At 67.8% G+C, this 45148-nt stretch carries 34 protein-coding genes, 3 tRNA genes and 2 pseudogenes; 21 read left to right on the top strand and 18 right to left on the bottom strand.

Translation table 11 applies throughout. The features are described from left to right. The 9 genes and pseudogenes from AC1DKV_RS30500 to AC1DKV_RS30460 form a co-directional block, all read right to left on the bottom strand. Positions 1-417: pseudogene (locus tag AC1DKV_RS30500) on the bottom strand (hypothetical protein); the annotation flags it as partial. Then, a complete protein-coding gene (locus AC1DKV_RS30495; RefSeq protein WP_477138703.1) occupies positions 417-935 on the bottom strand; it encodes a hypothetical protein in 519 nt (172 codons plus the stop codon). The gene AC1DKV_RS30495 and the pseudogene AC1DKV_RS30500, both read right to left, overlap by 1 nt. Beyond that, the gene (locus tag AC1DKV_RS30490; protein ID WP_441618317.1) at positions 932-1591 is read right to left on the bottom strand and encodes a hypothetical protein; all 660 of its coding nucleotides are present in this window, start codon (positions 1589-1591) and stop codon (positions 932-934) included. The genes AC1DKV_RS30495 and AC1DKV_RS30490 overlap by 4 nt, the downstream gene beginning before the upstream one ends. Next, positions 1588-2136, bottom strand: a complete 549-nt coding sequence (locus AC1DKV_RS30485) for a hypothetical protein (RefSeq protein WP_441618319.1) — start codon at positions 2134-2136, stop codon at positions 1588-1590. The genes AC1DKV_RS30490 and AC1DKV_RS30485 overlap by 4 nt, the downstream gene beginning before the upstream one ends. Beyond that, positions 2133-2939 carry a hypothetical protein gene (locus AC1DKV_RS30480; RefSeq protein WP_477138702.1) on the bottom strand — a complete coding sequence of 269 codons (807 nt, stop codon included), beginning with the start codon at positions 2937-2939 and terminating at the stop codon, positions 2133-2135. Before AC1DKV_RS30480 ends, AC1DKV_RS30485 begins: the two co-directional genes overlap by 4 nt. After that, on the bottom strand, positions 2932-4620 hold the full coding sequence (locus AC1DKV_RS30475; protein ID WP_477138701.1) for a GspE/PulE family protein: 1689 nt from the start codon (positions 4618-4620) through the stop codon (positions 2932-2934). The genes AC1DKV_RS30480 and AC1DKV_RS30475 overlap by 8 nt, the downstream gene beginning before the upstream one ends. Further along, positions 4617-5813 carry a type II secretion system F family protein gene (locus AC1DKV_RS30470; protein ID WP_477138700.1) on the bottom strand — a complete coding sequence of 399 codons (1197 nt, stop codon included), beginning with the start codon at positions 5811-5813 and terminating at the stop codon, positions 4617-4619. Before AC1DKV_RS30470 ends, AC1DKV_RS30475 begins: the two co-directional genes overlap by 4 nt. Before the next feature lie 497 nt (positions 5814-6310). Continuing rightward, on the bottom strand, positions 6311-6733 hold the full coding sequence (gene gspG, locus AC1DKV_RS30465; RefSeq protein ID WP_477138699.1) for a type II secretion system major pseudopilin GspG: 423 nt from the start codon (positions 6731-6733) through the stop codon (positions 6311-6313). A 32-nt stretch (positions 6734-6765) separates the two neighbouring features. Beyond that, on the bottom strand, positions 6766-7425 hold the full coding sequence (locus AC1DKV_RS30460; protein ID WP_441618329.1) for a lytic transglycosylase domain-containing protein: 660 nt from the start codon (positions 7423-7425) through the stop codon (positions 6766-6768). Between the two features lie 769 nt (positions 7426-8194). Here AC1DKV_RS30460 and AC1DKV_RS30455 point away from each other — a divergent pair. From AC1DKV_RS30455 to AC1DKV_RS30415, 9 genes are all read left to right on the top strand, one after another. Beyond that, entirely contained in the window at positions 8195-9841 is a 1647-nt protein-coding gene (locus AC1DKV_RS30455; RefSeq protein WP_477138698.1) for a multicopper oxidase family protein, read from the top strand. An 88-nt stretch (positions 9842-9929) separates the two neighbouring features. Further along, positions 9930-10520: an SCO family protein gene (locus tag AC1DKV_RS30450; RefSeq protein WP_477138697.1), complete on the top strand. Its 591-nt coding sequence runs from the start codon at positions 9930-9932 to the stop codon at positions 10518-10520. A 201-nt stretch (positions 10521-10721) separates the two neighbouring features. Continuing rightward, positions 10722-13241 carry a PKD domain-containing protein gene (locus tag AC1DKV_RS30445; protein WP_477138696.1) on the top strand — a complete coding sequence of 840 codons (2520 nt, stop codon included), beginning with the start codon at positions 10722-10724 and terminating at the stop codon, positions 13239-13241. A 278-nt stretch (positions 13242-13519) separates the two neighbouring features. Next, the gene (locus AC1DKV_RS30440; RefSeq protein ID WP_477138695.1) at positions 13520-15520 is read left to right on the top strand and encodes a cytochrome-c peroxidase; all 2001 of its coding nucleotides are present in this window, start codon (positions 13520-13522) and stop codon (positions 15518-15520) included. A gap of 64 nt (positions 15521-15584) precedes the next feature. Further along, the gene (locus tag AC1DKV_RS30435; protein WP_477138694.1) at positions 15585-18053 is read left to right on the top strand and encodes a PKD domain-containing protein; all 2469 of its coding nucleotides are present in this window, start codon (positions 15585-15587) and stop codon (positions 18051-18053) included. Positions 18054-18231: 178 nt separating this feature from the next. Then, positions 18232-20460, top strand: a complete 2229-nt coding sequence (locus AC1DKV_RS30430) for a multicopper oxidase family protein (RefSeq protein ID WP_477138693.1) — start codon at positions 18232-18234, stop codon at positions 20458-20460. A gap of 72 nt (positions 20461-20532) precedes the next feature. After that, on the top strand, positions 20533-21024 hold the full coding sequence (locus AC1DKV_RS30425; protein ID WP_441643379.1) for a hypothetical protein: 492 nt from the start codon (positions 20533-20535) through the stop codon (positions 21022-21024). A 12-nt stretch (positions 21025-21036) separates the two neighbouring features. Next, entirely contained in the window at positions 21037-22002 is a 966-nt protein-coding gene (locus AC1DKV_RS30420; RefSeq protein WP_477138692.1) for an SCO family protein, read from the top strand. An 86-nt stretch (positions 22003-22088) separates the two neighbouring features. Further along, the gene (locus AC1DKV_RS30415) at positions 22089-23315 is read left to right on the top strand and encodes a DUF5666 domain-containing protein (RefSeq protein WP_477138691.1); all 1227 of its coding nucleotides are present in this window, start codon (positions 22089-22091) and stop codon (positions 23313-23315) included. Between the two features lie 152 nt (positions 23316-23467). Here AC1DKV_RS30415 and AC1DKV_RS30410 read toward each other — a convergent pair whose 3' ends face one another. Then, positions 23468-24091 (bottom strand): hypothetical protein, encoded by a 624-nt coding sequence (locus AC1DKV_RS30410; RefSeq protein WP_477138690.1) that lies wholly within the window; start codon positions 24089-24091, stop codon positions 23468-23470. A 216-nt stretch (positions 24092-24307) separates the two neighbouring features. Between AC1DKV_RS30410 and AC1DKV_RS30405 the strand changes: the two genes are divergently transcribed. Then, positions 24308-25249, top strand: coding sequence for an alpha/beta hydrolase (locus AC1DKV_RS30405; RefSeq protein ID WP_477138689.1), 942 nt, complete (start codon positions 24308-24310; stop codon positions 25247-25249). 130 nt (positions 25250-25379) lie between these two features. Here AC1DKV_RS30405 and fabI read toward each other — a convergent pair whose 3' ends face one another. Beyond that, on the bottom strand, positions 25380-26168 hold the full coding sequence (gene fabI, locus AC1DKV_RS30400; RefSeq protein ID WP_441618354.1) for an enoyl-ACP reductase FabI: 789 nt from the start codon (positions 26166-26168) through the stop codon (positions 25380-25382). A 239-nt stretch (positions 26169-26407) separates the two neighbouring features. Here fabI and AC1DKV_RS30395 point away from each other — a divergent pair, with 239 nt between their 5' ends. The 5 genes from AC1DKV_RS30395 to AC1DKV_RS30375 all read left to right on the top strand — a co-directional run bounded on the left by AC1DKV_RS30395 (position 26408) and on the right by AC1DKV_RS30375 (position 33241). Further along, a complete protein-coding gene (locus tag AC1DKV_RS30395) occupies positions 26408-28288 on the top strand; it encodes an extracellular solute-binding protein (RefSeq protein WP_477138688.1) in 1881 nt (626 codons plus the stop codon). A gap of 27 nt (positions 28289-28315) precedes the next feature. Continuing rightward, positions 28316-29365 carry a microcin C ABC transporter permease YejB gene (locus AC1DKV_RS30390; RefSeq protein ID WP_477138687.1) on the top strand — a complete coding sequence of 350 codons (1050 nt, stop codon included), beginning with the start codon at positions 28316-28318 and terminating at the stop codon, positions 29363-29365. Beyond that, positions 29362-30489 (top strand): ABC transporter permease, encoded by a 1128-nt coding sequence (locus AC1DKV_RS30385; protein WP_477138686.1) that lies wholly within the window; start codon positions 29362-29364, stop codon positions 30487-30489. Before AC1DKV_RS30390 ends, AC1DKV_RS30385 begins: the two co-directional genes overlap by 4 nt. 98 nt (positions 30490-30587) lie before the next feature. After that, a complete protein-coding gene (locus tag AC1DKV_RS30380; protein ID WP_477138704.1) occupies positions 30588-32228 on the top strand; it encodes an ABC transporter ATP-binding protein in 1641 nt (546 codons plus the stop codon). A gap of 323 nt (positions 32229-32551) precedes the next feature. Continuing rightward, on the top strand, positions 32552-33241 hold the full coding sequence (locus AC1DKV_RS30375) for a C40 family peptidase (RefSeq protein WP_441618362.1): 690 nt from the start codon (positions 32552-32554) through the stop codon (positions 33239-33241). Positions 33242-33329: 88 nt separating this feature from the next. On the opposite strand, the gene AC1DKV_RS30370 is transcribed toward AC1DKV_RS30375, so the two are convergent. Continuing rightward, positions 33330-34271, bottom strand: a complete 942-nt coding sequence (locus tag AC1DKV_RS30370; RefSeq protein ID WP_477138685.1) for a patatin-like phospholipase family protein — start codon at positions 34269-34271, stop codon at positions 33330-33332. 249 nt (positions 34272-34520) lie between these two features. Between AC1DKV_RS30370 and gltX the strand changes: the two genes are divergently transcribed. The 4 genes from gltX to AC1DKV_RS30350 all read left to right on the top strand — a co-directional run bounded on the left by gltX (position 34521) and on the right by AC1DKV_RS30350 (position 36619). Further along, complete coding sequence (gene gltX, locus AC1DKV_RS30365; RefSeq protein ID WP_477138684.1) at positions 34521-35930, top strand: glutamate--tRNA ligase; 1410 nt, start codon at positions 34521-34523, stop codon at positions 35928-35930. A 281-nt stretch (positions 35931-36211) separates the two neighbouring features. Then, positions 36212-36287: transfer RNA gene (locus AC1DKV_RS30360), tRNA-Ala, on the top strand. Between the two features lie 110 nt (positions 36288-36397). Then, positions 36398-36473 (top strand) — tRNA-Glu (locus tag AC1DKV_RS30355). Between the two features lie 69 nt (positions 36474-36542). Beyond that, positions 36543-36619 (top strand) — tRNA-Asp (locus tag AC1DKV_RS30350). A gap of 209 nt (positions 36620-36828) precedes the next feature. Here the strand turns inward: AC1DKV_RS30350 and AC1DKV_RS30345 are convergent. From AC1DKV_RS30345 to trxA, 6 genes are all read right to left on the bottom strand, one after another. Next, a complete protein-coding gene (locus AC1DKV_RS30345; RefSeq protein ID WP_477138683.1) occupies positions 36829-38181 on the bottom strand; it encodes an MATE family efflux transporter in 1353 nt (450 codons plus the stop codon). 49 nt (positions 38182-38230) lie between these two features. Continuing rightward, entirely contained in the window at positions 38231-40018 is a 1788-nt protein-coding gene (locus tag AC1DKV_RS30340; protein WP_477138682.1) for an ArnT family glycosyltransferase, read from the bottom strand. A gap of 193 nt (positions 40019-40211) precedes the next feature. After that, positions 40212-40475 (bottom strand): type B 50S ribosomal protein L31, encoded by a 264-nt coding sequence (locus AC1DKV_RS30335; protein WP_420997545.1) that lies wholly within the window; start codon positions 40473-40475, stop codon positions 40212-40214. A 210-nt stretch (positions 40476-40685) separates the two neighbouring features. Further along, positions 40686-41405, bottom strand: coding sequence for a M90 family metallopeptidase (locus AC1DKV_RS30330; protein WP_477138681.1), 720 nt, complete (start codon positions 41403-41405; stop codon positions 40686-40688). Positions 41406-41532: 127 nt separating this feature from the next. Beyond that, entirely contained in the window at positions 41533-42795 is a 1263-nt protein-coding gene (rho, locus tag AC1DKV_RS30325; RefSeq protein WP_477138680.1) for a transcription termination factor Rho, read from the bottom strand. A 188-nt stretch (positions 42796-42983) separates the two neighbouring features. Beyond that, positions 42984-43310: a thioredoxin TrxA gene (gene trxA, locus AC1DKV_RS30320; protein ID WP_010814265.1), complete on the bottom strand. Its 327-nt coding sequence runs from the start codon at positions 43308-43310 to the stop codon at positions 42984-42986. Between the two features lie 484 nt (positions 43311-43794). Here trxA and AC1DKV_RS30315 point away from each other — a divergent pair, with 484 nt between their 5' ends. Then, positions 43795-44061, top strand: coding sequence for a hypothetical protein (locus AC1DKV_RS30315; RefSeq protein ID WP_441618375.1), 267 nt, complete (start codon positions 43795-43797; stop codon positions 44059-44061). A gap of 205 nt (positions 44062-44266) precedes the next feature. Continuing rightward, positions 44267-45148: pseudogene (locus AC1DKV_RS30310) on the top strand (PD-(D/E)XK nuclease family protein); the annotation flags it as partial.

Below are 45148 nucleotides of genomic sequence, written 5' to 3'. Positions count from 1 at the left end.
GGCCACCGCGGCGCCGCGCGCCTTGGCGCGCGCCGCGTCGATCGCGCGCAATCCGGCGAGCGCGCGTTCGTTGGCGCKGTCCAGCGTCAGCGCGCGGCGGTAGATGGCATCGGCCAGGTCCGGCTTGCCGGAGGCCGCCTCGCGCTCGGCGCGCTCCACATAGCTGTTCACGGCCTGCTCGCGCGCCCGCATGTAGCCCATGCGGTACTGCACGTCCTTCGGGTCCAGGATCATGGCTTCCTGGTACTTGCCCATCGCTTCCTCCTGCCGCCCGCTGGCCGCCAGGTCCCGGCCTTCGCGATAGGCCTTGTCGGCGGCGCAGCCGCCCAGCAGCAGCGAAGCGGCGAGCAGGCACGCGGTCCCGGCCCGGCTTGCGAGGCGGGCGAGGGCGCGCGTGGATTGGTTGACTTGCGGCATCAGTCTGCCTCCCCGAGGGACAGTTTCTGCACCTGCTTGAGCGGCAGGTACGTGATGGTCAGGGTMGTCGGCGTGATCGMTTCGGCGCGATAGGTGCCATCGATCATGCTGTGTTCGCGCACGACGTAGGTGTCGCCGCCGCGCGCGAGGTAGGCTTCCCACTTGCCGTTCTCCTGCTTCTTGCCGAGGTAGGTGAAGGGCAGCGGCGGCGCAGTGGGCTTCGGCGGGGGCGCCACGGCGACGGGCGGCGGTGGCGGCGGGGGGGGCGTCCAGTTGTGGCTGTCGAAGAGCGTGCCGTCGGCGGTGTCGCCAGCCCCCAGCAGCTCGGCCCGGTTGTGCAGCGCCAGGATGACGGGCTCGCCGCCGGCCGCGCGCGCTGCAGGGGTGGCCGCCTGCGTGGCATCGGCGCGCGTCACGGCGGCGACGATATCGTCGCCACTCGGCGAGCGGTCGCCGAAGATGGCCAGCGCCGCGGCCGCGAGCAGCGCGGCACCAAGTGCGAGATGCCTGGGCTTCATGGCTGCTGAGCCTGCATGGCGACAATGGTGCCCGGCGCGGGCACCGGGGCCGGCGCGGCCACGGGTTCGGGCGCCGCCGCCGGCGCGGCGGGCATGTCCTTCAGGTGCAAGGTGAAGCGCAGCCGCGCCTCCAGCGTGCCGCTGCCGATCGCGTCGCGGCGGAACGTGATCTCGTCGAGCGAGGCGAACGGGATCGCGAGCAGCGTCTTTTCGCAGAAACGGCGGATGGCGGCGTACGAGCCATTGACCGGCAGCAGGATCTGGTAGCTGTACACGCGGCTGTGGCGGTCGTACACCGACTTGTAGTCGGCCTTGGCCAGCACCAGTCCGTTCTCCCTGGCCTTGTCGAACAGTGTCAGCAACTCCTGCTCGATGTGGCGGCGGTCGCCGAGCGCGCCGTAGAAGAGGGCAAGCCGGTCCTGTGCCGACGTGGGCACGGCCGGTTTCGGCGCGCTCTGCGCGATCCGCTGCGCCATGCGCTCGCGTTGCAGCGAGGCGTGTTGCTGCGCCACGCTGGCCTGCTCGAGCGGGACCCACCAGAGCCAGCACAGCGCGCCCGCCAGGCACAGCGCCGCGGCGACGAGCGTGCCGGCCGCGTTGCGGAACAGCGCGAGACGCGCCTGCAACAGCGATTGCCCGATCAGATGCGTGTTCATTTGTCGCTCTCCGCCCACTGCGCAAGAAACTGGAACCGCAGCGGCCTGTTGGGATCCTGTTCGTTGAGTTCATGCCGCAGCAGCACCACCGACGAGAAGAACGGCTGGCTGCCCACGCGGGCGATGTAGGCGAGCATGTCGGTGCCGTCCTTCGCTTCCGCCACGCCCTTGATGGCGTGGCGGGCTGCGTCCGGGGACAGTTCGAGCAACGCGATGCTGCCTGCGGGCGTCGCCGCCTCGACGGCGCGGAACAGGTCACGCCACGGCAGGTTCAGGCGGGACACGACGTCGTTGACGGCGGCGGCCTGCGCGACCTCCACCGGTGCGGCGTGCCGCGCCGCCTGGCTGTATCCGGCCACGCGCGCGCGCATCTGCTGCAGCTGCCCGCGCTCGAGGTCGCCTTGCCGCGCAAGTCCGGTGGCCGTCACGGCCGCGCTCGCGCATAGCGCCACCCCGGCCGCGCCGGCCAGCCACGCAGCCGGCCGGGTGCCGGCCACGAACCGCCACAGCGAGCGCGGAGCGAAATCGACCCGGCTTGCCTTCATGGCCGTGCTCCGGTKAGGGCGAGTTCCGCGCCGGCCGTTGCCTGCGCCATCACGCCGTCGAGCGCCACGCATTGCGGCGCCTGCACCCCGGCGTCGAACCACGCCGCGGGGACCTGTCCGCACAGGCAGAGCCGCGCGGGCGCCGGCAAGCCGTGGCGCAGCGCTTCGCGCGCCAGTTGCACCGCCAGCCAGGTGCGGTCAAGCGGCGCGATGGCCGGCACCGGCAGCGTGCGCACATCGGTGAGCCGTCCGTGGTCGACCAGGCCCAGCACCAGCGCGTCGTCGTCCATCACGCCGAACCAGGCCCCGCGCGGCAGGGCACGCCGCCAGCGGTTCCACGCAGCGATGAAGCGCGGCTGGATGGCGACCAGCGCGAGGCGGTGGTCCGTGGCCGCCTGGCGCAGTCCGTCCACCAGGCACCGGGGCGCGGCGCAGGCCAGGAACGCGTGCTTCGCATCGCAGTCCGCGCTGATTGCCCAGTCCTCCGCGCGGTCCGCGTAGAGCTGGCCGAAGCGCATGCCGATGGCCGCCTGGCAGTCGCGCAGCCGCTCCGTGTTGCGCGGCGGCGTGACCATGAACATGCGTGTCCAGGCGCTGCCGAGGATCACGGATGTGGGCATGCGGGTGCAGCCGGTGTCCGCCAGCGCTGCGMGCAGGCCGGACAGGGCGCCCACGTCGGGCTCGGCGCTCAGCGGCGCTTCGGCCAGCAGTTCGTTGGTCCGGCGCAGCCAGCCGCATCGGCGCACGAGCGCCACCGAGGACGTGGACAAGCCGATGCGCAGGGAGAGAGGACGTTTATTCATGGAGCGTGACCCGTTTGATTTCTTCCAGCGTGGTGTCGCCTTGCCTGACCAGGTCGAGCGCGGCTTCGCGCAGGCTGCGGCTGCCGTTGCGGCGGGCCGCTTCCTTGATCTGGCGGATCGGTCGTTTGTCGATGATCAGCTCGCGCAGCTCGTCGTTGAGGATCAGTATCTCGGCGATCGCGCGGCGCTTGCTGTACCCGGTGCCGCGACAGTCGCCGCAGCCCTTTCCCTGCATGAAGCGCCAGTCCGCGACATCGGCGCGGGCGAGGAACACCTTGGCCAGCTCCGCGTCGTCGGGCTCCTGCGCCGTGGCGCAGCGCGGGCAGTTGAGCCGCACCAGGCGCTGGGCCCAGATGCCATTGAGCGCCGACACGAAAGCGTAGGGATCGATCCCCATGTGCGTGAAGCGCCCGAACACGTCGTAGACGTTGTTGGCGTGTACCGTGGTCAGGACCAGGTGGCCGGTCAGCGCCGATTGCACGGCGATCTCGGCAGTCTCGCGGTCGCGGATCTCGCCGACCATGATCTTGTCCGGGTCGTGGCGCAGGATCGAGCGCAGGCCGCGGGCGAAGCTCAGCCCCTTCTTTTCGTTGACGGGGATCTGCAGGATGCCCTGCAGCTGGTACTCGACCGGGTCCTCGATGGTGATGATCTTGTCGCGCCCGTTGTGGATCTCGGTCAGCGCGGCATAGAGCGTGGTGGTCTTCCCGGAGCCGGTCGGGCCCGTCACCAGCAGCATGCCGTAGGGCTCCTGCGACAGCATCCGCAAGGCGACCAGCGACGGCCCGTCGAAGCCGAGCGCCTCGGGCGTCAGCGAGCCATAGGCGTCGATCATGGCGCGCTTGTMGAGGATCCGGATCACCGCATCTTCGCCGTGAATGCTGGGCATGATCGACAAGCGCAGGTCGATCTCGCGCCCGCCCGCCTCCACGCGGAAGCTGCCGTCCTGCGGCACGCGGCGCTCGGCGATGTCGAGCTCGGCCATGATCTTCAGGCGCGAGATCACCTGCTCGGCGATTTCCACGCCATGGGCGGTCGCGGCATGGTCGAGCACGCCGTCGATGCGGTATTTCACGGCAAGGCCCTGCGCGGTGCACTCGAGGTGGATGTCGGAGGCGCCGGCCTTGAGCGCGTCGTAGAGCGTGGAGTCGACCAGCTTGACCGCCGGGCTGGCCGCCTCGGACAGCGCGGCGAACGACAGCACGGCGGCGGTGCGGCTGCCGTGCGCCTCGCCGTCGGCGCTGCCGACGATGGCGTCCACCGCGCGCACGGTCTCTTCCTGCTTCGACAGGTAGGCCTGGATGTCGGCCTGCAAGGCGAGCCGGTACTCGACCGGCATGCCTGCGCGCGCCTCGAGCCACGTGTGCAGGTCGGTATCGAACGGGTCGGCGATCACCGCCACGCTGTGGCCGCCGTCGTCGCGCAGCAGCACGCAGCGGCGCTGCATGGCCTTGGACAGCGGCAGCTTGTCGAAGACCGGCGCCAGCGCGAGCATCTGCGCGGTCTCCAGCACCTGCAGGCCGAACGCCTGCGCCAGGCTGCGCACGAGGTCGCGTGGCTCGGCCCCGGTGAGGCTTTCGAGCTCGCTGATGAGCGGGCGCTGCGAGCGTTGCGCCTGCCTGCGCGCCTGCTGCAGCAGCGCCGCATCGATGACGATCTGCGGATCGGCGTTCGCGTTCATGTCAGGCCCCCGGCAAGGTCGAAGATCGGCATATAGAGCAGCACGACGATGGTGCCGACGATCAGGCCGATGGCGGCCATCAGCAGCGGCTCGAACATCCGCATGAAGCGCTCGATCCACCGGCCGATTTCGCCGTCGTAGAAATTGGCGGACTGCGTCAGCATGGCGCCCAGCTCGCCGCTGCGCTCTCCGACACGGAGCATGCGCAGCGAGACGGGCGTGGTGAGTCCCTGTGCCTCGAAGGCTTCGGACAGCGGCAGCCCGGACTGGATGGCCAGCCGCGCCGCGCCGAGATTGCCGCGCACGCCCGGCGCGGCCATCGCCTGCGCGGTGTCGATGGCGGCGACGATGTTGATGCCGCCCTCGAGCAGCATGCCAAGCGTCAGGTAGAGCCTGGAGAGCCCGACGATGCGCACGCATTCGCCGAGGCCGGGCAGGCATGCCAGCAGGGCGGCGATGCCGTGGCGGGCCAGCAGCCGGCGCGCCCCCAGCCACAGCGCCGCGGCGCCGAGCAGCGCCGCCGGCGCCAGCAGCGTGCCGTGGCGCCCGGCGAACTGCCCCCAGGCCAGCAGTTGCTGCGACAGCCACGGCAGGCTGCGTCCCGCGCCCTGGTACACCTCCGCGAAGCGCGGCACGACGTAGCCGATCAGGAACGCGCTCACGGCGCCGCCCACGATCAGCAGGATCACCGGGTAGATCGCGGCGCTGGTCAGCTTGCCGCGCACGGCGTCCAGGCGCTGCTGGTAGTCCACGTAGCGGCCCAGTGCCTGCGGCAGGTCGCTGGTGTTCTCCGCCRCCTGCACGATGCCAACATAGAGCGGGGGGAACACGCMTTGCCGCTCGGCCAGGACCCGCGAGAAGCGCTTGCCTTCGCGCAGCCCGGCCAGCAACTGCGCGAGGATATCGGCCGATGCCGCATTGCCTTCCTTCTCCTGCAGCGCTTCGAGGCATTCCACGAGACTCAGCCCGGCATTGAGCAGGGCCAGCAGTTCCTGGCTGAACAGCGCCACCGAGAAGCGGCCGCGCCGGCCGGGCAGGCGCGGCCCGCCCGCGTGCGCGCGCACCGGGATGACGGCAGCGGGATAGAGCCCGCGCGCCTCCACCTGGCTGCGCACGTCCGCTTCGTCACGGGCGTCAAGCCGCAGGCGGACCATCAGGTGGTCCGCTGAGAGGGCGCGCACATCAAACTGCATGGTGTTGTCTCCACGACTTCCGGTACCGGCGGTGCCTGGCCAGCGGGGAACGCGGGGTTCCCCGGGGCTCGGCGCGCCTCGACGCCTGGACAGCCTTGCCTGCGCCGCGCATTGGCGCGCGGTGCAGGGCGGCGTGCCTAGCAGCGTGCCTTGCTGGCGGGCATGCACGCGCGTCCCGCCGGGACGGTGCGTGCGCATCCCGCGCGCCAGTGCGCGTTCGCCGCCGGCCGGAGGCAATACCGGCTGCCCTTGTGGAAACTGGATATGGTTGGCTTCATGTCACCCCCGACCCGCTAGGGTTTGTCTTTGTCTTCGCGCCGGACCCGTTCCGCCGCGTCTTGCGGCAGGCGCCCCGGCGTTGCCGGTGGCCCTGTGTTCCCCTGTCGCCGCGAGCTCAGTTGGGCACGGCTGGCTCGCCGTTGCCCACGCGCGGCGCTTTGTTTTCTTGTCTGGCAAGGCGCCCGGTGCATGCCCTGCTGCGGTGTTCCGTTCCGTCTTCAGTTGGTGATGTCGGCGTTGTCGCCGGTGCCGCCCGCCTGGCCGTCCTTGCCGAACGAGCGGATCTCGATCTCGCCGGCGGTGCCGGGCGACTTGTATTGATACGGGTGTCCCCACGGATCGGCGGGGACCGCTTTCTTCAGGTACGGGCCGTTCCACTGCGAGCCGCCGCCCGGCTTGCTCACCAGCGCAACGAGGCCTTCCTCTGTGCTCGGATAGCGCCCTACGTCCAGGCGATAGGTGTCGAGCGCCTTCTCCAGCGCGTCGATCTGCGCCTTGGCGATGGTGCGCTCGGACTTGCCGAGCTGCGAGAAGTACTTCGGCMCGACGTAGGCCGCGAGCAGCCCGATGATGACCACCACGATCAACAATTCGAGCAGCGTGAAGCCGGCGCCGGGGTGGCGGTGCGGATGCGTATTCATGGCGGCTCTCGTGGCGTCTTTCATGGCGTCCTTCACGGCTTGGCCTGGTTGCGGCTGGATTGCATGCGGGCGAGCACGGCCGGCACGTAGAGCATGGTTTCGCGGTACGGCGGGATGCGCCTGGCGTGCCTGGCCACGGCGCCCTCGCCGGCGTTGTAGGCGGCCAGCGCCAGCGCCACGTTGCCGCCGTGCAGGTCGAGCAGATACTTCAGGTGGCGGACTCCGGCCTCGATGTTCTGCGCGGGATCGGACAGCTCGGTGACGCCGTACATGGCCGCGGTCGACGGCAGCAACTGCATGACGCCGGTGGCGCCCTTGGCGGAGACGGCGGCGGGGTTGCCCCTGGATTCGACCTCGATCACCGCCTTGACCAGGGCGGCATCCACGGCGTGCTTCGCCGACAGTTGCTCGACCAGCGCCGCCAGCGGCAGGTCGCGCAGGCCCGCCGGCGCGGAGCCGTTGTCGGGGCGCGCGCCAGCGCGAGACGCGACGGCCTTGCCCGGCACGGCGGCGCGCGGCGTTTCGCCGCGCAGGTAGAGCCGGTAGCTCTTGTCGAGTGGCTGGCTGGCGAAGCGCACCTCCCCGTCCGGTCCCTCGGAGCGGTAGATGTCTGCGGCATACCCCGCTCCCGAATAGCCATAGCCTGTCTGGCCAATCGAAAAAGAGATGAGAATTTTTATTATTGGGCTCATGTCAGCTCCTCACCAACATGGCAAAAGATTAGCACGGGGATAATCCAAAAGAAAAGATGGGGCGGACCATCCTGTGGGATGAATGACAGGCGCTGTTACAAGGTTGAAAAGATTATTCCGTTGCGGATATTGGTGTCTGGCCACGCTGGATGCAACTAGAGGCCGCCATATTGAAATGTCCACACATTGCTCATCCATCTGCATGATAGCGTGGTCAGGCACAATCAATAAATTATTAGGCGTTCGCGCAAACCGGTGGGAAACCGGTGTCTCGCGAGCTAATAAAAAGGGCGAAGCGAAGAAACCGGCATTAGTTTTTATTTTAATAAAAACGAAAATGCAAACGGTTCTCGAATGGGGCGTCAAGCTCCGGCCGGCGGCGCAAGCGCCATCCGGCAACGCCTGCAGGGAAAGCCCCGGGGGGGATCAAGGGAGAGCATGCCATGCGGCATCAGACGTGTATGAATCCGTCACGGGCGATTACGCCGTGCCGGTTCGGGGTCTTGTCATTTTTAACCATCCAAGCTGCGGAAAACCCCAGGTTGGTGCACCGAAGTCAATGGTTCCGCCGGCTCTAATTAGCGCCGCCGCGGAACAGGTCATTCCACGTAATTAAAGGGAGGCTGCTGGGCGGCAGGGGTGCGCTCGTCCGGAGAAAATGGTATCAAAACAGGATGGTAAAAAAATGAGTAAATCGGGTGGGCGGGAAAATAAACGGGAAAATAGAAGGGCATTCTTCGGGCGGGCAGCGGCCGGCGCGACAGCGGCAGTGCTTGGAGAGGGACTGGGTACGCAAGGCGCGCTGGCCAAGGACGGCGGCGATTCGCGTGGCAGCCCGGCGACACGGCCCTTTATCGAGGTATTGCCGGTGCCGCCGGTCAAGCAGCCGGTGCCGGCACTGGTCCCGGCGGCGCAGCGCGTGCCCGGCGCCGGCGAATGCGGCCGCGCGGAACACCAGCGCTGGGCCKACTTCACCGCGCAGCGGCTCTACGAGCTGCGCGTCAGGCAGGCGCTGCACTCGTTCCACCGCGACCTGCCGACGCAGCCGGTCTGGGGCTACGACGGCCTCGTGCCGGGCCCGACCTTCGTGGCCCGGTACAACGAGCCCATTGTMGTGCGCATCCACAACGACCTGCCGGCGAACCATATCGGGTTCGGCTCGCCGGAGATCAGCACGCACCTGCACAACCTGCACACCGCCTCCGAGAGCGACGGCTTCACCGGCGACTACTACAGCGCGGGCAAGGCCGGCCCCACGCTCAGCGCACCGGGCGGATACAAGGACCATCTCTACCCGAACTGCTATGCCGGGTACGATGCCTATGCCGCGACGCATGGCGACTCCCGCGAGGCGCTCGGCACGCTGTGGTACCACGACCACCGGCTCGATTTCACCGCGCCCAACGTGTACCGCGGCCTCAGCGGCTTCTATCTGCTGTTCGACGAGCTGGATTCGGGCAACGAGAACGACCCCAATCCCAATGCGCTGCGCCTGCCCAGCGGGGTTGGCGTCTACGACATCCCGCTCGTCATCCAGGACCGCCAGTTCGACGCCAAGKGCATGCTCTATTTCGATCCGTTCAATTCGGATGGCATCCTCGGCGACAAGTTCTGCGTCAACGGCAAGATCCAGCCGCTGTTCGAAGTGGAGCGCCGCAAATACCGMTTCCGCCTGCTCGACGGCGGCCCGGCGCGCTTCTACGAGTTCTACCTGACCTACAAGGGCGTCGACCAGGAGTTCACCTACCTGGCCAACGACGGCAACCTGCTGCCGGCGCCGCTGGCGATGAAATCKATCCGGATGGGCGTGGCCGAGCGCGCCGACATCGTCATCGATTTCTCCCGCTATCCGATCGGCAGCCAGCTGTTCCTGGTCAACCGCCTCGAACAKACCGACGGGCGTGGCCCGAGCGACAAGCGCTTGTCGCCGGGCACGCAGATCCTGCGCTTCKATGTGCGGGCCGATCCCAGGGTGCCCGATGCCAGCCGCGTKCCGGCCACGCTGCGCGAGGTGCCGCCGATGCCGACGGCCGCGCAGCTCAAGAAGCTGCCGACCCGCGTGTGGGAGTTCGACCGATCCAACGGCGGCTGGACCGTCAACGGGCAGCTGTTCGACGTCACGCGGCCGGCGGCCACGCCCCGGCGCGGCGCCGAGGAGGTGTGGGTGCTGCGCGGCAAGGGCAACTGGTCACATCCGGTCCATATCCACTTCGAGGAAGGCCGCATCCTGTCGCGCAACGGCAATGCGCCGCCGCCGCATGAGCGCGGGCGCAAGGACGTGTATGTGATCGGGCCCGGCGAAGAGGTGAAGCTGTTCATCCGCTTCCGCGACTACGAGGGGAAATACATGATGCATTGCCATAACGGCCAGCACGAGGACCACGCGATGATGATCCGCTTCGACATCGTGCCCTGATCCGGCGAACGGCACGCACGACGCGATACACGGCCCGGTACACAGAGCGAACGCACGCACGACCAAAACCATGGCGGAGCACGACAACATGTCTTCCAAGCGAACCCTCCTGAAAGCCCTGTGCGGCGCGGCGCTGCTGCCGGCGGCGGCGAGCGCCCGCGGCCTGGCCGTTGCCGCCAGGCACGGCCCGCGGGCCGGCTATTTTCCCAACGTCATGTTCGAKACGCACGWCGGGCGCAAGGTGCGTTTCTACGACGACGTCGTCAAGGGGCGCCTCGTCGTCTTCAACATGATGTACACCGCCTGCGCCGGCATCTGCCCGCCCAACACGGCCAACCTGATGGCGGTGCAGGCCGCGCTCGGCCACCGCGTGGGTCATGACATCCACCTGGTCTCGCTGACGCTGCAGCCCGAGCTCGACACGCCCGCGGCGCTGCAGGCGTATGCGCGGCAGTACGGCATCCGGCCCGGCTGGACGTTCCTGACCGGCCGGCGCGCCGACATGGACCTGGTCAGGCGCAGGCTCGGCTTCTACGACTCGGATCCGGCGGAGGACGCGCTGCTGTCGCGCCATACCGGCATGCTCAGCATCGGCAACGAGCCGCTCGACCGCTGGTGCATGATGCCCGCGCTCACGGCGCCGCAGCAGATTGCGCACGCGGTGCGGAACATGGCGTAGTCATCGGCACAAGCGCCGCGGCTTGCAAGCGGCGCGTGCCCGCAACCTTGGCAACCGGGGATCGAAGGAGGCTTGTTGGGTCTGTGAGCAAGCGCGGTGGCGGCGATGCTGCCGGCGGCGCGAGGCAAGTCGACGGGCCCGGGGGCGGGCGGTGGCGCCCGACCGGGCGCGCCAGGGTGACGATAAGTGGAGGGCAATATCATGAACGACGCGATTGACATGACTAGGCGGCACGGGGCGGCACGTGCAGCGCTTCGCACGACGCGAGAGCGGCTGGCGTACCGGCGGCTCGGGGCCTGGCTGGCGACGATCCTGCTCCTGGTGCAGCTGTGCTGGCAGCAACAGGCGCTGGCGCAGCTGCCGCCGCCGGGCACGGCATCGCAGTTCGACATCGTGGGGTTCCTGCAGGAGGCCACGTTGAACGGGCCGAACCCGACCGCCGTCACCGGCGGCAAGCTCAAGGTCAATGGCCACGTGGTGGTCGTGCCGGACCACACCATCGTGATGCTTCCGGCGAACGCGCTGACCTGGAAGGAGCTGTTCGACCAGGCGCCGGCACCCTACACGGGCGTGTCGAGCGGCATGGCGCTCGCCGACTCGCCGCAGCCGCTGACCACGTATGAGGTGCACGTGATCGGCAATCGCGTCGGCGACACCTATATCGCCGGGCTGATCTTCCTGTCGCAACAGGACCTGAATGCCGGCGCGGGCTATATCAATTACATCGATTACGCCGCCGGCGAGATGTACGTGGGCGGCAAGCTGACACTCGACCTTGCCACCGGCGTGCCGCAGAACGTGCTGTCGGCCGGCAATCCGGGCACGCGCGTGCGCATCAACGATCCCGACGGGAAGTACGGGCGCGCGGGCAGCCCCGACAAGCGCTTCACGCTCGATCCTGACAACCCGACCATCCGCAGCGCCACCGGCTTCCCCATGTGCCTGCCGCGGACCAACCCCAATGATCCGCAGGCCATTCCCGATGCGCTGTGCCCGCAAGGCAACCGGCCCAAGGACGTGGCCGGCAACTTCGTGCCGGCCTTCACCATGCCGGCGCCGGCTGCGCTGGCGCCGGGCCAGCTGCCCGACCCGCGCATCATGGCGCCGTTCCAGGTCGGCGACTACGTCAACTTCGCCGGCACACTGGTGACCGACAGCGGCACCAGCGGCGCGTACCCGGGCGGCAGCGCCGGCACCTACGTGTCCGCGCATACCGTGACCAACAACGTGGCCATCTATACCGCGCCCGGTACCAACCCGGCCTACGTCGCGGTGKAGGTYACGATCATCGGCACGGGCGGGCTGACCGTGATCGGCGCKGGCGAGGCCGCGATCCGCACGCGCTTCGAAGGGATGACCACCGACCCGAGCCGCAACATCCATCTCTACGGCATCGACGTCAACACCGACGGMTCGACCACCGATCGCGACTGGGGCACGATCGCGGTCGACCCGGGCCCGCCGAACGGCGCGGTACAAGGCCGCTGGCGCTTCCGCCCGCCGTGCACCGCCGTCACGGCGACGGTCAAGGCCTGCACGCCTCCCGCGGGCGGCAACTTCATCCCCMCGACGCGCGAGGTGCGCGCCGTGATCGAAGGCGCGTGGACGCCCGCGACCCGGCAGGCCGACACCGGMGGCGCCAACGGGCTGATGGCAGGGCAGTATCGCGCGCCGATCCTGGAATACATCTTCCCGGAGAACGTGCCCGGCACGCCGCCGCCGCCCAACAACTTCGAGACGATCCCGTTCCTCGCGCAAGGCGGCTACACGTCGTCGGCCGGCACCATCGTCGGGCAGCTCAACCCGTGGCCCGGCGCGCAGGCACCGGGCACCTGCACGGCGCCGGCCGCCAATGCCGGCACCGACTTCAGCGTGGCCTCGGGCGCGCGGGCGGTACCGCTCACCGGCAGCGCGACCGGCACGGGGCCGTTCACCTATGCCTGGCAGGCCGTGTCGCCGCCGGGCACGGTGATCACCAACCCGACCTCGCCGAACCCCACGTTCGACGCGCCCGTCATTGCAGCCGGCGGCGCCGCGCAGACGATGACGTTCCGGCTGACCGTCACCGGCTGCAAGAACCAGACGGCGACGTCCACCGTCACCGTGACGGTGCTGCCGCCGAGCCACCCGGTGCCGGTGATCAACCCGATCGCGCCGGTCACCGTCAACTCGGGCGTGCCGGTCACGCTGACCGCCAGCAGCAGCGGCGCAGCGGGCACCACGTACACGTGGACGCAGACGGGCGGCCCGGCGCAGGCGTTCTCGCAGCAACCGGCGGGCTCGGCGTCGATCCGCTTCACGCGGGCAATTCCGCTCGKGCAGATCACGCGCGACGTGCTGACCTTCACCGTGACCGCGAACGACGGCGGRCAGGTGTCGCAGCCGGTCAGCGTCACGGTGACGGTTGTGCCGGTGCCCGACGTGGTGACMGTCACCACGGCTGAGTACCGCACGTCCAAGCAGCGACTCGACCTGACGGTCACGTCGTCCATCGTGAACCCGAACCTGGTGTTGACGCTGCAGCCGTACCGCACCACCACGGGCGCGCTGTTCGACCCCGGCACGCTGGGCGCGACGCTGGCCAATACCGGCGGCGGCACCTACACGCTGGTCCTGGTCGGCGCGCCGCAGCCGGCGGCGCCGCCGGCCACGCCGCTGACCGTGAAGTCGAGCATCGGAGGCACGAGCCCGCAGACGGCACTGACGCGGATACGCAACTAGTACGCAAAGGGCATGGCCGGGATGCGGTTCGCGCCGCATCCCGGACCACCAGCCCGCCTTGACAAGCATTGCGCCAGGGCGCGCCGCGCGCGGCGCACACCTGGTGGACACGGGGAGAGAGGGTCATGAGCCAGCACCAGCCCGGAGACGGGGTAGGGGGAGCGTTGCCCGAAGCTGCGCGGGCAGCGCCAGCGGCAGCGACAGCGCAAGCCTTCGGGGAAGCGGCGGCACAGGCCGCGCAAGAACATTCGGGGGCGCGCCGGCGGGCAGCCCGGCGCGTGGCGCGGTGGCTCGTCGCGGGCGCGGCAGGCGCGTTGCTGGTGGTGCCACTGGTCGGCTCGCACCTGCTGCATGCCCAGTCGTCGACGCAGATATTCCCGGTGCAGCGGCCGCTCGGGTCGCTCAAGACGGTGCCGGTGCCGGGGCCGACTGACCAGGAGCTGGCGGAGTTCGTGCGCGACAAGACCGCCGCGGTCCAGCTCGGCAAGGCGCTGTTCTGGGATGCCCGCGTGGGCAGCKACAACCGCACCGCCTGCGCCACCTGCCACTTCCATGCCGGCGCGGACAACCGCATCACCAACCAGATCAACCCCGGACTGCTGGCCGGCGACACCGCGTTCCAGGCGGGCGGCAACTATGCCGGCCCGAACTACACGCTGCGTGCGGCCGATTTTCCGCTGACACGCCATGGGGACATCGACGATGCGGGGACCATCGCCGCGGACGTCAACGACGTGGTGTCATCGCAGGGCGTGTTCACGGCGAAGTTCGATGCCGTGCGCGCCAATGCCAGGCCAGACGACTGCACCGTGGTCACCGATTCGGTGCTGCACGGCGGCACCGGCTTCGACCTCAACGGCGTGAACACCCGGCGCGTGGAGCCGCGCAATACGCCGAGCGTCATCAACGCGGTTTTCAACTTCCGCAATTTCTGGGACGGCCGGGGCAACAACGTGTTMAACGGCGGCGACCCGTTCGGCCTGCGCAACACGCAGCCGCTGGCGTGGAAGTTCGACAAGGGTGTGCTGCGCAATGTCGCCGTCTCGCTGTCCTCGTCGTCGCTGGCCTCGCAGGCGTCGGGCCCGCCGATGAGCGGCAACGAAATGAGCTGCCAGGGGCGGGCGTTCGTGGAGCTGGGGCAAAAGCTGCTCAAGGAGCGCCTGCTGGCCGATCAGGACATCTCGCCGCGCGACAGCGTGCTGGGCGCCTACGCGCTGCGCGCGCCGACGTACGCGGAGCTGATCAGGAAGGCGTTCCGTCCGGAGTTCTGGTCCGCGCCGGTCATCCTCAGCCTGCCGGGCTCGCACGCACTGAACTTCAAGCCGATGGACCTGCAGCGGCAGCGCCGCCGGGACGACAATGACTTCGACTTGCGGCGCTTTCGCGGCAACCTCGTCACCACGCAGATGGAGGCCAACTTCGCGTTGTTCTTCGGCATCGCGGTGCAGATGTACGAGGCCACGCTGGTTTCCGACGATACGCCGTTCGATCGCTTTGCCGAGGGCGACCGCACCGCGCTGACCGCGCAGCAGATGCGCGGGCTCATGCTGTACCAGGAGCGCGGGCGCTGCATCAGCTGCCATGGCGGCCCCGAGACCACCAACGCGGCGTTCAGCAACGTGCAGAACCAGCGCGTGGAGCGCATGACCATGGGTGACGGCGCCGTGGGCATCTACGACACCGGCTTCTACAACATCGGTGTGCGGCCGACGCGGGAGGATATCGGCCTCGGCGGCAACGATGCGTTCGGCAATCCGCTGTCGGAAACGCGCATGGCGCAGCTCGGCAAGGGCGCGCTGCTGGGCAACGGCTTCGGCAGCAGCCCGTTCCCGCAGGGGCAGCGCATCGTCGCGGACGGGGCGTTCAAGGCGCCGGGCCTGCGCAACGTCGAGTTCACCGGGCCGTACTTCCACAACGGCGGGAAGTCCACGCTGATGCAGGTGATCGACTTCYACAACCGGGGCGGGGATTTCGCCTACGCCAACCGCGACGACTTCGATTTCCATGTGGGCCCGATCGGCCTGAGCCAGGCCGAGAAGGAGGATCTTGTGTCGTTCCTGCTGTCACTGTCGGACGACCGGGTGCGGTACAGCCGCGCGCCGTTCGACCATCCGTCGATCTGCATGCCGAACGGTCACCAGGGCGGTTCGCGGTCCGTGGCGCAGGACGTCCGCAAGGGGACCGCCATCGACCTGATGCAATGCGTGCAGGCGGTCGGGGCCGACGGCACGCGCAAGGGTTTGCAGACGTTTCTGGGGCTAAGTCCGTTCGCGCACTGAATTGCGGCGTCGAGACCGCGTCATGCAGAACGTTGCGCTGAATGGCAAATGGGGAGGCCATCGTATGTCGGATCCAATCGAACCAACCGGCGGCGCGGGGGCGCGCCGGGGCAGTGGCCGGGGCGTGGTCGGGGCGCCGTTCGCGCTGCTGTGGCTGCTGGCGCTGGCCGTGCTGGCGGCGCTGGCGATGCCTGCCCGCGCGCAGGCGCCGGCGCCTGGCGTCGACGCGCAGTTCGACGTACTGGGCTATATCCAGGAGGCCACCCTCGACGGCTGCGGCGACGCGCTGTGCGGCGGCAAGATGCGGGTCAACGGCCACACCATCGTCATTCCCGCCAATACCATCGTGATCCTTCCGGCCAACGCGCTGACCTGGAAGGAGCTGTTCACACAGGCGCCGGCGCCGTACACCAACGTGGCCACCGGCATGGCGCTGGCTGACCTGCCGGCGCCGCTCAGCGGCTACGAGGCGCACGTGATCGGCAACCAGGTGGACGATGTCTATATCGCCGGCCTGGTCTATATCTCCCAGCAGTCGCTCAACAGCGGCACGGGCTTCATCAACTACATCGACTACGCGGCGGGCGAGCTGCGCGTGGGCGGGCGGCTGGTGCGCGACGGCGGCGGCGTGCCGCAGAACGTGCTGGACGCCAGCAAGCCCGGCACGCGCGTGCGCATCAACGATCCGGGCGGGCGCTTCGGGCGCGCCATGTCGCCGGACCGGCGCTTCACGATCGATGCCGACAACCCGACCATCCGCAGCGCGACCGGCTATCCGATGTGCGTGCMGCGCGTGGACGCGTCGCGCCAGGCCGACGATGCGGCGTGTCCGCAGGGCAACCGGCCCAGGGACATCAGCGGGCAGTTCTCCACCAACTTCACCATGCCTGACCCGGCGGCGCTGGCGGCCGGGCAACTGCCGGACCCGCGCATCATGGCGCCCTTCGAGGTGGGCGACCATGTCACCTACTCCGGCACGCTGGTCGGCGACCGTGGCGCTCAGGGCCCGTACCCGCCGACCGACGCGACCTATGTGTCGGCGCACACGCTGGTCGCCAACATCGGCATCTTCACGGCGCCGTTCACGGACCCCGCATATGTCGCGATCGATGTGACGATTCTCGGCAACGGCGGCATCTCGGTGCCGGCGAACCAGGAGGCAGTGGTGCGCACGCGCTTCGAGGGCGTCACCACCGACCCCAGCCGCAATGTCCTCCTGTACGGCATCGACGTCGCGCCCGACGGCACCACGAGCGAGCGCGAATGGGGCATCGTGGGTGTCGATCCCGGCGCCCCGACCGGCACCGTCAAGGGCCGCTGGCGCTTCCGCCCGCCATGCACGGGCCTGGTCGCCACGTTCAATTTCTGTTTCGGCCCGCTCGAGGAGAACACGTTCCTGCCGGCCACGCGGGAAGTGCGCGCCGTCATCGAGGGTGCGTGGACGCCGGCCACCAGCACGCCGCTGAAGAATGGCCTGATTGCCGGGCAGTACCACGCGCCGATCCTCGAATACCTGTTCCAGGAGAGTTTCCCCGGCGTGACGCCGCCGCCGATCAGCTTCGCGACGATGCCCTTCCTGGCCAGGGGCGGCTACAGCTCGTCGAGCGGCGTCGTGKCCGGGCCGCTCAAACCCTGGCCGGGATCGGGCCAGCCGGTGTCATGCACGGCGCCCCGGGCCAGCGCCGGCGCCAACATGACCGTGCAATCGGGCGCAACCAAGGTGCAGCTCAACGGCACCGCGAGTGGCTCCGGGCAGCTTGCCTACGCATGGACGCCGCCGAAGGGCGTGACGCTCGCACCGTCCGCCTCGGTCCTCAACCCGACCTTCACCGCGCCCACGGTGACGGCCACCAACACGCTGCTGTTCACGTTGACCGTGACCGGCTGCGACGGCCTGCAGGCCACCTCGGCGATGACCGTCACTGTCACGCCGCCGCAGGCCGCCGTGCCGTTCGTCAGCCCGTTGTCGCCCCTGACGGTGCCTTCGGGCTCGACGGTGGTGCTGACCGCCAATGGCACCGGCGCCCACAAGCTCAGCTACACGTGGACGCAGACCGGCGGGCCGCCGCAGGCATTCAGCCAGCCCAGCGGCAGCGCGAGCATGACGGTCAGCCGCGCGTTGCCGGTCGGCCAGTCCGCCAGCGACGTGCTCGCGTTCACGGTGATCGCCACCGACACGGTCACCAACGCGAAGTCCGCGCCGGTGACGGCCACCGTCACKTTCACGCCGGCGGCGGACACCGACACCATCACCGTGGCCGAGTACCGCATCTCGCGGCAGCGGCTCGACGTGACGGCGGTCTCGTCCGTGGCCAGCCCGAAGGTCGTCCTCACGCTGCAGCCATACCGCACGACCAGCGGCAGGCTGTTCGACCCGGCCACGATGGGCAACACGATGACCAACAACGGGGGCGGCAACTACACGCTGTCGCTGGTCGGCGCGCCACAGCCCGGGCCGGGGGAGGGCCTGGTCGTGAAGTCGAACCTGGGCGGCAGCAGCCCGCCGACGCCGTTGACGCGCGTGCGCAACTGACGCTGCGCGCAGTGGGATGCAGTACCCGGGAGGCTGCCGCGGCGGGCCTCCCGGCGACCACGGGCGGAAGGCGCACATGTGCGCGCCTTACCGGCCGGGCGCAGGAAGCGGCAATGCTTGTACGGGGAGGGCCGGCGCATGCGCCGGAAAAGTTCGACACCGAGACGGAGAGGAAACCATGCTGTATCTACCCAGTAACGCACCGGCAGAAGAGGTCCGCAAGGCCGAGCGGGCACGACGGAACCGGCTGGAGATCGTACAGGCACTGTCGCACGGGAAGGTCACGCGGCGCGAACTGCTCAAGTGGGGGCTGATCACGGCGACCGGCATGCTGGCGAACAAGCATGGGCTGAACCCCTTCGTCGGGCAGGCGTGGGGCAAGGGCGGCAGCGGCAGCAGCGGCAGTGGCAGCGGCGGCAGCAGCGGGTCTCCCACCGGCATCGCAGCCAGCTCGCTGTTTGGCGCGGCGCCGTTCAGTCAGCCCATGCCGCGCATGGACGTGCTGCCGCGCAAGCCGGTTTCGGCGCTGAGTCCGGCGCCCACGCACGAGGCCAACACCACGCTCCAGGCGGTGCCGGCGGTGCTGGGCGGCGGCTTCGGCCCGGTCGAAGGCCGCCCGCCCGGCCCGATCTGGGCGCACCAGGGCTGKGACATTCTTCCGCCCCAGGTCGCCTACGAGGTGGCCACCAGCGGCCTTACGCACAACTTCGCCTACAACCCTGGCGTCGACTCGCGCCTGAACTGCGGCATCGATCCGCTGCATTCGGTACAGACGTGCTTCCACCCCAGCATGCCGGACCAGTCGGCKACCAAGTTCTGGACCTTCAACGGCACGTTCCCGCCCAAGCTGGTGCTGGCCCGCTACGGCGAGCCCATCTTGTACCGCCACCACAACGCGCTGCCGGCCGACCGCACGCAAAACGGCGGCTTCGGCCTCCATACGCTGTCGACGCACGAGCACAACGGCCACCATGGCGCGGAGAACGACGGGTTCACCKGTGCATTCTTCTTCCCGGGCCAGTTCTACGACTATCACTGGCCGCTGGTGCTCGCCGGCTTCCGCTCGATCAACACCACGGCCAGCGACCGGCGCGCCGGCAGCCCGGACGGCAACGGCGGCATCACGAAGATCCCCGGGGACTGGCACGAGACCATGAGCACGCACTGGTTCCACGACCACATGTTCAGCTTCACATCGCAGAACGTCTACAAGGGCGTCGCGGCGATGATGAATATCTACAGCGCGCTGGACCGCGGCAACGAGTCGATCAACGACGGGGTGAACCTGCGGCTGCCGAGCGGGCGCGCCAAGGACTGGGGCAACCTCGACTACGACGTCAACCTGATGCTGGCCGACAAGGCGTGGGACCGCGACGGCCAGATGCAGTTCGACATCTTCGACCTCGACGGCTTCCTGGGCGACCAGCCCACCGTCAACGCGGTGTACAAGCCGTACTTCGAGGTCGAGCGCCGCAAATACCGCTTCCGCATCCTCAACGCCTCGGTGTCGCGCTTTTTCAAGCTGATGCTCAGCGACGGCTCGCCGATGATCCAGATCGGCAACGACGGCAACCTGCTGCCGCGCCCGGTCGTGCTGTCGCAGCTCGACGAGATGGGCATCGCCGAGCGCTACGACATCGTTATCGACTTCTCGCGCTATACCAATGGCGCGCGCGTGCAGCTGGTCAACCTGGCCGAGCACGACAACGGCAAGCGCGTGGCGCATGACCTCACGCTGGGCGAGGCGCTGTCGGGCAAGTCGAAGGACACGTGCGTGGGGCCGATGCTCGAGTTCCGCGTGGTGCGCGATCCGCCGCAACCCGACCTCAGCCAGGTGCCGGCCACGATGATCCCCAACCCCGACCTGTCGAAGATCCCGGTGGCGCGCGAGCGCACCTTCATCCTCGGGGACGGGGCGAAGCAGACGACCGGGAAGTCCGCTTCGGGCTTCTTCGGCCCGTGGGGCATCCGCGTGGATGGCGGCGACACGCTGGCGGCGGACTACGGCCGGGTGTCGGCGGCGCCAAAGGCCGGCACGCGCGAGATCTGGAACCTCGTCAATGCTGGCGGGGGCTGGGACCACCCGCTGCATATCCATTTCGAGKAGGGGCAGATCCTCGAGCGCGATGGCAGTGCGCAGAAGGTGCCGGCCTGGGAACAGGGCCGCAAGGACGTCTACCGGCTGCACCCGAGCGGCAAGCTCAAGATCACGATGCAGTTCCGCGACTGGGGCGGCATGTTCATGGAGCACTGCCACAACACGGTTCACGAAGACAACGCCATGTTGCTGCGATGGGAGATCGATGACTCGGGCTCGCCGTTCCTGCGTCCGTTGCCGACGCCGATCCCGACACCGCAGGGGGTGACGTTCCAGGATCCGGTCGAAGTCCTGAAGACGGCGCTCTAGGCAAGGGGCGGACCGGGACCCCGGCGGCGCSGGGGTCCGCGGCGGTGGCATGCAGCGTAACGGAGGGACATCATGAGGCAGGAAAGAAGGGGCGGGCCCGGAAGGGCCGGGATCGGCATCGTGGCGCTCTGGCTGGGGCTGGCGGGCGCGGTGGCCGATGCCGGCGCGCAGCCGGCCGAGGAACCGCAGACCCACTCGTCCGCGGTGCGGGTGGCCGGCAAGATGCCGGAGGCCGACGAGAACGTCGTGTTCTCGGGCATGGCGACGATCGACACCACGTTGATCGTCGCGCCGCCGGCGGCGCCGGTGGCGGAGATCGCGTTCGACTTTTCCGCGGTGTCCGCGCGCGGGGAAAGGAGCGGCATCGCATACCGCGTGGACAGCCCGACCAGCCTGCAGCGCAGGCTGACCCTCGGCGAGACCATCGAGGTCAGCTTTCCGTACTACCCGGAGGGCGAGCCGCTCGCGGCCCGGTCGGCGACCGCTTCGTTCAGGCTGCTCACTAGCGGCAAGACGTCCCGGGCGATCGTGGTGGGCACCGCGCGGCCGGGGCCGGCGAACTGAGGAGGGCGCGACATGCCGACCAGCCAGTACCTGCGCCGCGCCGCGGCAGCGTGGTGGATGTTGTGGACGACGCTGTGCATGGCGGCGCTCGGCGCCGCCATGCCGGCGCGCGCCCAGACCCCGTGGGGCGCGGACTATTTTCCGAACGTGGAGCTGAAGACCCAGGACGGCAGGACCGTGCGCTTCTATKACGACCTGCTCAAGGGCAAGGCGGTGGCCATCAACCTGGTCTACTCGAGCTGCGAGAACATCTGCCCGCTGGAGACCGCCAAGCTGGTAGAGGTGCAGAAGCTGTTCGGCGAGCGCATGGGCCGTGACATCCATTTCTACTCCATCGCCATCGACCCCTGGGACACGCCGGCGGAGCTGAAGTCCTACGCGAAGAAGTTCGGCGTGGGACCAGGCTGGCTGTTCCTGTCGGGCAAGGAAGCGGACATCCGGCTGATCGCGCGCAAGCTGGGCCTGTCGCGCGCCAACGATCCGGAGACGCGCGACGGCCACAGTGCCACGCTGATGGTCGGCAACGTGCCGGCGGGGCAGTGGATGCGGCATTCGGCCATCGACAACCCGCAGTTCCTCGCCACCGCCATCACCAACTTCATGGGCTGGAGCCGCCCCGCGCCGGCGCAGGCGCCCGCGGTGGACTACGCGCTCGCCAGGCCGGTGCTGATGGGGCGTGGCGAGGTGCTGTTCCAGAGCCGCTGCGCTGCGTGCCATACGGTCGGCCATGGCGACCGCMTCGGCCCCGATCTGCAGGGCGTCACCGCGCGCCGCATCAAGCCATGGCTGACCCGCTACGTGACCGAGCCGGACAAGATGCGCGCCGAGGGCGATCCGACGGCCGTGCGCCTGTTCCGGCAATACAACGAGCTCCGCATGCCGAACMTCGGGCTGGGCGGCGAGGACGTGGCCGCGTTGCTCGGCTATCTCGAGACGCGGGACAGGGCCAACAGCGCGGTCAGGGCCGCCGTGCCCTGACGCGCGAGCCGGGAACGACCACGGTGCTGCGGACCGCGCCCGCGGCACGGTGGACTCGATGTAGTGMAACAGAGAAGGGGACCAAGATGACGATGACTMGCTCGAAGCGCCGCCTGCCGGCGCGACAGATCTGCCTGGCCGCCGCCGCCGGCTTCACGGCGCTCCTGGTGGCCTGCGGCGGGGGCGGGGGCGGCGGCGACAGCGGCACGCCTGCCGCGCCGGCGGCGACCACCACCGCGACGACGTTCAGCGGGCCGATCTCCGGATTCGGGAGCATCTTCGTCAACGGCGTGCGCATCGACAACAGCGCGGCCTCCATCACGCTGGACGACGACAATCCGGGCGGGCGCGACGACGATCTCAGGCTGGGCATGGTGGTGGAGGTCCAGGGCCAGCGCGACAACGCGGGCGCGACCGGCCGGGCCACCAGCATCGCGTCGCGCAGCTTCGTGCAGGGCCCGGTCTCGACCGTCAATGCCGGGGCCGGCACGCTCACCGTGTTCGGCGTCAGGATCACGGTCACCCCGTCGACCGTGTTCGACGGCAGCGGCCTGAGCGGACTGGCCKCGCTCGCGCCGAACGACATCGTCGAGGTGCACGGCCTGCCCGACGCCACCGGCGCCAGCCTGAAGGCCACGCGCATCGAACGCAAGGCCGCGGGCAGCGAGGCACGGCTGACCGGCATCGTGCAGAACGCCGCCGCCAGCACCTTCACCATCAACGGCATCACGGTGCAGTTCACCCCGGGCGTGCTTGCCAACCTGCCCGGCGGCGTCGTCAACGGCGCCACGGTCCGCGTGAAGGGCACGCTCGCCACGCCGACGGTGATTGCCGCGACGCGCGTGCGCGGCACCAGCCTCGTCCMGGCCATCGTCGCGGGCCAGCGGGCAGAGCTCGAAGGCGCCATCACGCGCTTCACGTCGGCGACGGACTTCGAGGTGTCCGGGCTGCGGGTGACCGTGCCGGCGACGGCCGTGGTCAGCGGCACGCCGGTGCTTGGCGCGCGCGTGGAGGTCAAGGGCACGGTCGCGGGCGGGGTGCTGAGCGCCACGCAACTCGAGGTCGAGGACGAGGCGCACGAAGCCAGCGAAGCCAACGAGCTCCACGCCGTGGTGGCGAGCATCGACAAGGCCTCGCTCACGCTGACGCTGCGCAGCGGCACGCTGGCCGTGCAGTGGAGCAGCGCGACGGCGTTCGACGCGGCGACCCTGCCGCGCGGCGCGGAGAGCCTGCTGGTKGGACAGCGGCTGGAGGTGCGCGGCAAGGTGGCCGGCAATGTCGTGCTCGCCAGCCGCATCAAGGTAGACAACTAGGCAAGGCAGCATCCGGCGGGGAAGGCGCGCGGCGGTCAGCCGCCTGCGCGCGTCCGGCCGCCGGGTGCCGGTCGGACCGGTACCACGGCTGACCTGGACCGGGTATCTTTGACCCGCGTAGCGAACACCMCCCTGCTACGCGGGCTTTTTTTTCAGATCGGGTTATTCATGGCTGGCGACGGCTTCCTGCTCCTGGCTTGCGTGCCGCCGGGCGCCGTGTGCGCCGGGCGGGGCGGACTGCGCAGGGCGGGGCCCGCGGCCGGCGCGGCGCGGCTGCTCCCGCGCGCGAAGGGGATGCCGTGCGGAAACCAGTAGACGGTGGCGGCGCMGGATGCGAAGCCGCCTAGCCCCGKGTAGCCGGCCCCGGCGTAGGCAGTCCGGCGCACAGGGATGCCGGCCAGCGCGTCCGTGTTCTCCACGAATTGCCAGCTGCTGTCAGCACGCCTGCAGGCAATGCCGATGACCTGCCAGGGGGCATTGTCGATCACGGCCTGTACCGACACCTGGTCGCAGGGGGACCCGACGACCCAGCCCCGCCCCGGGATCGGCGCGGCGGTCGGGACGGTGGTCGGCACGGTCATCGGGTAGTGCAGCCCGTCGGCCATCGGGGCGGCCATCGTGTCGGCCCAGGGTGGAGCCATCGAGTCCGCCAGCGGCGCGGCCATGGTATCCGCCAGCGGGGCGGACCACTGCCMGTGCGCCTGATTCGCCACTCCACCTGCGCCCAGGCCAAGGGCGACGCACATCGCTACCAGCGCTCCTGCTTTCCTCGTCATGATCTCCGCCTCCCGCCCCTGGCCGGATTGCGCGTCMGTCTCTCCGGTAGTCGCCCCGCCGGCCATTGCCGCGMCGGCCGCGCCGATATCGCCCTCGATTTCTTTCACTCTAGGGCACCGTCGTGCGGCCTGCCCGCCATTTACGGCGGCCGGCGTGCGGGCAGCGGCGGCCAGTCAGGACTAAGATCTCATCAGCGGGCTGCCTGCGGTTGCGGCATGCGCGGTATCGACATCCTGGCCGATCTCATGTCCAACTTCTCAAGCGCCGCCGGAACCGGCGGCACCGGGGCCGGTGGCACCAGAAAAGTGCGCTACTGGCTGGCCGGCGGGGCCTGTGTGCTGCTGGCCGCCGCCGTGGCGCGCCATGCGCTGTTCCTGGCCGTCGAGAGCGACGCGTTCGAGCCCAAGCCGGCCAGCGCCGCCGACGCGCTCACGCMCGACCGCCTGGGCGCGCCGTCCCGCCAGTTCGCGTTCGCCAGCGGCGAGCGCATGCTGCGCGCGTCGTGCGTGCTGGCGCAAAGCGCCGAGGCACCGGCGCTGCTGATCTATCACGGCGACGAGGAAAATCTCTCCGACTGGGCCAGCGCGCAGGCGCTGCTGTACCGCAACGGCATTGCCTCGTGCGTGTTCGACTACAGCGGCTACGGCGCCAGCGGCGGCAAGCCSGGCGTGCGCAACCTGCGGGAAGATGGCCTGGCGGCCTACAGCCAGTTCCTGGCGGCCACGCCGCAGGCTGCGCGGCGCTATGTGATGGGGTTCTCGCTGGGCTCCGGCGCGCTGCTCGACGTGGTCCAGGCGCTGCAGCCGGCGCCGGCGGGCATGGTGATCGCTGCCGGCTTCACATCGGCGCGCGAGGCGGCCGTGGTCACGGGGCGCGTGCCCGCGTGGATGGCGCGGCTGCTGCCCGAGCCATGGGACAACGAGTCCCACCTGCGCGAATCCCGGCTACCCGTGCTGTTCGTCCACAGCCGCGCCGACGAAGTCATTCCGTTCGCGCATGCCGAGCGCCTGGCCGGCGCCGCGGCCGGCACCAGGCGCCTGGTGGCGCTCGACGGCCTGCCGCACGACGCCGCCATCGAACCCGAGCGCCAGGATCCGTTCTGGGCGCCGATCGTGGGTTACCTGCGCTCAGGCTCCCTGGAAGGCAACGGGGGCTAGCGATGCGGCCCGGGGCAACCTCCACAGTCCACCGGGAACTGCCAAAAGGAACAAAAAAAGGACGCCGGCCCAAGCCGCACGTCCTTTTCCGAGGCAATGCCAGGTATCTCCCGGCAGTACCGCTTCCGGCTTACGCTTCCGCGGGCAGGCTCGCGCCAACCGTGTTGAAACCGGCGTCCACGTACGTGATCTCGCCCGTCACGCCGCTGGACAGGTCCGACAGCAGGAAGGCGGCCACGTTGCCGACTTCCTCGATGGTCACGTTGCGGCGCAGCGGCGCGGCTTCCTCGAAGTGGCCCAGCAGCTTGCCGAAGCCCTTGATGCCGGAGGCGGCCAGGGTCTTGATCGGGCCGGCGGAGATGCCGTTGGCACGGATGCCGCGCGGGCCGACCGATGCGGCGAGGTAGCGCACGCTGGCTTCGAGCGAAGCCTTGGCCAGGCCCATGGTGTTGTAGTTGGGCACCGTGCGTTCCGCGCCGAGGTAGGTCAGCGTCAGCAGCGAGGCCTTGTCCGACAGCATCGGCAGGGCGGCCTTGGCCAGGGCGGGGAAGCTGTAGGCGGAGATGTCGTGGGCCACCCGGAACGCTTCGCGCGACAGGCCTTCGAGGAAATCGCCGGCGATCGCCTCGCGCGGGGCGAAGCCGATCGAGTGGACCAGGCCGTCGAGCTTGTCCCAGTGCTTGCCCAGTTCGGCGAAGGTATTGGCGATCTGCTCGTCGCTGGCGACATCGCATTCGAAGACGAGGTCGGTGCCGAATTCCTTGGCAAAGTCGTTGATGCGGTCCTTGAAACGCTCGCCGACATAGGTGAAGGCGAGTTCCGCGCCTTCGCGTTTGCAGGCCGATGCGATGCCGTAGGCAATCGAGCGGTTGGACAGCAAGCCGGTGATCAGGATTCGCTTACCTGCCAGAAATCCCATAGGTTCTCCAATGATGTTCGAGGCGGACGGGCACGGTTCGTGCAATGGCGTCCGGGGTTGCGGCGCGCACCGCGCGGTGGCTGCGCTGCGGCAGGCTGACGGCCGGCATGGCTGCGGCGCCGCGTACTGGAATGTCCGGATGGCTGGACGCCATCCGATCCAAGGTAAAATTGTCTCATAACTTGACCGCGCCGCCGACGGCCGCGGACTGTCCGATTCAGGTGGAGGACCCAAACCGGATGCATATTCGCGCACGTAGACCGCTTCAGGCGGCATGGCAGCGCTTCCGCACGATGTCGGTGCTGGGCTGTGGACTGTTAGCCCTGGGTGCCGCGGGTTTTCCCCTATCAGCTGACGCAGCCCATGGCTTCGCACAGTATGGTGAACTCAAGTATCCGGCCGATTTCACCCATTTCGACTACGTCAATCCCGACGCGCCGCGCGGCGGGACGCTGACCCTCGCCAATCCCGACCGGCGCACCAGTTTCGACAAGTTCAATCCGTTCACGCTCAAGGGTACGTCGGCCCCCGGCGTGAATTCGTTGATGTTCGAGTCGCTGCTGATCCCCAGCGCGGACGAGACCGCCAGCGCCTACGGCCTGCTGGCAGACGACGTCACCGTGGCTCCGGACGAGCTGTCCGTGACGTTCCACCTGCGCCCGAAGGCGCATTTCAGCAACGGCGACCCGGTGCTGGCGAGCGACGTCAAGTATTCCTACGAGATGCTGATGAGCAAGGCGTCCAGCCCGGGCTACCGCAGCATGTGCACGGACGTGAAGGCGGTCACGGTAGTGGGCCCGCACACGGTGCGCTTCGATTTCAAGYAGCGCAATATCGAGCTGCCGCTKATCGTCGGCTCGCTGCCGGTGTTTTCCAGGAAGTGGACCGCCACGGTGCCATTCGAAAAGCTGACCTTCGAGGAGCCGGTGGCAAGCGGCCCCTACCTGGTCGACCGCTACGACGCGGGGCGCGGCATCACGTTCAGGCGCAATCCGGCGTATTGGGGCAACGATCTGGCGGTGCKGCGCGGCACCTTCAACTTCGACCGCGTGGTCTATCGCCTGTACAAGGACGAGACCGCGAAGCTGGAAGCCTTCAAGGCCGGCGAGTTCGACGCCATCGTGGAGTACAAGGCCAAGAGCTGGGCCAAGAGCTACGAGGGCAAGCGCTTCTCCAACGGCGACCTGATCAAGACCGACTTCCCGCACCGCAACGGGGCCGGCATGCAGGGCTTCGTGATGAATATGCGCAAGCCGATGTTMCAGGACGTGCGGGTCAGGCAGGCCCTGATCCTGGCGCTGGACTTCGAATGGCTGAACCGCCAGCTCTTCTATGGCGCCTACCGCCGGCTCGACAGCTGGTTCTCCAACAGCGAACTGGCCGCCAGCGCCACGCTCGATGGCCAGCCCGGTCCCGGCGAACTGGCGTTGCTGGAGCCGCTGCGCTCGCAACTGGCGCCGGAAGTGTTCGGCCCCATCGTGACGCAGCCCACCACCAATCCGCCGCGCTCGCTGCGTGACAACCTGCGCGACGCGCGCAGGCTGCTGGCGCAGGCCGGCTGGACCTACGAGGATGGTGCGCTGCGCAATGCCAAGGGCGAGCCGTTCGTCTTCGAGTTTCTCGACGACGGCGGCGCCATGAGCCGCGTCATCACCACCTATGTGCGCAACCTCGAAAAGCTGGGCATCGAGGTGAACCAGCGCACCACCGACTTCGCGCTGTACCAGAAACGCCTGGAGGACTTCGATTTCGACATGGTGTCGATCCGTTTMCCGGATTCCCAGAGCCMSGGCAACGAGCTGCGCGACCGCTTCAACAGCGAAGCAGCCACCACGCCGGGATCGGACAACCTGTTCGGCCTCAAGTCGCCGCCGATCGACCGCCTGGTCGACAATGTGCTGCACGCCCATACGCGCGAGGAACTGGTCAATGCCGGGCGGGCGCTGGACCGCGTGCTGATGCACGGCTACTACATCGTGCCCAACTGGTACAGCGCGTCGCATCGCGTGGCATACCGCAAGGAACTGATCTACCCGGAACGCCTGCCGTATTTCTACACGGCCGAAGGCTGGGTCCTKAGCAACTGGTGGCGTACCGACACCAAGCCGGCTGCCCGATAAGCGCGGACTGGAACAGAAGGAACCGAGATGCTCATTTACCTCCTCAAGCGCGTCCTGCTGATGATCCCGACCCTGATCGGCGTCATCACCCTGACGTTCGTGGTGATCCAGTTCGTGCCCGGCGGCCCGGTCGAGCAGATGATGATGGAGCTCAAGGGGCGGGGCGGTGGCGGCGAGGCCAGCGGCGGCGGCGCGGAATATCGCGGCCGCCGTGGCGTGGACCCGGACAAGATCAAGGAAATCCAGGCGCTCTACGGCTTCGACAAGCCGCCGCTCGAGCGCTACTTCATCATGCTCAAGCGCTTTGCGCGCTTCGACCTGGGGCAGAGCTACTTCCAGCACCGCAGTGTGTGGGAGCTGGTGAAATCCAAGATGCCGGTGTCCATCAGCCTGGGTTTGTGGACCTTTTTCCTGACTTACCTGATATCGGTGCCGCTCGGGATCTCCAAGGCGATCCGGGCGGGCARCCGGTTCGATGTGGTCACCAGCATGGTGGTGCTGGTGGGCTATGCCATTCCGGGCTTCGTGCTGGGCGTGCTGCTGCTGGTGTTGTTCKGCGGCGGCACCTTCGTGCAGTGGTTCCCGCTGCGCGGGCTGACTTCCGATGACTGGGACCAGCTTTCGATGATGGGCAAGGTGATGGACTACCTGTGGCACCTCGTATTGCCGATCACCGCCTCGGTGGTGGGCAGCTTCGCGGTGATCACCATGCTGACCAAGAACGCGTTTCTCGAGGAAATCCGCAAGCAGTACGTGCTGACCGCGCGCGCCAAGGGGCTGGCCGAGCGCCGCGTGCTGTGGAAGCATATTTTCCGTAACGCGCTGATCCCGCTGGTGACCGGTTTCCCGGCGGCCTTCATCGGCGCGTTCTTCACCGGCTCGCTGCTGATCGAGACCTTGTTCTCGCTCGACGGGCTCGGCCTGTTGTCCTACGAGGCAGTGCTGCGGCGCGACTACCCGGTCGTGCTCGGCACGCTCTACCTGTTCACCCTGATCGGGCTGGTCACGCGGCTGATCTCCGATGTCTGCTACGTGATGGTCGACCCGCGCATCCACTTCGAGGCCGTGCACCGATGAAATTCCGCTCKCGCACGCTACCCAACGGCCTGCCCCATTCGCCGTCGCCGCGCCAGCGCGCCTGGCAGCGCTTTCGCCGCAACCGGCTGGGCTACTGGAGCCTGATCCTGTTCGTCGCCATCTTCGTGCTCAGCCTGTTCGCCGAAGCCTTGTCGAGCGACCGGCCGCTGGTGGTGAAGTACAAGGGCGAATGGTATTTCCCCATCGTCAAGGTCTATCCGGAGACGACCTTCGACGGCGACTTCCCCACGCGCACGGATTATCTCGATCCGTTCATCCGCAACCGCATCACCAGCAACGGTAACTTCGCCGTCTTCCCGCCCAACCGGTATTCCTACGACTCGCTCAACTACTTCTCCAAGGAGCCCAATCCGGCGCCGCCTTCGGCGGAGAACTGGCTGGGCACGGACGACCGGGGCCGGGACGTGCTGGCGCGGCTGCTCTACGGTTTCCGCGTGTCCGTGCTGTTCAGCCTCGCGCTGACGCTGATCGGCGTGCTGATCGGCACGCTGAGCGGTGCGCTGATGGGCTTCTTCGGCGGGCGCTTCGACCTGATTTCCCAGCGCGCCATCGAGATCTGGAGCTCCATGCCCGAGCTCTACCTGCTGATCATCTTCGCCTCGATCTTCACGCCCAGCCTGGCGTTGCTGATCATCCTGCTGTCGCTGTTCGGCTGGATGGGCTTGTCCGACTACGTGCGCGCCGAGTTCTAYCGCAACCGCTCGCTMGACTATGTGAAGGCGGCRCGYGCGCTGGGCCTGTCCAATGTGCAGATCATGTGGCGCCATATCCTGCCCAACAGCCTGACGCCGGTCATCACGTTCCTGCCGTTCCGCATGAGCGCGGCCATCCTGGCGCTGACCAGCCWCGATTTCCTCGGGCTGGGCGTGCCACCCACCACGCCCAGCCTCGGCGAGCTGCTGGCGCAGGGCAAGGCCAACCTCGATGCCTGGTGGATTTCCCTTTCGACCTTTGCCGTGCTGGTGCTGACCCTCTTGCTGCTTACCTTCATGGGCGACGCCCTGCGCGACGCCTTCGATACTCGCCTGGGCCTGGCGCAGTTGCGCGKCCGCGTGGAGCCGAAGGCGCCCGAAGGCTCGCMGGCCGCGGAGGTGACGCCATGAGCGCGCTGCCACAAGCCGGCGCCGCGAATGGCGCCTCGAATGGCGCCAAGAACGGCAAGAAGCCCCGCCCCGAAAGGGGCGCTGCCGGCGGCCCCCTGATGTGCATCGAGCGGCTTTCCGTCACGTTCGGCCACGGCGAGGATGCCACGMGCGCGGTGCGCGACGTCAGCTTCGACCTGCGCGCAGGCGAGCGCTTCGCGCTGGTGGGCGAATCCGGCTCGGGCAAGACCGTCACGGMGCTGGCCATGCTGCGGCTGGTGGAGGATGCGCGCTACCAGGGCGCGGTGCGCTTCGAGGGGCGCGACCTGCTGCAGGTGTCGGAGCGCGAGATGCGGGGCATCCGTGGCGGCGACATCGCCATGATCTTCCAGGAGCCCATGACGGCGCTCAACCCGCTCTACACGATCGGCAACCAGATCGTGGAGACGCTGGCGCTGCACGAGGGCCTGGACCGCCGMGCGGCGCGCGAGCGCGCCGTGGCGCTGCTCGAGCGCACCGGCATTGCCGACGCCGAGCACCGTTTCGACAGCTTCCCGCACCAGCTTTCGGGCGGCCAGCGCCAGCGCGCCATGATCGCCATGGCGCTGKCGTGCCGGCCGAAGCTGCTGCTGGCCGACGAGCCCACCACGGCGCTCGACGTGACCATCCGCGTGCAGATCCTGGAGCTGCTGCGCGACCTGCAGAGCGAGTTCGGCATGGCGGTCATGCTGATCACGCATGACCTCAACCTGGTGCGGGCCTTTGCCCAGCGCGTGGGCGTGATGGAGAAGGGCGTGCTGGTGGAGGTGGGCGAGACCGCCGAGGTCTTTGCCGCACCCCGCCATCCCTATACCCGCAAGCTGATCGACAGCCGGCCGCGCCGCGAGGTGCTGCCGCTGGTGCCGCTGTCGCCGGTACTGCTCGAAGCCCAGCGGCTGTGCGTGAACTACGCGCGCAAGCGGCGCGGCCTGGCCGGCTGGTTCGGGCGCGACCATCTTGCTGCCGTGAAGGATGTCGATTTCACGCTGCGCGAGGGCGAGACGGTTGGCATCGTGGGCGAATCGGGATCCGGCAAGACCACGCTGGCGCACGCCGTGCTGAACCTGACGCGGCGCACCAGCGGCGAGATCCGTTTCCTCGGCCGCAGCCTGGACGATGTCTCGCGCCGCGAGCGCAGCACGCTGCGATCGCGCCTGCAGGTGGTGTTCCAGGATCCGTTCGGTTMGCTTTMGCCGCGCATGACCATCGAACAGATCGTGGGGGAGGGCCTGGCCCTGCACCAGCCGGGGCTGTCGCGCGACGCCATGCGCCAGCGCGTCACCGAGGCGCTGCGCGAAGTGGGCATGGACCGCACCGCGCTGGGTCGCTATCCGCATGAGTTCTCGGGCGGCCAGCGCCAGCGCGTGGCGATTGCGCGCGTGCTGATCCTCAAGCCCCAGGTGCTGGTGCTGGACGAGCCAACCTCGGCACTCKATGTCTCGATCCAGCAGCAGGTGCTTGCGCTGCTGACGCAGTTGCAGCGCAAGTACAACCTCAGCTACCTGTTCATCAGCCACGATCTCGCCGTGATCCGGGCGATGGCGCATCGCGTCATCGTGATGAAGTCAGGCGAGGTGGTCGAGGCGGGGGAAACCGAGGCCGTGCTGGGTGCGCCGCAGCACGCTTACACCCGCAAGCTGATGCTGGCAGCCGAGATTGGTGCGGCGGATCCCGCGGCGCCGCAAATTGGTGCAACTGAATTCAGGGTGTCACCGGATTGACTCGCGCCTGACTCGCGCCTGACATAACGAAAACAAGAAAGCAGATGCGACTTTTGTCGTATGGGCTTGATTCCAAAGCCTTTTAGGTGGATTTTGTAACGTACTTTGACATGTGAATGACAACCTTATACCATCCGGCGAGAACTAATTTTGGGGGTGGTTCGCGCGTCGCTTGTAGATTGCGCGGGTGGTCTGCGTCACATGATCACGCTGGTCCGCTTATTGCGTGCCACATTTACCCCGTTGAACTACCCCGTTGAATTCGAGCCCGCCCGGCGTGTCGTCCCGGGCCTGGTAAAGAGAACGATTGATCAGGAGAACCAATGCAGCGAACGGTGCTTCATTCCCTGGCGCGCGCCGCCGTTGGAATAGCCATTGCCTGCGGTGCTGCTCTGTCGAATGGAGTGCTGGCTGATACGGTCTTCAAGGACCCTGACGCCCGCATCGATGCACGTGCCGAGCTGAGCTCGGACCCGCATCCGGAAGGCAAGCGTGGCTTGCTGTCCTCGATGATGAGTTCCACCAGCCACGTTGCCAGCAAGGCTGGCGACCTCGTCATGAATGCCCTCGGGCTGATTGGCGTGCGCTACCGCTTCGGCGGCAACAGCCCGGAATCGGGCCTGGACTGCAGCGGCTTCGTCCGCTACGTGTTCAATGACACCTTTGGTTTCATGCTGCCGCGCCGCTCGGTGGAAATGAGCCAGGTCGGCATCACGGTGGCGGCCAACGACCTGCGTCCCGGCGACCTGGTGTTTTTCAACACCATGCGCCACACGTTCTCGCACGTCGGCATCTATATCGGCGACAACAAGTTCGTGCATGCTCCGTCCACGGGCAGCAAGATCCGTGTCGACGACATGCGCGCCTCGTACTGGGTGACGCGCTATAACGGTGCCCGCCGCATCGACGACAAGCCGCAGGATGGCGTGGGCGCCGGCAACCTCGGCAATATGGTCGAGACGCTCAAGCGTTTCGATCCCAACGCCGGCGGCCGTTCGCTCTACGGCGGCTGAGCCTGGCCGGGTGCGCCCGGCTCCGGACAAAAAAAGGACTGCCATGCAGTCCTTTTTCATTTGCGCCGGCCGGCGGCCGTTGGCGGGATTACTGCGCGGCCACCGTGCCGGCAGGCCTGAGGCGCGCCTGCGCCAGCTTGTCGCGCAGGCCTGCCATTGCCGCCGCCATGGCCTGCTCGCCGGCCAGGATGGCGCGGTTGCGCGCGGTGAAATCGCTGCCGCCCATGTCGGGCAGGTCRGGGCGGATCACCAYGTCSGCGCGYGCCAGCGCCATCTTGTTGATCGACTGWCCCATGATGGCCGTGGTCTGCAGCAGCACGCCRCTCTGGCCACCGTTCTTCTGGCTGGACGGATCSGCCGAGATATTCACGGCGATCACGAAATCCGCGCCCATGGTGCGTGCCGAATCCACCGGCACCGGCTCCACCAGCCCGCCGTCCACATAGTCATGGCCCTGGATCGAGACCGGCTGGAACACGCCCGGCACGCTGCTCGAAGCACGCACCGCCTGGCCAGTATTGCCGCGCCGGAACAGGATGCCCTGGCCGGTCTTGAGATCGGTGGCGACGATGCCCAGGGGCAGCTTCATGGCCTCGATGGGGCGGTTGCCGATCAGCTTGTTCACATAGTTCTGCAGCGCCTCGCCCTTGAGCCAGCCGCCGAAGCGCGTGCCAAAGGGCAGGGCCCAGTCGGCGATGGCGGCTTCGTCCATGGTCAGCGCCAGCTTGTTGAGCTGGAAGCCGCTCATCCCCGACGCATAGAGCGCKGCGACCAYCGCGCCGGCGCTGGTGCCGGTGACCAGGTCCGGGTGGATGCCCTGGGCTTCCAGCGCCTTGATCACGCCGATGTGGGCAAAGCCGCGGGCGGCACCCCCGCCCAGCGCGAGGCCGATCTTGATGGGGCGGGACGGTGCCGGGGGCACGACAGCCGGTGTGTCGGGCTGGGCGGTCAGGGGGCCCGGCTTGGGGCCGAAGGAGCAGGCAGCGAGCAGCGCTGCCGCGCCCGCGCCAAGAAAGTTGCGTCGTTGCATGGATCGAGGAAGGAAGGGAAGTGGCGCGGTCGTCACCGATGGCGCCATTGTGGGCATGGATGTGCGGCCGGCGCCAGCGCCGCATCCGCGCGGCAGCATTTCAGACCGGGCAGAGGATAAATGATTCCGCGCGCGCAGGCATCCGGCGCGCGGCGGGGCCGGCCGTGGCGCCCCGCTTGCTATAATGCGGCGATCCTACACCCGGCCTGCGCGCGCATCCGCGCGCAGGCTTTTTTGTTTGCCTCCGACATGACACAACGCGTCCGCACCCGCTTCGCGCCGAGCCCGACCGGCTTTATCCACCTCGGCAACATCCGCTCCGCGCTCTACCCATGGGCCTTTGCGCGCCGCATGAAGGGCGACTTCATCCTGCGCATCGAGGACACGGACGTCGAGCGCTCGTCCCAGGAATCGGTGGACGTGATCCTGGAAGGCATGGCCTGGCTCGAGATGGATATCGACGAAGGCCCGTACTACCAGATGCAGCGCATGGACCGCTATCGCGAAGTGGTCAAGCAGATGGTCGATAGCGGGCTGGCCTATCCGTGCTACATGAGCACCGAGGAGCTGGACGCCCTGCGCGAGGCCCAGCGCGAACGCGGGGAGAAGCCGCGCTACAACGGCTTCTGGCGTCCCGAGCCGGGCAAGGAGTTGCCCGCGCCGCMGGCCGGCGTGCAGCCTGTGATCCGCTTCAAGAACCCKATCGGCGGCAGCGTGGTGTGGGACGACGCGGTCAAGGGCCGCATCGAGATCTCCAACGATGAACTGGATGACCTGGTGATCGCCCGCCCGGACGGCACGCCCACCTATAACTTCTGCGTGGTGGTCGATGACCTCGACATGAAGATTACCCATGTCATCCGCGGCGACGACCACGTCAACAATACGCCGCGCCAGATCAACATCATTCGCGCGCTGGGCGGCACGCCGCCGGTCTTCGCCCACTTGCCGACCGTCCTCAACGAGCAKGGCGAGAAGATGAGCAAGCGCCATGGCGCCATGGCCGTCACGGGCTACCGCGAYGAAGGCTACCTGCCGGAGGCCGTGCTCAACTACCTGGCCCGCCTGGGCTGGGCGCACGGCGATGCGGAGATCTTCTCGCGCGAGCAGTTCGTCGAGTGGTTCGACCTCGAGCACCTGGGCAAGTCGCCGGCGCAGTACAACCCGGAGAAGCTGGCCTGGCTCAATAATCACTACATCAAGGTAGGCGACAACGCGCGGCTGGCTGCGCTGACCCTGCCGTTCATCGAGGCACTGGGCGGCAAGGTGGAGGAGGGCGGTGCCAGCCTCGAGGGCGTGGTGGGCCTGGTGAAGGACCGCGCCAATACGCTCAAGGACGTGGCGCAGGCCGCGCTGCTGTTCTACCGCGGCGAGCCGCAGCCCGATGCCGCGCTCAAGGCCGAGCATCTCAACGCGGATATCCTGCCGGCGCTGCAGGCCCTGAGCGCTCGCCTGAGCGCGCTCCCGGCGTGGAAGCGCGAAGACATCAGCGCGGCCTTCAAGGCCGTGCTGGCCGAGTTCGGCCTGAAGATGCCCAAGCTGGCCATGCCGGTGCGCCTGCTGGTGGCRGGGCAGTTGCAGACGCCGGCCATCGATGCCGTGCTGGAGCTGTTCGGCCGCGACGCCGTGCTGCGCCGCCTGCAAAACGGGCTCGCCTGAAATTTTTTGCAGAAAGTCTCGAAAGGGGCTTGCGCTCCTGCCGGGACTTAAGCATAATCTCGTTCTCCCTGCAGCGCGGACAAAAACCAAGCGGGCTTAACGGATGGCAGCGATCAGTAGTAATCCCGCAGAAATGCGGATCGCTAAAAAAAGTTAAAAAAAGGGGTTGTCAAAAAGCAAGGTTGTTTATATAATCTTGTCTTCGCTGAAACAAAGAAACAAACGCGAAACGACAGCAGCAGTAAGGCTGGTGCAGTAAATAAGCAGCAAGGTAGTACCATGGGGCTATAGCTCAGCTGGGAGAGCGCTTGCATGGCATGCAAGAGGTCAGCGGTTCGATCCCGCTTAGCTCCACCAAAATGCCGGAAGTTTCGAGTGCGGTAAAATCGAAGCTTCCCAGCGCGGCGAGAACATGATTATTCAGTTCTCTGTCGTGCAAGACGGAACAAGTTGAAAGACGAGTTTCTGTCCCCTTCGTCTAGAGGCCTAGGACATCACCCTTTCACGGTGAGTACAGGGGTTCGAATCCCCTAGGGGACGCCAGATTTCGAGCGTAATCAAACGTTCGGTTTGTCGTCGGCGGCATTACTGCCGGTAGCAAGCAGAAGTATTGGAGTGGTAGTTCAGTTGGTTAGAATACMGGCCTGTCACGCCGGGGGTCGCGGGTTCGAGCCCCGTCCACTCCGCCAAATCTAAACCCGCATGGTTATGCCATGCGGGTTTTTCTTTTTCCGCTTCCATATTCTGCGATTCGCCCTCGCCGTTCTCCGCCGGTGTCCTTGGCGGCGGCCCGCGATAATCTTTTCGTCACGGGCGTGGCCGGCCGCCTGGCGGCACGGCGCATTATGCCTGCCTGCCCCCGCGATTACCCCCCCCGTGATTATCTCCAGGTCCGGCATCAGCCCGCCTGGCGCCGGCTCACCGTGACGAAGTAACGCACCAGCAGCGATCCGGCGAGCGCCAGGCTCAGGCTGTTGGCCAGCCAGAAGCCGGCTGCGCCGCGCGTGAAGGCCGGCATCGACTCGAGCAGGCCGAAGCCAAGCACATAGCCCCCGCCCAGCCCGACGCCCCAGAGCGAAAGAGCATAGATCAGCGTTGGCACCAGTGCGATCTTGTATGCACGCAGGATGAAGGCGGTCATCACCTGGACCGCATCGAAGGCCTGGTAGAAGGCGATGAACAGCATCAGCGGCAGGGCGGCCTTCACTACCGCCGGATCCTTGGCGTAGGCATGCAGCAGCGGCTCGCGCAGGATCCACAGCAGGCTGCCTACCAGGATCGCAAGCAGCGCTGCCAGGCCGATGCCGCGCCTGGCGATGCGGCGCGCCGCGGCGTGATCGCGCGCGCCGATCGACTGCGCCACCAGCGTCGAGGTGGAGATCGCCAGCGAGAGCGGCAGCATGTAGGCGACCGCGCCAAGGTTGGCGATGATCTGKTGGCCGGCCAGCACGACGGTGCCCATGCGCGTGATGAAGATCGACATCAGCGTAAACGAGGTGATCTCGATCAGGTAGGTCAGGCCCATCGGTACGCCCAGGCGCAGCAGCGCACGGATCGGCCGCGCCTGCGGCCACGCCCAGCTCGAGAAGATCTGCAGGGGCCGGTAGGCCGCGTTGCGCCGCAGGATCATCACGCCGGATATGCACCAGATCCAGCTGATCGATGCCGAGGCCAGCGCGCAGCCCGGGCCGCCCATCGGCGCCAGGCCGAGTCCGCCTCCGATGAACCAGGCATTGAGCGGGATMTTCACGCACAGCCCGGCCAGCTGGAGCACGGTCACCATCACCGGTCGCGACAGGGCATTGTTCAATGCCGAGTAAATGCGAAATCCGAGTGCCGCCGGCAGGCCGAAAGCCTGGATATGCAGGTAGTGGGTTGCCTTCTCGACCAGTTCGGGCGGCGCCTGCGCGAACTCCAGCAAGGGCCCGGGGAAGGCCAGCAGCAGCATGCCCGGCACCGCCAGCGCCACGCCCAGCCAGGCAGCCTGCCTGACTTCGCTGCCGATCTCCGCCGCGCGGCCGGCCCCGTGCAGCTGGCCGGCGACCGGGGCGAGCGCCTGCAGTACGCCCATCAGGCTGATGTAGACCGTAATGTAGATGGAGCCGCCAAGCCCCACGGCGGCGAGATCKGTGGCCGAGGCGCGACCGGCCATGATGGTGTCGATCACGCCGAAGGCGATCACGGCGAGCTGGCCGACCAGGACTGGCGCGGCCAGCTCGCCGATGCGGCGGAGATCCTGCAGCAGTTTCATCCGATGGGCCGGCGCGCCGGGGCGCGGCCGGGCAACTGTTGAGTGTGTTCTAGGAGTGGCGCGGCAAGCGGCGCTGCGGCAGCGTCGGCTTGGCTGGCGGCACCTTCGACATATCCACGAGGCGGTACATGCGGAAGCGTTCGTCGCGGTCCGACGGCCGGCGACCTTCCCAGATCAGCCGCCATTCGAAATGCGAAATGCTGGTCGGCTCGCCATAGTCGACCGCGTCGTGGCGCAGCAGGATATCGCAGCCATCGGACGGGCCGCCGAAGCGGATATGGCCGAAGTACGCGAACGATGCCAGCTGCGCGTCGCCCATGCGGATCGGCTGCACGCAGTTGTAGGTAGCGGGCAGCGCCATCGACGCGGCCTGGGCCACGTCGCGGTAGGTCTTGCCATAGTTGATCGACGGCATCCACAGCGTCATGGCCAGCACCCACATCAGCGTGGTGCCGGCAGCCGAGATCACCACCGGGCGCCAGATCTGCTTGGGCGCGCGCGAAAGACGCCAGCGCACGATCAGCACCCAGGCCGCCGTGACGACCAGCGCGTAGGCCACCGCGCTGACAGTGAAGTCCTGCTGGAAGCCCGGCAGCAGGCGATGGATGTTGGCGGCGATGCGCGGCGGCTGGCCGGTCGTGCGGGCGATCCACATGAACCAGACGAAGCCGCCGAAGATCGTGAAGAACAGCAGCGCGAACCAGTCGATCGCATTGATGGCGGCGCGTGTCAGCGTGGGCAGGCCGAAGGCGGCCAACACCGCCATCGGCGGCAGCAGCAGGATGAACTGCACGTCGCCGGGCTGGCGCAGCAGGAACAGCAGCAGCAGTGGCGGCACCAGCAGCGCCAGCGGCAGCGCCACATGCGGCGCGCGGCGCATGCCCGACCAGCTCAGCCATGCCCAGCATGCGATCGGCCAGACCGGCCAGGTAAACAGCAGCAGGTTGCGCGCGACGAAGTTGAGTGCGATGGCATTGGGCGCGCCGTAGGTGCGGCGGTCGTAGCGCGACCACTCGCGGATGAAGGTCACCGCATCGTTGTGGTCGGTGGCGCCCAGGTAGGCGGTCGCCATCCACGCGGCCACCATGGCCAGCGCCAGCGGCACGCTGGCCATCAGCATGCGCGGCAGGGGCAGGGGCTTGCAGGCCAGCCCGCAGACGATGATGGACGCCAGCAGCACCAGCGGCAGCACCGGTCCGCTCGACAGGGTCAGCGCGCCGAGCCCGGCGCCCAGCCAGAGCCCGCCCTGCAGCGGCTTGTCCAGGCTGCGCACCATGCCGTACAGGCTCATGGCGACGAAACAGACCTGGCCGACCTGGGGCGTGGTTTCGTGGCCGCGCATGGCCAGGCCCACGCAGGCCAGGAAGATCAGCAGCGCGCCGTCGGCCAGCGTGCGGCCGTAGTCGCGCGCATTGGGCTGGCCGCCGAAGACATAGGCAAAGGGCTGGACCTCGGCGCGGCGGCCGAGCAGATAGGTGGMGTACCAGATSARSGCGCAGGTGCCGAAGTAGAACAGCGCCGTGGCAAGGCGCGAGGCGTCGGGCGCGCCCAGCCAGCCGCCGAACAGGCGGATCATGGCGGCGCMGACCCAGAACACCAGCGGGCCGTCGTCGCCATAGGGCCGGCCTACGATATTCKGCATCAGCCAGTCCTGCACGCCACCGGTAGCCAGTTGCCACATCACCCCGAAGCCGGCCGCATCCTCATTCTTCCACGGGTCGCGGCCGAACAGGCCGGCCAGGCCGTAGATGATGCAGATGGCCAGCAGCAGTCCGCGCGGAAGCGCGCCGGTGGCGGCTGCGGTGAGGTGGACTCGGGAAGTCTTGGCTGCGCTCATGGATCGGTGGGGCTTGGKGGCGGCCGAATGGGCGCCTCCGGTTGGCTACGCCTGCGCCGGCGCGCTGGGCGCGAAGAAGGCAAGAGCACGGAGAATGCAAAAGCAAAGAGGCAGCCGATGCTGCCTCTTTGCTTGGGTGCGCGGCGCCGGAGCATCGTCCGAGGCCGTGCTGCGAGCGGGCTCGCGCAGCGGATTACTTCGCTGCGGCCTTGCCCAGCTTGCTGCCGAACTTCTGRCGGAACTTCTCGACGCGGCCGGCCGTGTCCATGATCTTCTGGGTGCCGGTGTAGAACGGGTGCGATTCCGACGASACTTCGATCTTGGCCAGCGGGTATTCCTTGCCTTCGTGAACGATCGTGTCGCGGGTCTGGATCGTCGAGCGGGTCACGAACTTGAAGTCGTTCGACACGTCGTGGAACAGGACTTCGCGRTAATTCGGGTGAATGCCTTCTTTCATGGTGCTTCCTTTCAGGTTGGGTAGCCAGTCCGCTGCATGCCGCGCTGCCGTTGCCTAAGCTCCGGCGGAACCGGGCTGGCAGTGTCGCRGCGAACGAACCACTTGCCGATAACGGACAAACCGGGATTATCGCAGAAAAACAAAAAGCTGGGCAAGATTTGCGAGCGCCCCGGATGAATTGGCCGGCCATGCCGGCGTATCGGTGACGAATCACATCKAGGCCGGATCCTGGCGGTAAAACGTGGACAGTACGCCATACAGGGCCGGCCAGTGCTTGCGCAGCCTGTCCGGTTCCACGAAGAAGGTCTCCGAGGCCACGGCAAAGAACTCGCTTGGCGCTTCGCAGCCGTAGGGGTCGATCACGCGCAGCGCCGGCGGCAGCCGCTCGGGATGGTCCCAGGCGTGGTCGGATTGCCGGTCGCAGGCATCGGCGAAGCGGTCGTATTCGGTCAGCAGGGTCTCGGCCCATTGCTCGCGGTCCACGCCGGCATGCAGCACGCGCGAGAAGGGCGGCACGCCGTCCGGCTCGCCGTCGAGCATGTCGAGCTTGTGGGCGAACTCGTGGATGACGACGTTATAGGTGTCGTCGGGGTGGGCGTGGCGGCCGCCGGTCCCCGTTCCCGGCGTGCGCACGTCGGGCCAGGACAGGATCACCGGCCCATGTTCCCAGGCTTCGCCGCTGGCTTCTTCCACCACGCCATGCACGAGGCCGATATCGTCCTCGACGGTGCGCCGGATGATGAACTCGCCCGGATAGAGCACGATGCCGCGCCAGCCGCGATACCACTCGATGCCGAGCTTGAGGCCGTAGCGCTGCACGAACGGCAGCGTCGCCACCGTGTGTTCCCAGAGCGAGTCGGGGATGGCGTAGTGCTCGAGCTTGCGTCCGCGCGCGCGGTCTTTCAGGAAGTGGCTCAGTCTGCCGAACATGATTCTCCTGCAGATAGGGTGCCGGGATGGCGCCTCGGGCGGGCGCGGCGTGCAAAGCAGAAGGGCGTGCCGTGGCACGCCCTTCTGTGCGATACGCGCGCGCCGCGGCGCGCGGTACAGCCAGCGGTCAGCCGCCTCTGCGCATCATATCGAAAAACTCGGCGTTGTTCTTGGTCGCCTTCATCTTGTCGAGGATGAACTCCATGGCCTGCACTTCGTCCATGTCGGAGATGAACTTGCGCAGCACCCACACCTTCTGCAGGATTTCCGGCTTGATCAGCAGTTCCTCGCGGCGGGTGCCGGACTTGTTCAGGTTGATCGACGGATAGACGCGCTTCTCGGCCAGGCGGCGCTCGAGGTGCACTTCCATATTGCCGGTGCCCTTGAACTCTTCGTAGATCACGTCGTCCATGCGGCTGCCGGTTTCGATCAGCGCGGTGGCGATGATGGTCAGCGAACCGCCTTCTTCCAGGTTACGCGCGGCGCCGAAGAAACGCTTCGGGCGTTGCAGCGCGTTGGCATCCACACCGCCGGTCAGCACCTTGCCMGAGGCCGGCACCACCGTGTTGTAGGCGCGCGCCAGGCGCGTGATGGAGTCCAGCAGGATCACCACGTCGCGCTTGAGTTCGACCAGGCGCTTGGCCTTCTCGATCACCATTTCGGCGACCTGCACGTGACGGATGGCGGGTTCGTCGAAGGTCGACGCCACCACCTCGCCGCGCACCGAACGCAGCATTTCCGTCACTTCTTCCGGGCGCTCGTCGATCAGCAGCACGAACAGGTCGGCTTCCGGATGGTTGTTGGCGATCGCGTGGGCGATGTGCTGCAGCATCACGGTCTTGCCCGACTTCGGCGACKCCACCAGCAGTGCGCGCTGGCCGCGGCCGATCGGCGCGATCATGTCGATGATGCGGCCGGTGATGTTTTCCTCGGCGCGGATTTCGCGTTCGAGCGTGAGCGGCCGGTTCGGGTGCAGCGGCGTCAGGTTCTCGAACATGATGCGGTTCTTCACCGCTTCAGGCGCCTGGCCGTTGACCTTGTCCACCTTCACCAGCGCGAAGTAGCGCTCGCCGTCCTTGGGGGTCCGCACCTCGCCTTCGATGGTGTCGCCGGTATGCAGGTTGAAGCGGCGGATCTGCGAAGGGCTGATGTAGATATCGTCCGTGCTCGCCAGGTACGACGTCTCGGGCGAGCGCAGGAAACCAAATCCGTCCGGCAGGACTTCCAGCGTGCCGTCGCCAAAGATGGTTTCGCCCAGCTTGGCGCGCTTCTTCAGGATGGCAAACATGAGCTCCTGTTTGCGCATCCGCTGTGCGTTGTCGATCTCGAGGGTCGCGGCCATTTCGAGAAGCGCAGACACGTGAAGCGATTTGAGTTCTGTCAGGTGCATAGACGAGGGGTACAGAGGCGCCCGGACGGGCTGGACCTAAAGAGGGGGGAAGAAATGAGCGGACGCTCGGGGAAGTTGTTGGTGCCATCTTAGCACAATCCGGCCGGTGCGCCAGAGCTGGCGCACGCACGTCGGATTGTGGCTACAGCGGGGCCGCGCCGGCCGGCGCCGCGCCCCGTGCAATCGTCTTACAGATTGCCGTCGAGGAATGCGGTCAGCTGCGACTTGGACAGCGCGCCGACCTTCTGCGCGGCAACCGCGCCATTCTTGAACAGGATCAGCGTGGGGATACCGCGGATGCCGAACTTGGCCGGCACTTGCTGGTTCTCGTCGACGTTGATCTTCGCGATCTGCAGCTTGTCGCCGTAGTCCTTTGCCACTTCGTCCAGGATCGGGGCGATCATCTTGCAAGGACCGCACCATTCTGCCCAGAAATCGAGCAGGACAGGCTTGTCGGACTGGAGCACGTCGGCGTCAAAGGAGGCGTCGCTCACATACTTGATTTGTTCACTCATGGCGGAAAACCTCTGGTTTCGCTCTGTTGATTTTGAAGGCGGGATTTGCCGAACCGCTACATTACACGAGTTTGCGCATGCCCGTAGGCGGGCGCCTCACCCGATGCCGGCTGTCCCGGGCGACGGGATGGCCAGGAAAGGCGGATGCTGCAGATATGTTACCAGTTGACGGAAATTCAATACCTGCCCCCCCAAGCTGTCAGTGCGCTGCCGTACGTGCAGGAAAAAGGTGATCCGAATGGGTGATCCGGCACGGCGGCGCTTGCATGCATTCTGCCCGCTAATGCCATGCCGGTGGAGTGATTGTATTAATGGGCGCGAGAGCTTTTCTCAATGGCGTCCCCGGGCCGTGGCCGCCGCCGTATGATTTATCGTGCACATACCCGGGTGTGCCTGGCATCTGGCTTTTCCATGTCAGGAGGCAAAGCCGGGCGCACTGCGGCGCGTAGAATAGAATCACGCGCACCACACAAGGCCATCGACCATGACGACCGACAATTCCTCCAAGCCCGATCCGCAAGAGTCGCCCACCGTGGCGCACCTGAGCGACGCGCTGGACCATATCAATAGCGCGGTGGAGCAGAACAGCATTGCCGGCGGCGCGGCCAGGGGCCTGCTGTACAGCGTGATCGAAACGCTCGGCGCGCTGATCGGCGATCCCGACCTCCCCGAACATGCCCGGTCGGGCTACCAGGGCCTGCTCGAGACCGCGCGCGAGATCCGCGCCCGCATCGAAGGTACCGGCCGCTGAAGACAGCGGGGCATCCGGGCGTTTCCAGCGCTTCCCCTGTTTCCTGCGTCCTTCGCGCTTGCGCGCGCCTGGTCGCCCGCGCGCGGCATGCAGCCGCGCTACCTGTCCGTGCGCCGCGCGGACGGAACGGGCGGCTGCGTTCCTGCGCCCGTGAGCGCCGCCTGGCGATCGCCATGACCTTCCTTCCGGCCGTCACTTCCGTTTCATGACTTCGCTGCAATTCCGCCCCGGTMCCGACTTCCTGCCGCAGGCCGCCGCCGCGGCCTGGTATTTCCTCGACCGCTGCGGGGAGCAGCAGKCCGCCGCACACGTGGTGGTGCCTACGGCGGCGCAGATCCCCGGCGTGCGCCAGGCGCTCGATGCCGCCGCGCGCGCGGCCGGTGCGCCGCGCCTGCTGCCGCGCGTGCTCACGCTMGGCCACTGGCTGCTGGATATGCCGCCCGACGCGCAGCCGGTGCGCAGCCATGCGGCGCKGCTGCTGGCGGTGCAGCAGGCCATCCGGTCGCAAGACTGGCTGCGGCGCGCATTCGGCGCCCAGACCGAAGCCGCCGCCTGGGGCCTGGCGCAGACGCTGCTCACCATCAGCGACGAGCTGAGCGCGCGCTGGCTCGACGACGCGGCCATCCGCGACGAGGATATCGACGGCGACGACCGCGCGGCCTTGCTGCAGGGCGCGCTGGAGCGGACCTACGCGCATCTGTCATCGCGCTTTCTCGGCGAGGAGGCGCGCATCGTGATGGCCTTCTGGCAAGCCTTGTCCGGCCCGGACGATCCCTTGCCGGCGCGCCGCCGCGCGCTGCACCGGCTCGCCACGCACGTCGACGGCCCCGTCATCTGGCTGGGCCCCACGCCGCCCACGCCGATCGACGAGGCGTTCCTGCAGCAGGCCGCGGAACTGGTGCCGGTGATGCGCATCGGCTACGACTGGACCGCACTGGCGCAAGGGCCGGACGAGGAGGATGGCGCCGGAAATGGCGCCGGAGATGGCGCGCAGGCTCACGACTGGTACGACACCTTGCTCGCGCTATGGCCCGAGGCGCGCCTGCCCGGGGCGCAGGCGTCCGCGGCAGGCCGCGCGCCGCCACGC

It is taken from the genome of Cupriavidus sp. 05T41, assembly GCF_056396525.1.
Note: the sequence above shows the minus strand (reverse complement) of the source record. Positions and strands in the feature narration are given on the sequence as shown.

Bases quoted from the DNA above. Each gene is read 5' to 3' on its own strand.
- AC1DKV_RS30490 (WP_441618317.1), bottom strand. From the start codon at position 1,591: ATGAACACGCATCTGATCGGGCAATCGCTGTTGCAGGCGCGTCTCGCG.
- trxA (WP_010814265.1), bottom strand. From the start codon at position 43,310: ATGAGTGAACAAATCAAGTATGTGAGCGACGCCTCCTTTGACGCCGAC.
- AC1DKV_RS30485 (WP_441618319.1), bottom strand. From the start codon at position 2,136: ATGAAGGCAAGCCGGGTCGATTTCGCTCCGCGCTCGCTGTGGCGGTTC.
- AC1DKV_RS30375 (WP_441618362.1), top strand. From the start codon at position 32,552: ATGCAGCGAACGGTGCTTCATTCCCTGGCGCGCGCCGCCGTTGGAATA.
- AC1DKV_RS30315 (WP_441618375.1), top strand. From the start codon at position 43,795: ATGACGACCGACAATTCCTCCAAGCCCGATCCGCAAGAGTCGCCCACC.
- AC1DKV_RS30460 (WP_441618329.1), bottom strand. From the start codon at position 7,425: ATGAGCCCAATAATAAAAATTCTCATCTCTTTTTCGATTGGCCAGACA.
- fabI (WP_441618354.1), bottom strand. From the start codon at position 26,168: ATGGGATTTCTGGCAGGTAAGCGAATCCTGATCACCGGCTTGCTGTCC.
- AC1DKV_RS30425 (WP_441643379.1), top strand. From the start codon at position 20,533: ATGAGGCAGGAAAGAAGGGGCGGGCCCGGAAGGGCCGGGATCGGCATC.